The sequence below is a fragment of the Hymenobacter latericoloratus genome, from assembly GCF_014199535.1.
Lineage (GTDB): Bacteria > Bacteroidota > Bacteroidia > Cytophagales > Hymenobacteraceae > Hymenobacter > Hymenobacter latericoloratus.
In genome coordinates this window covers 685411-742640 of the sequence record NZ_JACHNV010000002.1, presented here as the reverse complement: position 1 = coordinate 742640, position 57230 = coordinate 685411, and the positions used below count along the sequence as shown (strand labels likewise).

Genomic DNA, 57230 nt, shown 5'->3' with positions numbered 1-57230 from the left:
TTCAGAAACGACAGCGCAGTGTATTCCCAGCCGCGCGGCTGCGGGCTCCAGGGGCTGGGGTCGCCGTACCAGTTGCCGGCCCGCAGCAGCACAAAGAACACCAGCAGCCCCGCTCCGGCCCACCTCAGCAGCCGGGCACGCTCCGCTAAAGGCCGCGTAAACCAGGGGCCTACCACGTAGCCAGCCAGCATCACGCCCAGCCAAGGCCCCACGGAGTAGGCCACTACAACCGAAGGTAGGCCCCCAAAGGGTATTACGAAAGGAGTGTTGTGCAGCAGTGCCCAGCCCACGTTGGCAGGGGTTACGGGCTGCAGGAAGGGTAGCGCGTCGTGGCCCAGCAGAATAGCACCGGCCAGCACGGCCAGCACCGGGCGCGGCAGCCACAGCAGCCCCGCCAGCAGCAGCATGCCAACACCAATAACCCAGATAACTTCCAGCAGCAATACGTTGTAGCTCCACTGCAGCAGAAAGCCAATAATCAGCAGCTCAGTGAGAACCAGCCACAACCCGCGCTTCAGCAAAAACCGACTGGTGGCTGCCCGACTCCCCCGCTTCTGCTGCTGCAACCAGATGCTCGCGCCCGAGAGAAACACGAAGGTTGGGGCGCAGAAATGGGTAATCCAGCGGGTGAAAAACAGCAGGCCGGTGGTCTGGGTCACGTCTTCGGGCCGGAAGGCGGTAGGGCTCCACAGCTCGCGCACGTGGTCCAGCGCCATCACCACCATCACCAGCCCGCGCACCACATCAATGCCCTGCACGCGGGGCGCTGCCCCGGCCGGGACCAATACGGCTGGCGAATCAAGCATTTGCTCCATATGCTACGGGTATAGAAGGCAGGATGAAAGGCCACGGCGGAGGCAGGTACCGGACCTGCTGCTCGGGCAGATTCACGCCTTATTCCCTAATGATAAGCAATGCTATGGCAACTAGAAATGCGTCGTGGGCTCAGCACGACGTTTTAGAAGTCCTTTTTAAGACTTTTTCGCTGCAGCCGGCTATCATTAAAGCCCGACTACAACCTAAGCACGACTATTCCTGCTCCTTCGGCTGAAACCAGCGCAGGTAGGCGGGGGCCACCAGGCGCTGCCACTCCGGGTGTCGCTTCAGGTAGCTGGTCACGAAGGGGCACAGCGGAATGAGTTGCCGCTGCCGCTGCTCCACTTCCGCCAGCACCTTTTCTACCAGCGCCGTGCCTACCCCCTGCCCTTCCAGCTGCCCCGGTACTTCGGTATGAAACAAAGCCAGGGCCCCCTCCCGCTCGCCGTACTCCATAAAGGCCGTGGCGTGGTTCACGGTCAACTCGAAGCGGTGGCTGCCGCTGTTATCGGTAAGCGGGAGGTTTTGCAGTTCAGGTTTCATAAGGGCAGATATGAAAAGCGTGAGGAGCTTAATTCGCGCGGAATTTATGGTAGCGGAGTCCGACAAGCTGTTGGGTGCCGGTCATCTTTCCAGGACGTGTGAACAGTGAAAGAACGTCATTCCGAGCTTGCCGAGAAACCTCGCTCGGCTAACGTCTGGATAGCGTGGCAAAGACCCCACACGAGATTCCTCGGCAAGCTCGGATTGACGTTCTATAAGATGAGACAAGAAACGGCTTCCCGTCCGCAGACCTTAGCACGGGAAGAAGAACTCCACTTCCTGCAAACGGCCGTTTTTAAATACCAGATTCAAGGATGCGTCGGTCAGCTCGCCGTTGTGTTCAAACGGCAGGTTTACAGTTAGCTCGCCGGACTCGGGCTCCGGTTCTTCGGCTTGCTTGGTGGCTACGGGGTAGAGGCGGCGCACGTCTTCCAGGGTCGTGTTCTGGTCGAGGGTGAGTTTCCCCAGCTTCCCCTTGAATTGGCCCGTCGTCACGTCGAAGCTGTGCAGCAGGGCCTGGGTGCCGCTCACTTCGTATAGGGTGTTGCCGTAGTACCACCAGTCGCCGGCGGGGGCATTCGGGGGCGTATCCAGCTGGCTGCCGCACTCCACGGCGCCCTTCTCCACGCTGTCGGGGCGGCCCATTTGGCGCTTCAGCTCCTGAACCGTCAACTCCTTGTTCGGCTGCCCATTAACCGTCACCAGGCCGTCTTGTATGCGCTCGGGGTTGGCCGATGCGGTAGGCTCTGGGCTAGGTTCCGGGGTGGCGGAGGGGGTAGGCGGCGCGTGTGCCGCTGCCTCAGTTGCGGCGGGGGTAGTGGGGCTACTCTGGCAAGCGGCCAGGCTCAGCAGGAAAGGCGCAATGCAAATAAAAAGCTTCATAGAGAATATAGATGTGCGCAAGTATAGTTGTAATGGCTCGTACTAGCCTGTGGTCAGCAGGCGCACCCTTCCAGAGCAAACGAGCGCAGGAAACTCCTACCCCTGATAAGTCCTTCAAGCCAAAGCAGGTAGCCCGGCCTGCAGGCTGCTTTTGCACCGCCCGCACCCGAAACGCCCCGGCAAGCTTTACCTGGCGGATGACGACCGTTTCCCTATCCCCTACCCCTCCTTCAACCGAAAAGCGCCGCCCCGGAAACCAGGGCGGCGCTTGCTGCGCGTTTTGCCGATGACGCGGCAATAGAATCACAAGCTTATGCTAGGCTGAACTGCTAATAAAGCAAGAACAGTCATTCCGAGCTGGTCGAGGAATCTGGCGTGCTGACGTTGCCAAAGTATCTACTCCCCCTCTCCCCCTGGAGAGGGGGCCGGGGGGTGAGGCGAACCACGTAAGCGAGATTCCTCGGCAAGCTCGGAATGACCGTTCTTGCTTTATTACCAACTCAGAATAAGTCATTCGTTTCCCGGCGGCGGCTACTTCAGCTTGATGCCTTGGTCGGCCATGGCCTGCTCCGCCTTGGCGTGGTTGGCCAGGAACTCCTGGTGCTGGGCTTCGGTGCGCTCGGAGCCGAGGCGGACCAGATGCTCACGCACCTGGTCGGCGGGCAAATCGTTGCAGTAGATGGGGCCGCCAGGCTGCTGCCGCCACGACTCGCGCATGGTGCCCCCGTCGAGGGCGTCGAAACCCAGCTCTTCTACCAGGGCCATTACCTTCTGCTTGGCGGCGGCATCATCAGAAGCCACGGGCAGGGCAATGCGGCCGGGCGTGCCGGCGGGCGTGCCGTTCTTTTCGAGGTGCTCAGCGAAGATGTTGTTGAACACCTTCACTACGGGGCGGCCCAGGTGCTGCTGCACCCAGCCGCTTTCGGTCAGGTCGCCGGTTTCCAGCTCCGGAATGTGGCCGTCGCGCAGCATGGGGTAGTAGTTGCTCGTGTCGATGATGGGCACCTCGGCCGGCACGTCGGCCAGCAGGTCTTTGGGCAGGTCCGGGATTTTCTCCAGCGGAATGGTTACCACAAGGATGTCGCTGCCGCGTTGGGCTGCTTCCTGGGCTGTTACGGGGGTAGCGCCGGTTTTCTGGGCCAGGTCCTGCAGGGTTTCGGGGCCGCGGGAGTTGGCAATGTAAACCGAATGGCCGAGGCTGGTAAGCCGCACGGCCAGGGCGCTGCCGATGTTACCGGCGCCAATGATTCCGATGTTCATAGTTGTGTGGTTTGGTTCATACGCCGGTGATGTGCCGGCGCAGGGAGGGAAACAACGGAAGTGGTCGTTTTGCTTTTTTCTGGGGGTAGGCTAGAACGAGCAACGCCGCCAGAGTTTCCTCGGGCGGCGTTGGTGGTTTGTCGGCGCATACATACTACCTTTTGAAAGACGGTTGGCTTAATCTACCCGCACTTTCATTTTAAGATAATTAATGAATGCAGAGCACGAAACCAACATAAACTTAGCATCCTCAAATTTGACTTCTATGTCATCTTCAAGCAGAGCATGCCTTATTCCGGAAGCATCACTAGTATACCCGTAAATAGATGAAAACCCAGCCTTTAAGGCTTTATGAAGAGGATACAATTTTTCTATTTCAGCCAAAGCTCTCCCCAAAGTCGCACTAGAATCACCTATCACAATTTTGCACATAGACTCAACAGCACTAATTGATTCCTTTACAGAATTCCTATAATCAGGGTTATTCCTATCAGACAACAAATTTAGTGAAGTAGATAAATGTAGAGTAACTGGCTTCCAGAGACCGGAGTCATTGATAGCTTCTTCAATCTCAGAAATTTCTTCTTCGGAAGTGATTTGTGCTATTTTATTATTTGCAATTCTGTATCCTGATACTTCCTTAGAAAGAGCAATATTACAGTGATTAACAAAACGCTCACGCAGATCATTAATATGATTAAAGGAACACAAAAATTCAATAATATCGTATATTTCATACCAATTTGCTGTAAAAAACCACTCTCTCAATTTATTCAAAAAGCCATCATATCTTTGATATGAAGAGTTATACGGAATAGAATCACTTGTACGCACAAAAAATTCAGTCCATATTAAAATTAAGAAATTATCAAATCTTATTGTTTCATACATAAATTTTCTATTTACATTCGCAATTAGATATACAATACAGTCCCAAAGCCTATTTTTTAATGCTTCATCAATTCCATCTACCTGCAACAAGTTTTTGACAGGAGTTTTTCCAATCCTTTGAGAGAATTTCATTTACGATGTTCTAATTTTTGCTACAATAAACTTCACTTCCACCCTGGAATCTTCACTCCGCGCTCCCGGGCTACCTGCTGGGCCAGCTCGTAGCCGGCGTCGGCGTGGCGAAAGATACCCATGCCGGGGTCAGTGGTCAACACCCGTTTTAGCTGTTCGGCTTTTTCGGGGGTGCCGGTGGCTACTATTACCATGCCCGCGTGGGTGCTGTTGCCGATGCCCACGCCGCCGCCGTTGTGCAGGCTCACCCAGTCGGCTCCGGAGGCGCAGTTGGCCAGGGCGTTGAGCAGGGGCCAGTCGGCTACGGCGTCGGAGCCATCCTGCATGCCTTCGGTTTCGCGGTTGGGCGAGGCCACGGAGCCGCAGTCGAGGTGGTCGCGGCCGATGACGATGGGGGCTTTTACTTCGCCGCGGGCTACCAGGTCGTTGATAATCAGGCCGAACTTTGCCCGCTCGCCGTAGCCCAGCCAGCACACGCGGGCCGGCAAGCCAATGAAGGGCACTTTGGCCTGGGCCTTTTCAATCCAGCGGCGCAGCATGCGGTTTTCGGGGAAGGTTTCGAGCAGGGCGCGGTCGATGCGCAGGATATCCTGGGGGTCGCCGGAGAGGGCCGCCCAGCGGAACGGCCCCTTGCCCTCGCAGAACAGCGGCCGGATGTAGGCGGGCACGAAGCCGGGGTAGAGAAACTGCCCGTGCTCGTCGCGCACCCGCAGGCCACCTTTTTCGGCCTGCCCGCGCAGGTTGTTGCCGTAGTCGAGGGCCACGGCGCCGGCCGCCTGCAAATCAATAATGGCCTGGCAGTGCTTTACAATGGACTGCAGAGCCCGGCGCTTAAACTCCGCGGGGTTGTCCTGGCGCAATTGCAGCACCTCGTCCAGGTTGCCTTCCGGGATGTAGTCCATCAGGTCGTGGGCCGAGGTTTGGTCAGTTACAACATCCACTGGGAAGCTTTGGGCCAGCAATTGGGGTAGCACGGTGGCGGCGTTGCCCGTCAGGCCCACGGAGTAGCCTTTGCGCTCGGCTTTGTACTGCTGGCACAGCTCCAGGGCGTGAGCCAGGTCGCGGGCCTGCTCGTCTACGTACCCTTCGCGCACCTTCTGCTTCACGCGGGCATCAATGGGCTCAATCACCAGGCACACCCCATCGTTCATGGTCACGGCCAGGGGCTGGGCACCCGACATGCCCCCGAGCCCGGCCGTGACAGTGATGGTGCCGGCCAACGTGCCCGAAAAGTGCCGGTCGGCCACGGCGGCCAGGGTTTCGTAGGTGCCCTGCAGAATGCCCTGGGTGGCAATGTAAATCCAGGAGCCGGCCGTCATTTGCCCGTACATCATCAGGCCCTGGCGGTCCAGCTCATCGAAATACTCCTGGGTGCTCCAGGCCGGCACCAGGTTGGAGTTGGCGATGAGCACCCGCGGGGCGTGGGCCCAGGTACGAATCACGCCCACGGCCTTGCCCGACTGCACCAGCATGGTTTCGTCGGGGGCCAGGGTTTTGAGGGTGCGTACTATGGTCTGGTATTCCTTCCAGTTGCGGGCGGCCCGGCCAGCCCCGCCGTACACAATCAGCTCATCATACACCAGGCTCACGGCCGGGTCGAGGTTATTTTCCAGCATGCGCAGGGCGGCCTCTGCTTCCCAGGTTTTGCAGCGCAGCTCGGGGCCGTGCTGGGCCCGAACTATTTCGGAAGGCTTATATTCGTAGTACATCGGGCGCTGGGAGGCCGCGCCCCCTACCCCCTGCCGGCCAGCCAAGGGGCTGCCCGATGGAGAGGGGTTGGCAGTATCGGAGACGGAGGACGCTTCGAGGTTGAGCTCGGGAGCGGGGGTAGGAGCAGAAGAGGTGGACATAGGGACGAGTGGCTGGATGGGGCTGGAAGGTAGGATTTTCCGGCGCGTCAGGCTACCCCTTCCCCCCGGCCGGAAGGGCAATGTTCATCAAAGCTTAACGCCCTGTAAGGCATTGGTTCAGGCCCGGCTCCGTACCAGTCAGAAGTTTTTTCAGGGCCTTTCCTCACTCTTTTCAGTGCACCATGCGTCAGTTCACCGATTATTTCCAGGTAATGACTTTGCTGCTTCTGCTGCTGCTGGGAGCGGCCAACCGTAACCGGCTGGCTCCGTCCCTACCTCTGGCCGCGCGTCATCTGGCAAGCCAAACCAACCAGAACCGGCCGCAACCAGCAACCTGGTGGCAGGCTTCACCCAAGCCCGCTTTAGCGCAGCAATTCATCATGCAAGCTCAACCATTATAAAATAACCAAGATTTTATTAATCAAAATCAGGTTACCTCTTCCCGGTTCGGAGTATAAAGCCCTGATTCGGCGCTAGTAGGCTTCGGATTCATCTGAAAACACCCCATTCCTTATCCAACCAACACCATGAAAAAGGTTCTTTTTTTAGCTCTGGCTGCGGCCTCGTTTACGTTTGCCTCGTGCGGCGGTAACTCTCAGGAAGGTGCCAGCGGCACGGGTACCGAAGGCGGCACCGGCATGGAGTCGAGCAGCGGCTCGGGCTCGGGCTCTATGGATGCTTCCGGCTCCGGCGACGCCAGCATGAGCAGCGACACCAGCTCGATGGGCACGGGCTCGGGCGGTGGCGGCACCACCAGCAACGGCGACCAAAGCGCGGGCTCTACTACTAGCGGCACCAGCACCACAGGTGGTAGCACCGCTGGCGGGATGGGCACCACCGCGGGCGGCAGCACAGCCGGTACTACCACGGGTACCACGGCCGGCACCACCACCGCAGGTGGCAGCACTGCAGGTGGCTCTACGGCCGGCACCACGGGCACTACCAGCGGCACCACCGCCGGTGGTGGCACCACGGGCCGCTAAGCCGGCCTGACGTACAGATAAAGAAAGCCTCTCACCCTGTGAGGGGCTTTTTTTGTGCCCTCCCGGGAGCCGGCCTACCCCCACTCCGCGGGCAGCAACAAGAACGGTTGCTGCGAGCTACTGGTCAGGCAATGACACCGGCCCATACGCTGGGTTACTGATGACGCGGCCACGCTGGCAGGCATAGGGGCAAGCTCAACCGCACTAAAAAATCAAGAAAACTTTTACTTCTCGCGGGTTACCTACCCCCGCTGCCGGTATCAAGGCCTGAATTTGCTGCCCAAGAGTGGCGAAGCTGCTTTCGAATTTCATTTACCCATCACCTGCTTTCACCATGAAAAAAGTTCTGTTCCTCGCGCTGGCGGCTGCTTCGTTCACGTTTGCTTCGTGCGGCGGCGACGCTACCACGACCAACGAAGGCGGCACCGGTGCCGATGACGCTTCGGCCACCGAAGCTCCGGCCACCGAATCCACCACTGCTACCGACACGACCATGACCGGCACCGATGCTGCTACCACGGCCGGCTCGACCACCACGGAGGGCACCACCGCCGGTGCTACCGGCACTACGGCTGGCGCCACTACCGCCCAGTAGGTAGCTGCTTAGCCCAGCATCCAAATAAGAAAAGGCCCTCCATCGGTTGATGGAGGGCCTTTTCTTATTTGGATGCTGGCTGGTAGCTACGGTGCCTAGTTGCCCGTGCTACGCAGTACAATGCCGCCGTTGGTGGTTACCGCTCTAACGGGTGCTCCGCCCTGGCCCAGGTTCACGGCTACCTCACGGCTGCCACTGCTGTTGCCGGGCAGGCTGGTTTGGATAGCGCCCTGTTGCGTGCTGGTGAATAGCTGGGCCGAATACGCCGGCGGGATTTGCCAGGAAATTCCGCCATTAATGGTAGTCACGTTCAAGCCCTTGCCTTCCCAGCGGCTACCGGTTAGTGTAATGCTCAAGCCTCCGTTCTGGGTGCGGCCCCTGATGTCGCCGCCCGCGCCCGTGATGCTTACCCCCCCGTTTTGGGCCTCGAATGAAACCGGCCCTTGCAGATGCTCCAGGTTGATGCCGCCATTTTGAGTAGTCAGGGCCAGGGCCATTTGCCTGGGCACGAACACCTCATAGCTCACGGCGTAGCCATCGGCAGCGGCCGGGCCGGTAGCGCGCAGTGTATTGCCCTCGGTGCTGATTTTTACTTGCTGCACCCGCTCCCGGGCTTCGGCTTCGGTGCCGGCCCAGGCGTGCACTTTGGCCCGCACCCGCACCTCAGCGCCAGCGTAGCCTTTCACCGAAATACCGCCATTGCGCTGCCCGTCGATGGTTAAGAGCTGGCCGGCAGCCGGGGCCGGCAGGGTCAGGTCGCGGGTTTCGCAGGAACGCTTCTGGCCGGAGCTGCCCCACTTGCCTTCTTCGCAAGTAGAGGTGAATACGGGCTGCGTGGCCTGGGCCGTCGCCGTTAGGGCGGAAGCGCCCACTAGAAAAGCAAGAAGCACCTGTTTCATACCAGTAAAATAGTGAAAGTGAAATACATGCCCTACTGACAGCGGGCAGCCGAAAAAGGCTGCATCCACCACGAAACTTTTCGTACATACCGAAACGCCGCGCGTTTTGCGGTTGGCAAATGCTTGTTCGCGGGGGCGGCCGCCGCTGCTGCAGCGGGCCGCTTGCTGGTCAGCCGTTCCCGCAAGCCCGGTGCGCAGTTCTGGCTTCGGAGCCAGCAGCTGCCTCACGCCTTGCAGAATTTTTACCGGCTTATTTCTGGTTGGACGGGTATTAAAGGGGAGTTCGACAAATAAATATTCAGGATTCCTATACCTGAATCAAATTCTGCCGTATGTACCCGCGCCGGTTCACCCAGACCGGTATTTCACTCACTCGTTCTCCCTGTTATGCAGCGTTTTTCTACTCTCCTGCGCTTCTTTGCGCTCTTTCTCCTGCTGGTGCTGGGCGCGGCCAACCGGCAGCGTCCGCTCGCCCAGCTTACCCTTTCGGAAGAAATTTCGGCCTTCTTCCGAAGTGTAGCCGTCACCCCTTCCAACACCTAGGACGGGAAATTTTTTAGCCGGGTTTCTGCCAGCCGCTGTTCCTTCCGCTCCACCCGCGGAGGGAATGGCGGCTCGTTGTTTTTCGTGAGGCTGCCGCTCACAGGCTACACCCCGAATGCGGAAATTTAAGGGAATCTCGCGGCGTATCTGGCTACTTCTCTACCTTTGCCCGGTACCCGTGCGGCCGGCCGCGGGCAGCGGCCGGCTCCTGCCCCGACACTTCCTGAACCCGAATCGAATGGAAACTTCTCCCTCCAACATCTCCGACATGACCCTGCAGCTGGGCGCTTACCAGGCTGCCATCGACGCCAAACTGCAGGATTTCAAGGCTCGTAACTTCACCGCCGGTTTCTGGCAAAAGCAGGCCGACCTGTGGGTGCAGGACGCCGAAGCCCAGCAGAGCCTGCGCAGCTTTATGGGCTGGCTGCGGGTAGCCGAAACCATGCTGCCCCGCGTGGGCGAGATAGAGGAATTTGCCCGCGAGGTGAAGGCCGCCGGCTTTCAGCACGTAGTGGTAATGGGCATGGGCGGCAGCACCATGACCCCGATTGTGTTCCGCCAGGCCTTCCAGCAGGGCCCCGACGCCCTACCCCTCTCGGTGCTCGATACCACTAACCCCGGCACCGTGCGCGAAATTGAGGAGTCGGTGCCGCTGGCCCAGACCCTGTTTGTGGTAGCCAGCAAATCGGGCACCACGGCCGAGCCCCTGGCTTTCGGCGACTATTTCTACGCTCGCCTCAAGGAAATTAAAGGCGACAAGGCCGGCGAGAACTTCGTGGCCATTACCGACCCCGGCTCCAAGTTTGTAACCCAGGCTACGGAAGAAGGCTACCGCCGCATCTTCCTGAACTTTGCCGAGGTAGGCGGCCGCTTCTCGGCCCTCTCCTACTTCGGGCTGGTGCCGGCTGCTTTGTACGGCATCGACATTAAAACCCTGTTGGAGCGCGCAATTGACATGATGCGCGCCACTGGCTCGGAGGGCGACGTAGAGCAAAACCCCGGCCTGGAGCTGGGCGTGGCCCTGGGTGTGCTGGCCCAGCAAGGCCGCGACAAGCTCACCCTGGTAGTTCCCGACACCATTTCTGACTTTGGCCTGTGGCTGGAGCAGCTGGTGGCTGAAAGCACCGGCAAGGAAGGCAAGGGCATCATGCCCCTGGCCGGCGACCCACTCAATGGCCCCGAGGTGTACGGCCAGGACCGCGTGTTCGTGTACGTAGGCTTCGAAAACCAGCCCGACGAGCAGAACCGCCAGAAGGTAGCTGCCCTGCAGGCTGCCGGCCACCCAGTGGTTACCATTCTGATGCGCGACGCCCTGGACCTGGGCGCTGAGTTCTTCCGTTGGGAAGTAGCCACGGCCATTGCCACCGCCGTACTCGAAATCAACCCCTTCGACCAGCCCAACGTGCAGGCGGCCAAAACCGCCACCGACCAGCTGATGAAGGTGGTAGTAGAAAAAGGCTCTTTGCCCGAAGAAAGCACCCCGGTGCTCCAGGAAAACGGCCTCGCCTACTACACCAATGTTTCGGGGGGCAACGCGGTGGAAGTGCTGCGCGCCTTCTTCGGCCAGAGCAAGCCCGGTAATTTCCTCTGCATTCAGGCCTACTTGCAGGAATCGGAAGCCCTCAACCAGGAGCTGCAGGAAGTACGCAGCCTGGTGCAGCAGCACATGCACATTGCCACGGCGTCGGGCTACGGCCCGCGCTTCCTGCACTCCACGGGCCAGTACCACAAAGGCGGCCCCGACAACGGCCTGTTCCTGCAAATTACTACCGACCACGCCCAGGACCTGCCCCTGCCCGGCCGCCCCTACACCTTCGGTACCTTCCAGAATGCCCAGGCTGCCGGCGACCTGAAGGCTCTGCAGGACTACAACCGCCGCACCCTGCGCGTGCACCTGGGCTCGGCCGGCGAAGCCCAGGGAGTAAGTACCCTGCTTACCGCCCTGCGTGAGGCGCTGGCGTAAGCAGTAGTGCTTTACGCTTTTCACAAAAGGCCCGACTGGTTTGCCAGCCGGGCCTTTTGTATGCGGCAGGACCGTCCTGTCGAGCCCCGCGAGACATCCCGCGTGCTGACGTTGCACCGGGAACTCCCTCGGCAACCGCTCCATAGCCCAGGGCTTAAACCCTGGGCTAGTGAACGACTGGCCTAGACCTATGGCAACGAAGCGGTAGAGATGCTTCGCGGGGCTCAGCATGACAGTTACCATCACAACGTCCGCACGCGAGATGTCTCGCGGGGCTCGACATGACAAGTACTATCACAACGCCAGCACGCTAGGCACCTCGCTTCACTTGGAATGACACCTTGCGCTTTTCATACCCAATTCAAAGGAGGCTCGTACTGACTGTATCGTTTCACCTACCCCTGAACTCATGGAAAAGGTAGCTGCTGGGGTTCACCAGCTCTCTATTCAACGCTTTGTTAATGTATATTTTGTAGAAACCGGCCACGCCGGGGCCTGGGTGCTGGTCGATACCGGCCTGCCCGGCTCGGAAAAGGCCATCATTGAGGCGGCCGACAAGATTTTCTACCCCGGCACCCACCCCGAAGCCATTCTGCTGACCCACGGCCACATGGACCACTCGGGCTCGGCGCAGGCCCTGGCCGAGCACTGGAAAGTGCCCGTGCTGGCCCACCCCCTCGAAATGCCCTTCCTGACGGCCCGGGCCGTGTATCCGCCCGCCGACCCAACGGTAGCGGGCGGCGGCTCCCTGGCGTTTGTGGCCCGTTTTTTCCCGCCCCAGTCGTTCCAGCTTAGCGACTACGTGCAGCGCCTGCCCGAGGATGACGCGGAGGTCCCTTTCCTGCCCGACTGGCAGATTCTGCACGTGCCGGGCCACGCGCCGGGCCAGATTGCCCTGTTCCGCGAAAAAGACCGCACCCTGCTCGGGGCCGATGCCTTTGCCACGGCCAACCACGAGTCGTTGCCGGAATTGCTGCTGCAGCGGCCGAAAATCAGCGTGGCGGGCGCGCCGTTCAACTACAACTGGCAGCAGGTGCACGAATCCATTCAGAAGCTGGCGGCCCTGCGGCCCGCGGCCATCGGCTGCGGCCACGGCCCCGTCATCAAAGGCCCCGCAGCTGCCGCGGGCCTGCAGAAACTGGCCGACGAGTTCCGGATTCCGGCCCAGGGCCGCTACGTGCAGGACCCCGCCCGCCTCGACGAAAACGGCGTAGCCTACCTCCCGCCGGCCCCCCACGACCCCATCCGGCAGAAGTTTACCATTGCCGCGGTAGGGTTGGGCGCCCTGGCGGGGGTAGCCCTGCTGGTAAAGCGCTACCAGAAGCACAAACAAAACAAATACCCGCAGAAAACCTCGCCCCTGCCCAAGCGCCCCCGCACCGAGGAAGTAGTACGCTACCCCGAGCAGTACTAAGAAGCGTGGTCAGGTAGCAAAATGAACGTTATGGCGAGCTGGTCGAGACATCTCGCTCAAATCGTTGAGGTAGTAATCCAACGTCAGCACACGAGATGTCTCGACCAGCTCGACAGGACGTTCATTTCATGGTCCATCTATCCTTCCTGATCCGCAACAAAAACGCCCGCTTTCAGCGGGCGTTTTTTATTTACTTCCTTCTTCCTCCGTCAGCTGAACATCCAGGGGTAGGGCTTCCTGCTTTACCGTTACGCTGCCGTTGACGGTGGTGGCCCGGAGCTGGGCGCCGCCCTTGCCGAGGGTTGCCACCAGGTTGTGGGGTAGTACGCTCTTGCGCTTGGTATTCAGCTCGGCCTGCACGCGGCCCTGCACCGTGCGGGCCATGATGGTGGCAGCGTACACGGCGGGCAGCTGCCAGGCAATGCTGCCATTTACGGTGCTGACATCCAGGCCGGGGCCCTGCCAGGCGCTGCCGGTGAGGGTGAGGGTGAGGCTGCCGGCGGTGGTTTTGCCGCGCACGTCGCCGCCTACTCCGGTCAGGGCCAGGCTACCGTTGGTGCTTTCGCAGCGCAGGGTGCCGCGCACGTTTTCAACGCTGATGCTGCCGTTGGTGGAGCGCAGCAGCAGGTCGGTTTGGGTGGGCACCAGCACTTCGTAGCTGACCTCCCAGCCATCCAGGCTTTCATTGGCGCGGGCAGCCTGCAGCACGTTGTTCTGGGAACTGACGCGCACGGCGGCGGCCAGGGCTTTGGCCGCCGCCGGGGTAGCGGCCCTACCCGTCACTACCGCCCGAACCCGCACGTCCGGGCCGCTCCAGGCCCGCACCAGAATGCTGCCATGCAGGCGGGCATCCACGGTGAGAGGCGTCCCGGCGGGCGGGGCCGGCAAGGTCAGGGTCCGGGTTTCGCAGTGCTGCTTCTGCAGGGAAGCAGAAGCGGGCACCACGGGGCACGCCAGGGTAAAAGCCGGGCCGGGGGCGGGCTTTGCGGCAGGTTTAACGGGTGCTTTCTGAGCCGCGACGGGCAGCCCCAGCACTACGCCCAACAAACAAGTAAACAGGTGTTTCATAGCAGAAGAAGGAGGCAAAAGCCCTGACTTTATGCCGGGTAAGGGGGTAGCGTCAGGCACTGAGGGTAGCAGCTATGCCGGTCAGGTAGGCCGTGAGGATGGTGGCGGCCAGCCGCGCGGTTTGGTTGTCCCGGTCGAAGAGGGGGTTCAGCTCCATCAGTTCAAACAAGAGCACTTCCGGTTCCTTGCCGGCCAGAAAAGCGGCCTCCACCGCTTGCCGGGGCGTGAACCCATCGGCGCTGGGGGCCGAAACGGCCGGGGCGTAGGCTTCGGCACAGCCATCTATATCGAAGCTCACGAAGGCGGGGCCGGCGGCCGTGGCCCGGCGCAGGGCCCGGCGCATGTACCCGGCCATGCCATCGTGCTGCACATGGGCCAGCGGTACCAGCGTAGCCTGCTGCTGGTGTAGGAAGTCGATATCCTCGCGGGTATTGAGGTTGGAATGCAGCCCGATTTCGGTGAACCGCTCCCCGGCCAGCACTTCCTCGCGCAGCAGCCTGCCGAAGGGCGTACCACTGCTGAGCAGCCCGGGGCGGTCCTTCACATCGGCGTGGGCATCGAGGTTGATGCCGCCCACGGCCTGCCCGTTGGTGGCGTCGCGCAGGGCCCGCACGGTGCTGTAGGTGCAGTCGTGGGAGCCGCCCAGCACCACCACGCGGGGGTACTGGAGGAGCAGGCGCGTGAGCTCCGCCCGAATGGTTTGGTGGTTGGCTTCGTGGTCGGGGGTAGGGCGCAGGTCCAGGTTGCCGGCGTCGGCAATGCGCAGGCCCTCCAGGCTCACGTTGTGCTCCAGGTTATAGGTTTTGTGGTAGCGGCACAGCTCCCGCCGGATGGCTTCGGGCCCGCCGGCGGCGCCGGCGCGGCCGCCTTCCAGCACAGTTCCAAAGTCGAGGGGCAGCCCCACCAGGCAGACATCGGCCTGGGCAAGCTCGGTGGCGGGGCGCAGTAAGTCGCGGATAAAGGTGGGCATGCCCAAATGTAGCGGGAAACCGGAGCTTGCCCCGCGGCCAACGTTTCACCGGCCCGGTCCGACAGGCGAAGCCCGTCCGACCGGTTGACGCCCCGCCGCCCGAGCTGTTTCCGCCTACCCCTCCACGGCCGCAAACCCTATCGGCCGGAAGTCAGCCCGAAGCCAACTGGTCGGACGGCTCCGCCGTTGGACCGGAGCGTTTAACGGGCGCGGCCGAGTACCTTGCGGTATGCTTTATCGTGTTCTTCTTGCGGCCTCGCTTTGCCTGGGCAGTTTTCGGGGGGTAGCCCAGCGCTCCGCCCCGGCCGTGCCCCGACTGGCGCCTTCGTTTTTCACTACGTACACCTACCTCACGTATTCTATTCTGGACAAAGCCACCAGCCCCACGCCCATGCCGGCCAGGGGGGTAGGCGGCACGCTCACGCTGCGGCCCGATGGCACCTACCAGAAGCACCTCACACTCAGCATCAACGGCGGCACCATGCCCTTTGACCAGGACGGGCGTTTCACTTTCGCCGGCAACCGCATCAGTTTTTCCTATACCGACAAAAAGGGGCAGGTCCGCACCGACGAAGGCACGTTTCAGCTGCGCCATGGCCTCCTGACGCTGACCATGGCGGGCTTTCCGGCTGGTAACCAGAGCATTTATACCCTGCGTCAGCAGTAGGCTTCCCGCACCAGTCTGCGCCCAGGCTCCGCCGTTGCGCCCCGCCGGGGTTTCTGCTAACTTGCAGCCCCCTTTCGGCCCCACCCGCCGAAACGTCAACTCACTATTTCACCATTTCACCAACTCACTGATAGATGGGACGCGCGTTTGAATTCCGCAAAGGCCGCAAAATGAAGCGCTGGGACCGAATGTCGAAGGACTTCACCCGCATCGGCCGGGAAATTGTCATGGCCGTGAAGGAATCGGGCCCCAACCCCGATACCAACTCCCGCCTACGCACGGCCATGCAGAACGCCAAGGGCGTGAACATGCCCAAAGACCGGGTAGAAGCCGCCATTAAGCGGGCCAGCAGCAAAGAGGAAAAAGACTACCAGGAAGTGGTATATGAGGGCTACGCGCCCCACGGCGTGGCTATTGTAATTGAAACGGCCACCGACAACCCCACCCGCACCGTAGCCAACGTGCGCATGTACTTCAACCGGGGCAACGGCGCCCTGGGCACGGCCGGCTCTTCCGACTACACCTTCACCCGCAAGGGCGTGTTCAAGCTGGCCGCCGAAGGCCTCGACCTCGACGAGCTGGAGCTGGAGCTGATTGATGCCGGTGCCGAGGACGTGTACGCCGACCAGGAAGAAGACGAGCACGGCAACGTGAAAGAGTACATTGTGGTAGAAACCGCCTTCACCGACTTCGGCCAGATGCAGAAGGCCCTCGAAGAAAAGCAGTTAAACGTGGTTTCGGCTCAGCTGCAGCGCGTGCCCAACACCACCGTGCACCTCGAAGGCGACCAACTGGAGGAAGTAATGAACCTCATCGAGAAGTTTGAAGAGGACGACGACGTGCAGGCCGTGTACCACACGCTGGGTTAAGTCACGGATTTAGCCGGATTCTTCGGATTACACGGATTCTTTCATCTGTGCTTATGGCGTTCGGAACGCGTGGGCAGCTTTCTTTGCGGAGAGCTGCCCACGTTTGTTTTCGGGCGGCAGCTGCTATTCACCTGTTTGCGCGTTCGTTTATGCTGGTAAGCTCTATTATGAAGAAGATACTACCCCTGCTGTTTCTGCTTTACTCGGTGGCGGCAGTAGCCCAACAACATCAGCAGGAACTATCAGCCCTACTCGAAAAAGAGCAGGTACCGGGCATGCAGCTGGTTTATACCCGGAAAGGCGAAACCATCCGGTACAGCCTAGGCCTGGCCAAAGCGGGCACTGCGCAGGCCGTTACGGCTGCCACCACGTTTCAGGCGGCTTCCCTGGGCAAGGTGGTGCTGGCCTACACCGCCCTGCGCCTCCACGACCAGGGCCGGCTTAACCTGGACAAGCCCTTAGCAACGTATTACGCGGAGCCCCGCCTGCGCACCCAGCCCCGCGCCGCCACCATTACGGCCCGCATGGTGCTCACGCACACTTCCGGCCTGCCTAATTGGGCCGAAAACCCGCTGGAAGCCAGCTGGAAAAGCTCTGACCTGAAGTTAAAATACACCCCCGACAGCTGCTGAAACTACTCCGGCGAAGGCTTCGTGCTGCTGCAGAAAACCCTGGAGCGCATCACCGGCAAGCCCCTGCAAACGCTGGCGCAGCAGGAGGTATTCCGTCCGCTGGGCATGCGCAACAGCAGCTTCGTCTGGCGCGGTGAGTTCGATAAGGATGCCAGCTTTGGCCACTCCGACGCGGGCAAGCCCACGGAAGTTCGCCGTTTCCAGGAAGCCAACGCGGGCTTCAGCCTGCTCACCACGGCCACCGACTACAGCCGGTTTGTGCAGGCGCTAGTAAAAGGCCAGGGGCTGAAGCCGGCGACGGCCAAGTTGCTGACTACCCCCGCCAGCACCGCTGAACGCTGCGCGAAACCGACCAGCGCTACCGACCCGTTCGTTGCCTGGGCCTACGGGGTAGGCTTGGCCACCACCAGCCGCGGCCCCGCCCTCTGGCACTGGGGCGACAACGGCGACTTCAAGGGCTTCTTTATCGCCTTCCCCGACACGCAGGAAAGCCTGGTGTTTTTCACCAACGGCGCTAATGGCTTGCGCGTCACGGATGCTGTGCTGCAGCTATTTTTCGGGCCGGGGCAGTACCGGGCCATGCAGTGGCTGGCGGAGTAGCTGGGTTTCCGGCGCGGCAGCGGCCGGCCTACCCCTCAAAATACCGGCAACCCTATATCCCTGCGCGGGCATATCCGGTATATATCCCACGAAACCCACTCTCCCGGTACCATGCCCATCTCCTATAAAACCCTGTTCCTGCTCGAAGCCGATGCTTTTTCCCTGGTCGAAATCAAGCTGCTGGACGTGCAGAGCGACGACCCGGCCGAAGTGTACTTCTGGTTTCGGTTCGATAAAGCCAGCCACCACCTCGAGCACCTGGAGTTCGTGGCAATGAACCGGGATGGTGCCGAGGAGCAGCGGGAGTTTCGGCAGGGGCGGCTGCAGTTCAATGGGGCCAGCGGCACCTTCGCGGCCAAGGATGGAGCCAGCTCTTCGGTGCGGGTGGGCAGCACGGCTTCCCTACCCCCTGCGCTCGACGAAGCCATTCAGCGCTATTTTGTGGGAGCCTAGCGCCTTGTCTTCCTACCCCTACTCAAGGCGCAAACCGTTGTGGGGCCAGGGCTTGCGGATTGGGCAGAAGCTGGCCCGGGTCGGGAGCCCCGGCTGCTGATCTGGCGCAATCTATTTCAGTAACACACCCCGGCCCATGCACTTCCGCCGTATCTTTGTGGTCCGCTTGGGCAAAACGGCCCGGGCGGATCATTTTTGTTTTGCCCTCAACACCCGTTGCCCATGCCTACTCGTCTTAATAAATACATCAGCGAAAGTGGGGTTTGCTCCCGCCGGGAGGCCGACCGCTTTATTGAGCAGGGCAACGTGCTGGTGAACGGCAAGCGGGCCAGCATCGGCGACCAGGTGTCGAGCAAGGACCGGGTTTCGGTAAACGGCATTGTCATTGAGCCCCGCGCCGAAGAAGATGCCGTGTACATTGCCTACAACAAGCCGCCGGGCATCATCTCCACCACCGATACCGGCATCAAGGACAACATCATCCGGGCCATCAAGCACTCGGTGCGTATTTTCCCCATCGGCCGCCTCGACCGGGAATCGCAGGGCCTGATTCTGCTGACCAGCAACGGCGACATCGTCAACAAGATTCTGCGGGCCGGCAACAAGCACGAGAAGGAGTACATCGTGATGGTCGATAAGCCCATCAACGACCTGTTTATTGAAGGCATGGCCAACGGCGTGCCGATTGGGGGCACCATGACCCAGCCCTGCAAAGTAACCAGGGAAACGTCCTACATCTTCCGCATTGTGCTGGTGCAGGGCCTCAACCGTCAGATCCGGCGCATGTGCGAGTACTTCGGCTACGAGGTGGTGCAGCTGGAGCGCATCCGCGTGATGAACATCAACGTGAAGGGCCTGGGCGTGGGCGAGTGGCGCGAGCTGAAGGAGAAAGAGCTGAAAGTGCTGTTCGAGATGATTAAAGACTCCGACGGCACCGATGACGGCTCCACGCCCCGGCGGCGCAAGCGTCCTTCCTCGGCCGAGTTCTGGGCCGACCGCCCGGGCCGCAAGGGCGCGGCCCCCAAACGGCCCGCCGATGCCACCGGCCGCGCCAAGCCGGCCGGCGCCTGGGTAGAAAAGCCCACCGGCAAACGGGCCGCCAGCCGCCCCGCCCCTACCCCCTCCGCCCCGCCCGAGTGGCCCACGGGTCCGGCCCGGCCCAATGGCCCCGCCACCGGCGTCCGCCCCGACGGCCCGAGCTTCGGCAAAGCCCGCCGTCCTGCCGGAGCCTCGGGGCCGGGCAGCGGACCGCGCCCCCGCGGCGCGGCCGCCAGCAAAGGCTCCCGGCCTACCCCGGCCGGACCACCCAAAGGGAAAACCAGCACCCGCGGCACCCGGGGCGCCAGTCGGCCCGGCAAACGCTCCTAGTATCACAAAGCCTAAAGCAAGCGGCCCATCCTGCCACAAAGGATGGGCCGCTTGCTCGTTTTAAGAGGGGTGGGCGCTGGACTGAGCAAAGGCCAAGCGCATTTGCGCCTGACACAACCTTTCTGACACGTTACGGACGCGACTCCTTCCTACCCCCTTAGGGCCAGTAAAGGTCCGATCAAGCAGTAAGGGGGCACGATTTGGGAAGACCTGTTCCGGACACTTCACAAAAATCAAAGTCTGATTTATCAATTCAATTACAAAACCATATACGGAATAATATCATTGAATATCAATCAATTACCAGCAACATATCCTAAATATTCTCAGTCATCATACTGATGATGTAAAGTCTGATAGACTCACAAATTCGGATGTACACTAGGGAAGGGGCCGCGTATGTTTGAACTGTTCGGCCAGGGTGGCTGAGCAGACTTACTTCAAACTTTCTGCGTCATGAACACCAAACCATCCAACGCCTTTATTGCCGCTTCCTGGGTAGCCCTGCTGGCGGGCGTCGCTGCGTTCATCATCGGCCTCTGGAACGCCCAGATGCAGCTCAATGAAAAGGGCTACTACTTCGCAACGCTTATGTACGGGTTGTTTGCGGCCATTTCCCTGCAGAAATCGGTGCGCGACCAGTTGGAGGGCATTCCCGTGACGGGTATCTACTATGGCTTGAGCTGGTTTTCCACCCTGCTCTCGGTAGCCATGCTCACGGTGGGCCTCTGGAACGCCACCCTCACCCTCAGCGAGAAAGGCTTCTACGCCATGTCGTTCCTGCTGAGTTTGTTCGCGGCCATTGCCGTGCAGAAAAACACCCGCGACAACCGCGGCTCAAGCACCACCTCCGCCGAGGCAACAGCTTTGAGCTAAGACCGGGGGTAGCGGGCTGGGTAGTACCTTGCCGCTGGCAGGGCCTGATTCTTCTCTGCTCAACTTGCTATGTCTTCAACGCACAAAGAAAAGATGCTGGCCGGGGAGCTGTACTTCGCCAACGACCCCGAGCTGGTAGCCGAACGCCTGCTGGCCAAGCAGCGCTGCCACCGCTACAACCAGGAGCCCGTGCACCTGAACCGGCAGGTGCTGGCCGAGCTGCTGGGCTACGAAACCGACGCCCACCTGGAAGCGCCCCTGCGCTGCGACTACGGCTACAACATCCGGCTGGGCCAGGGCGTGTACGCCAACTATAACCTTACCATCCTCGACTGCGCCCCCGTCAGCATCGGCGACAATGTGTTTATTGCCCCCAATGTGGTGCTGAGCACGGCCGGGCACCCCGTAGAGGTGGCGCCGCGCATTGCGGGCTGGGAGTTTGCAAAGCCCATTACTATCGGCAACAATGTGTGGCTGGGAGCCGGGGTGCTGGTCATGCCGGGCGTAACCATCGGCGAGGGCACTACCATTGGGGCCGGTAGCGTGGTTACGCGCGATATTCCGGCAGGGGTAGTGGCTGTGGGCAACCCCTGCCGGGTACTGCGGGAGGTAGCCGCGCCAGAATAGCAGTCACGCCCTGAAGTAGGCAGAAAGCTAAAAGATGCCGTCGTTCGGGCTTCTGAAGAAGTTTACCATCTCACACACAGCACTGTAACACTGCAGCTTCAGGAAAGAAGGCACCAGCAGTACAGCTGCTTCATCTTCTAGAATATACTTCTCGTGTATCTTGCAGCCCGCTCCGTAGCTCCGCTCTGCCGGCGGGCTGCTTTGCTTAGCTTCCACCCCCAACCACAAACCAGAAACTACTTCCTCCCCGCCCCATGATAATGCGTACTGACTGGACCCTCGACGAAGTAAAAGCCATTTATAACCAGCCCGTGCTGGAGCTGGTAACCCAGGCCGCCGCCATTCACGCCGAAACCCAGGCCACCGGCGAAGTGCAGGTGTGCACCCTGCTGAGTGTGAAAACCGGCGGCTGCCCCGAAGACTGCGCCTACTGCCCCCAGGCGGCCCGCTACCACACCGGCGTGCAGGCTCACAAGCTGCTGCCCGATGCCGAAGTGCTGGCCGCGGCCCAGCGCGCCAAAGACGGCGGCTCCACCCGCTTCTGCATGGGCGCCGCCTGGCGCGAAGTGCGCGACAACCGCGACTTCGACCGGGTGCTGAACATGGTAACCGAAGTCAACAACATCGGCCTGGAAGTGTGCTGCACCCTGGGCATGCTGAATGAATACCAGGCCGAGCGCCTCAAGGAAGCCGGCCTGTATGCCTACAACCACAACCTGGACACCAGCCGCGAGCATTACGACGACATCATTACCACCCGCACCTACGACGACCGCCTGAACACGCTGGAGCACGTACGGAAAGCCGGTATTTCGGTGTGCTCGGGCGGCATTATTGGCCTGGGCGAAACCGACGAGGACCGCATTGCCATGCTGCACACCCTGGCCACGCTGCCCCAGCACCCCGAGTCGGTGCCGGTGAATGCGCTGGTGCCCGTGGAAGGCACGCCCCTGGCCCAGCAGCCCCGCGTGAGCGTGTGGGAAATGCTGCGCATGATTGCCACGGCCCGCATCCTGATGCCCCGCACCATGGTACGCCTCTCGGCCGGTCGCCAGGAAATGCCCGTAACGGAGCAGGCCCTCTGCTTCCTGGCCGGCGCCAACTCCATCTTCTCGGGCGAGAAGCTGCTCACGACCCCCAACCCCGACTTCGACGCCGACAAGCAGATGTTCGCTCTGCTGGGCCTGAAGCCCCGCAAGTCGTTCAAAGATGTGCCCGAAGGCGCCGTAGTGCTGGGCAAGGAAGCCGCGCCGGTAGTAGCGTAAGTAGCAGTTGTTTTTTAGAAAACGTCGGTCATCCTGAGCCCAGCGAAGGACCTTCTCACGGCGGAACGAGTCGTTGTTACGATGGTCGTGCTACTGGGAAAAGGTCCTTCGCTGGGCTCAGGATGACAGACGTTTTTTACCCGGCTCATTTTTTAAGCCGCTTTCATGGCTACCCCCCTGCCTCTCCACCAACGCCTCGCCCGCGAGCTAGAGCAGCGCGAAGCTGCCGGCACGCGCCGCCGCCTTACGCAGCCCGCCGCCGGGCTGGTGGATTTCAGCTCCAACGACTACCTGGGCCTGAGCCGCCACCCGGCCGTGCAACTAGCTTTGCAGCAGGCCACTGCCGAAGCAGCGGGCAGCACCGGCTCCCGCCTGCTCACCGGCAACTCTATGGAGGCTGAGGCCCTGGAGCAGCATCTGGCGCAGTTCCACCGGGCCGAGGCAGCCTTGCTCTTCAACTCCGGCTACGCGGCCAACCTGGGATTCTTCGCCGCCCTGCCCCGGCGCGGCGACACAATTCTCTACGACGAGGCCTCGCACGCTTCCGTGAAGGACGGTATCCGGGGCTCGTTTGCCACGGCCTGGAGCTTCCGCCACAACGACCTCACCGACCTGACCCGCAAGCTAGCCCGCGCCACCGGAGCCGTATTCGTGGCCGTGGAGGCGCTGTATTCTATGGATGGCGACATGGCCCCGCTGGCGGAGCTGGCGGCGTTGTGCCGGGAACGGGAGCTGTACCTGGTGGTAGATGAGGCCCACACCAACGGCCTCTACGGCCCCCGGGGTGAAGGCTTGGTGGCGGAGCTGGGGCTGGAAGCCGATGTGTTTGCCCGCGTGCTCACGTTTGGGAAGGCCCTCGGCAACCAAGGTGCCGCCGTGGCCGGCCCGGCCGTGCTCCGCGACTACCTCCTCAACTTCAGCCGACCCTTCATCTATACCACCGCCCTACCCCCGCACTCCGTCGCAAGCCTGCGGGCCGCGTACGAAGTGCTGCCGGCTCTATCGGCGGAGCGGGAGCAGCTGTTCGCCCTTTCCGATTACCTGAAAACCCGCCTGAACGCCGTACCGGGGCTGCGCGTGCCGCCGGAGAGCCATGTCATTCACCCGGTTTTCTTCACCGACTCGCCCGGTCCGGCCCGTGCGCGGGCGGTAGCGGCGGCCACCCAGACCGCCGGCTTCGATGTGCGCCCCATCGTGGCCCCTACGGTACCGGCCGGCACGGAGCGGCTGCGGCTTATTCTGCACAGCTACAACACAGAGGCGGAAATTGACGGGCTGGCGGTAGTGCTAGGGCGGTTCTAAGCAGGGCGCGCTTTTTAGGAGCGTACTGCGCTGTGTATTTTTATTTTACTCGTGTTACCTATTCAGATGCCAGTATCAAGACGTACGTTTTTGCGGTCGGGTGCAGTGCTTACAACGGGGGTGTTGCTGCTGGACGCCTGCTGGCTAGAGCAGTTGTGTATTGAAGTCAATGAATTTGAAATCAACGCTCCGACTCCCGGCATACCAAGTTTGCGGGTCCTGCAGATTTCCGATTTACACCTGCAGTCAATTTCTTATTCAATAACCAGACTCGTCAGAGTAATAGCTCAGCTGCAGCCCGATTTACTGGTTTTTACGGGCGACGCCATTGATAAGGCAGAAAACATTCCGGTGCTACACGATTTTCTGCAGCTCCTGCCCACTAACCTGCAAAAGGTTGCTATTCTGGGCAATTGGGAATATTGGGGCAACATCAACATAGCGGAACTTGGCTCAACCTACAGCCAAAACACCTGTCAGCTACTTATCAACCAGACGGTAACTTACCGGATCGGCAATAAAACCATTGCCCTTACGGGCCTGGATGACTACGTAGGTGGCTCCCCCGATGTGCCGGCTGCTTTGCAAACGTATTCGGGCAGTGATTATCACATTCTGTTAAACCACTGCCCTGCCTATACAACCACCATTGTACAGCAGCTTGCCGGGCGCAGCAAGGTGGACTTTATCTTGTCGGGGCATACGCACGGCGGGCAAATTACTTTGGCTGGCTTTGCTCCGCTTCTGCCCCGGGGCAGCGGGAAGTACGTGAGGGGTTGGTACCAGGAAAACGCCACGAGGCTGTACGTTTCCAAAGGGATTGGCACCAGTGTGGTGCCCCTCAGGTTCGGGGCAAGAGCAGAGGTTGCCCTGTTTACGCTGGCCGGGTAGTCCTGGGCCGGCACCAGCCGCGGGCCTTTCAACGGCCGCGGGTGCCGACCCACGTTAGAAAAAAGGCCCCCATCTTTGCTTTTTCCCTTACTCAGGCCGTCTGACCGCTACGGCAGGCAGGTAGCCGGTTTCACTGTTCTTTCTTTTTCCTTTGGAACGACTTTTCATCACCGGCATCGGCACCGACGTCGGCAAAACCGTGGTGTCGGCCATCCTGACGGAGGCCCTGCAGGCCGATTACTGGAAGCCCGTGCAGGCCGGCCTGGAGCCCAGTACCGACGCGGGCACGGTCCGCGGCCTCGTACGCAACACCCGCAGCCATTTTTGGCCGGAGCGCTACCGCCTGCAGCTGCCCGCCTCGCCCCACGCCGCCGCCGCCGCTGAGGGCCTCACCCTCCGCCCCGAAGATTTTCAGCTGCCCGAAACCGACAACCACCTGCTGGTGGAAGGGGCCGGCGGCCTGCTGGTGCCCCTGGCCCCCGGCTTCCTGATAGCCGACCTGGCCCAACAGCTGAACCTGGAGGTAGTGGTGGTTTCGCGCAATTACCTGGGTAGCATCAACCACACCCTGCTCACGCTGGAAGCCCTGCAGGCGCGCGGGCTGCGGGTGCGCGGCCTCGTGTTCAACGGGGAGCCAACGCCCGCCACCGAAAACTTCATTCAGCAGCATACCGGCGTGCCCCTCCTACCCCGCGTCCGGCCCGAAACCGAAGTCACCCCCGAGGTAGTAAGCCGTTATGCTGCTGAGTTCCGAGAGTGGTTTGAAGCTTGAAAACTCCTGTCATCCTGAGCTTGCGAAGGACCTTATCACGTTGAATGAAGTCGTTAGTAGTGACTCAGGTGTGATAAGGTCCTTCGCAAGCTCAGGATGACGGGAGAGGCTGATTGCCCAAAACTGCTGCCTGCGTGCCCGGTTGTACCTTCGCGCTCCATTACCCCTCCTTCCATGCCTACTCTTTCTGAGCGGGACCACGCCGTGGTGTGGCACCCTTATACCCAAATGCAGACTGCCCCGCTGGCCGTGCCGATTGTGCGCGGGGAGGGTAGCTGGCTGATTGCCGAGGACGGCACCCGCTACCTCGACGGTATTTCGTCGTGGTGGGTGAACCTGCACGGGCACGCCCACCCGCACATGGCGGCCCGCGTGAGCGAGCAGCTGCGCACCCTGGAGCACGTGCTGTTTGCCGGCTTCACCCACCCCGCCGCCGTGGAGCTGGCCGAGCAGCTGCTGGCTATTCTGCCCGACAACCAGGCCCGGGTCTTTTACTCCGACAACGGCTCCACGGCCGTGGAAGTGGCCCTGAAAATGGTGCTGCAGTATTTCCATAACCTCGGCCAGCCGGAGCGCCGCACCTTTCTCTGCTTCCAGAACTCCTACCACGGCGACACCTTCGGGGCCATGGCTGTGAGTGCGCGCGGGGCCTTCACGGAGCCGTTCTGGCCCCTGTTGTTCGACGTGGAGTTTGTTGACGTACCCGTGCCGGGCCGGGAGGCCGAGGCATTGGCCCAGCTCGATACTCTGCTCGGCCGGCCCGATGTAGCCGGCTTCATCTTTGAGCCCCTGGTGCTGGGTACGGCGGGCATGGTGATGTACGAGCCGGAGGTATTGAGCGAGATGCTGCGCCGCTGCCACCAGCGCGGGGTGCTGTGCATTGCCGATGAGGTCATGACGGGCTTTGGGCGCACCGGGCCGCTGTTTGCCAGCAGCCTGCTTCAGGAGCAGCCCGACATCATGTGCTTCTCCAAGGGCCTGACCGGCGGCACCCTGGCCATGGGCCTGACCACCTGCGCCGCGCCCATCTACGCTGCTTTCCTCAGCGACGACAAGATGCGGGCCCTCTTTCACGGCCACTCCTACACGGCCAACCCCGTGGCCTGCGCCGCCGCCCTGGCCAGCCTGGAGCTCACCCGCACCGACGAATGCCACCAGCAGCGCCAGCGGATTGAGGCTGCCCACACGGCTTTCCGCCAAGAGATTGAGGCCCTGCCCGGCATCCGGCAGGTGCGCCACCGGGGTACCATTCTGGCGGTGGAGTACGACCCCGGCGAGGGCACCAGCTACTTCAGCCGCCTCCGCGACGCCTTTTATCAACTCGCCATCGACAACCACATCGTGCTCCGCCCCCTGGGCAACGTAGTGTACCTGCTCCCCCCCTACTGCACCACCGATGCCGAACTGGAGCTGCTGTACGCGGTGCTACGGCGCATGCGCGAAGTGGTCCTGAACTTCGAGCCGGCCCCTACCCTACCCGAGTACCTGCATGACTGAGTTTGCCCCCAACGAGTTGATTGTTATCCGGGGCCGGGGCCGGGTATCGGCGCTGGGGCTGCAGCCGGCACCGGCCGATGCGCACGTTTCGCCTTTCACCACCCACGCCACCGGCCTGCCCGTAGCCGCCCTACCCCCCGCCGCCGAGGCAACCCTCGCGGAGCTGCGCCGCACCCAGGCCGCTTACCGCCAACTCGACCGCACGGTACTGCTGGGTTTATTGGCGGCCCGCCAAGCCACCGCGGCAGCCGGCTGGCAACGTAGCGAAGGGGTGAGTGGTGAGCAAGAACACGACCCATTACTCACCCTCTCACCCTCTCACCATTTCACCACTTCCCCTCTGGCCGTCAGCATCGGGAGCAGCCGGGGTGCTACGGGGCGCACGGAGGAGTTTCACGCTGGTTTCTTGGCTGATGGGGTTGTGCCCGCGGGTGCCTCGCCACTGACTACCCTCGGCAACGTGGCTAGCTGGGTGGCTTATGACGCAGGCAGCGCGGGCGGCGCAGCCCTGAGCCACTCCAGTACCTGCAGCAGCGCGTTTCAGGCCCTGGGCAATGCCACGGCCTGGCTGCGGGCGGGCATGGCCGAGCGGTTTCTGGCGGGCGGCACCGAGGCGCCCCTCACCGATTTCACCCTGGCCCAGATGCGGGCCATTGGCATCTACTCGCCCTTTGCCGCCGAAGATTTTCCCTGTCGGCCCGGCGCGGGCAAGCCCTCCACGTTTGTGCTGGGTGAAGGTGCGGCGGTATTTGCCCTGGAGAAAGTGAGCCGGCAGCAGCTGGCGGCGGAAGCCGCCTCCGCTCCGGTTTTCGTGCTGGAAAGCGTGGGGTTTGGCTTCGAGGCCATTGGGAGCAAAACGGGCCTCTCGGCCGAGGGGCAGCACTTTCAGCAGGCCATCCGGCAGGCCCTGGCTCAGGCCCGCCTCACGCCCGCCGCCGTGGATGCCGTGGTGCTGCACAGCCCCGGCACCCCCGCCGGCGACGCGGCCGAGCGGGCGGCGCTGCGGGCAGTTTTCGGGAGAAGCCTACCCCCACTGCTGTCCAACAAGTGGCTGGTGGGGCACACCCTGGGCGCCTCGGCCGCCCTCAGCCTCGATTTTGCCCTGCACATCCTCGAAACTCAGCAGTGGCCGGCCGCACCGTTTGCCACCGACATAGCTTCCGCAGCCCCGAAGCCTATCCGCCGGATTCTGGTGAATGCGGCCGGCTTCGGGGGAAACGCGGCTAGTGCGCTGGTGTCGGCGCTAGAGATGTAGCCGGAGTACCGCTTTACCGCTGCCAGTAAAACACAAAGTGTTTCACTAGTCCATAACTTATACCCGGCTAACCCGCTGCGGGCCTTACCTTGTGCCGCAACGTGGGACCACCCTTCCGCGTCTCTTGCCCAATTCCGCAACCTGAACCCTACCCTTTTCCATGCGCCGTTCCGCTTCGCTGCTGCTACTTTCCCTCGGGTTTGCTACCCCCATTTTCGCCCAGAACAAGCCCACTACCACCCCCGATCCGCTCATTACGCAGATGGTGCAGGACATTTCGGAGAAAAACCTGCGCGACGACATTGACAAGCTCGTGAGCTTTGGGACGCGCCACACCCTCTCGGACACCAAAAGTAAGAAACGCGGCATCGGGGCGGCCCGCAGCTGGGTGGAAAGCGAGTTCCGCAAGTACAGCAAGGCCAGCGGGGGCCGCCTGAAAGTGGAGCAGGATACCTTCACCATCAAGCCCGACGGCCGCCGCATCGACCGGCCCGTGGTGATGGCCAACGTCATGGCGACCCTGCCCGGCACCGACCCCACGGATAAGCGTGTGTTCATTGTGAGCGGGCACATCGACTCGCGGGTAACGGACGTGATGAATGCCACCGCCGACGCACCCGGCGCCAACGACGACGGCTCGGGCACGGTGGCCGTGATGGAGCTGGCCCGCGTGATGAGCCGGCAGCAGTTTCCGGCCACCATCATTTTTGTGGCCGTGCAGGGCGAAGAGCAGGGCCTTTATGGCTCGACCCACCTGGCCAAGCGCGCCAAGAAAGAGGGCTGGAACCTGGTGGCCATGCTCAACAACGACATCATGGGCAACTCTTCGGGCCACGACCCCGAAATAAAGGACGACAAGCGCCTGCGCGTGTTCAGCGAAGGTGTGCCCGCCACCGAAACCGCCGACGAAGCCCGCGTGCGCCGCACGCTGTCCTCTGAAAACGACTCACCCAGCCGCAACCTGGCCCGCTACACCCGCCTGGCCTGCCAGCAGTACGTGCCCGGCCATGAGGTAGTGCTGGAGTACCGCCCCGACCGGTTCCTGCGCGGCGGCGACCATACACCCTTCAATCAGCAGGGCTTCACGGCGGTGCGCTTCTCGGAGATGAACGAAGATTTCCGCCACCAGCACCAGGATCTGCGCCAGGAAAACGGCACCGAGTACGGCGACTATGCCAAGTTCATGGACTTCCCCTACCTGCGCCGCAACACCGGTGTGAACCTGGCCACGCTGGCTTCCCTGGCTCTCGCCCCGGCCGCGCCCGAAAACGTGGGCGTGCTCACGGCCAACCTGACCAACCGCACCGAGCTGAAGTGGGAAGCGCCCAAAGCGGGCGAAAAACCGGCCGGCTATTACGTGCTCATGCGCGAAACCAGCGCCCCGGAGTGGCAGCAGAAATTTTTCGTGACCGACACCAAAGCCGACCTGCCCCACAGCAAGGACAACTACATTTTCGGAGTAGTATCCCTGGATGCCGAGGGCCACGAGAGCCTACCCATTATCCCGAAGCCGGTGCGCTAGAGCACTCGGATTCTCCGGAATTTTACACCTTTTAACTCACCGGGCCCGACTGCGTTTCTCAACGCGTCGGGCCCGGTGCCGTTTAATGACATTCTGCCCCGCTGCGCAACTGTTGGGCTTCAAATCGGTTTCTCCGTCGGGTGAGCGGGCAGGCACCGGGCCCAACGATGTACTTTTGACCTTCTATCAATTCCAAAGCAATGTCCTCTTTCCGTCAAAAACTGCTGAAAGCTCTCTACCCACTCATCATGAAGCTGTCGAAGTCGGGCAGCAAGGGTAAGGTGCTCCGGAATGAGAAGCCGGTCTCCGCTCCCGTGCCGTTCTACAATCTCGCGGGCCAGCTGAACTCCGGCCGGCAGCTGAACTTTGATGAGCTGCGGGGCAAGAAAGTCCTAGTGGTAAACACGGCGTCCAACTGCGGCTATACCAATCAGTACGAAGAGCTGCAGCAGCTTTCCGAGCAGTTTGCCGATCAGCTGGTGGTGCTCGGTTTCCCGGCCAACGACTTTGCCGAGCAGGAAAAGGCCGACGATAAAACCATCGAGCAGTTCTGCCAGGTAAACTTCGGCGTATCGTTTCCCCTAATGAAGAAGAGCGTGGTAGTAAAGAAGGGCGAGCAGAACCCTGTGTACCAGTGGCTCAGCAACGCCCGCCAGAACGGCTGGAACGAGCAAGCCCCCGACTGGAACTTCTCCAAGTACCTCATCAGCGAAGATGGCCGCCTGACCCACTACTTTGGCCCCGCCGTTTCTCCGCTCAGCGACACGGTCATCAACACAATCAAAACGCCGGGCCAGAAAAGTTAGCGGCCGGGCTTGCTAAGGCGAATAAACAGGCCCGTTCTTCCGCTGTCCGCACGTTTTAGCGCAGCCTACCCTTGAAGCTACTGCCCAACCTGCACCCCGGGGTTACTGCCTGCACCAGGGGGTAGGCAGCCGGCATATAGTCAAAAATTCCAGCTCAGCCGTTGGTGTTTTTCCAAGGAACTGCGTACTTGCGGCCGCAAAGCGGGGTAGGGCCCGCGTTTTATTTGCATATGCTGCTCACTACCACCTCATTCGGCACTTCTACTGCTCTGGCTTCGGCTGGGGTGGCTGCCGCGTGTATGGGGGTGAAGCTGGGCAAACAGGTAGCCTCGCCGCTGTCGGTGGGCCTGCTGATGGTCAAGAAATCGAAGAAACGCAACCCGACCTGACCGTCGCACCTGTTCGTCGTACCTACCTACCACTGAACCTTCAAGCGCCGGTCCTCCCAGGATCGGCGCTTTTTTTTCCTCTTTTCATTTCCGGCTCGCAACCTGCCGGAGTTTTCTGCGCCACTTATCTCCTGTTTTTTCCCTGTTTATGAAAGTTCTCAAGTTTGGCGGCACGTCCGTAGGGTCGGCGCAGCGGATGCGCGAAGTAGCCGAGTTGATTCATGCCCCGCACCTGCAGCGCCGCATCGTGGTGCTTTCGGCCATGAGCGGCACCACCAACGCCCTGGTTGAAATTGCTACCCTGCTCTACGCCGCCGATGCCACCGCTGCTACCGCCCGCCTGGAGGCCCTGCGCCAGCGCTACCATGAGGTAGCCCGCGAGCTACTACCCGGCGCAGGCCTGGCCGAATCAGCCATTGAAACCCTGAATCAGCATTTCGACGCGGTGTTGGCCCTGACTTCAGCTCCACTTTCTGCCGATGGGGAACGGGTGATTCTGGCCCAGGGCGAGCTGTTGAGCACGTTGCTGGTGCACCGCTACGTAACTCAGGTGCTGGGCCGCCCGGCCGTGCTGCTGCCCGCTCTGAATTTTATGCGCCTGGATGTAGATGAGGAGCCCGATGCGGCCTACATTCGGGAGCACCTAGCCGCTACCCTCGCGCCCTACGCCAACCAGCAGCTGTTTATCACGCAAGGCTACATCTGCCGCAGCGCCCAGGGCCACATCGATAACCTCAAGCGCGGCGGCTCCGACTACTCGGCTTCCCTGATCGGGGCGGCCGTGGAGGCCGAGGAAATCCAGATCTGGACCGACATCGACGGCCTGCACAACAACGACCCGCGCATCGTGCAGGGCACCTACCCCATCCGGGAGCTGTCGTTTGATGAAGCGGCGGAGCTGGCCTACTTCGGAGCGAAGATTCTGCACCCCAGCTCGGTGCTGCCCGCCCGCCAGCACGGCATTCCAGTTCGCCTGCTCAATACCATGCAGCCCGAGGCCCCCGGCACCCTCATTTCGGCCAAAACGGGCTCCGAGGCTATTAAGGCAGTAGCGGCCAAGGATGGCATTACGGCCATCAACGTGAAGTCGAGCCGGATGCTGCTGGCCCACGGCTTCCTGCGCAGCCTGTTCGAGATTTTTGAGCGCTACCGCACCTCCATCGACATGATTACGACCTCGGAAGTGGCCGTTTCCTTGACCATTGACGACGCTACCCGCCTACCCCAGATTCTGGAAGAGCTGCGCCGCTTCGGCACCGTAGAAGTTGATGAAAATCAGACGATTATCTGCTTGGTAGGCAGCCTGGGGCAGGACGCGCATGGGGCGGCCAACCAAGCCTTTGCCGCCCTGCGCGACATTCCGATGCGCATGATCAGCTACGGCGGCTCACCGAACAACATCAGCATTCTGGTGCATAACAACCACAAAGTAAGCGCTCTGCAGGCCCTGAACGCCGGGCTGTTTCAGCGGTAATTCTCTATTTCGATGGCTTTTCAACTTCCGGCGGAGCTTACCCAGCAGCCTACCCCCTTTTATTACTACGACCTTCAGTTGCTCGACCAGACATTGGCGGCACTTACAGCGGCCGCCAGGCCAGGCAATTTCCAGGTGCACTACGCCCTGAAGGCCAACTCCAACCTGCCTATTCTGCAGCGCATTCAGCAGGCAGGCTTCGGGGCCGACTGCGTGAGCGGCGGCGAGGTGCAGCGCGCCCTCGATGCGGGCTTCTCCCCCGACCATGTGGTGTTTGCGGGGGTAGGAAAATCGGACGCGGAAATCAACCGGGCCCTGGCCGCCGATATTTTCTGCTTTAACGCCGAATCGGTGCCGGAGCTACAGGTGCTCAACGAGCTGGCCGGCGCCCAGGGCCGCACGGCGCGGGTGGCCCTGCGCATCAACCCCAACGTGGACGCCCACACCCACGCCTACATCACCACCGGCCTCGACGCCAACAAGTTCGGCATCAACCTGGCCGATCTGGCAGGGGTAGTCGAGGGCCTGGACAACCTCCCCAATGTGGAGCTAATTGGCCTGCACGCCCACATCGGCTCCCAGATTACCGAGCTGTCGGCGTTTGCCAACCTGAGCCGCAAGCTCAACGAGCTGCAAACCTGGCTGGAAGACCGGGGCCACCGCCTCCCTCACCTCAACGTGGGCGGCGGCCTGGGCATCGACTACCACCAGCCCGACCAAAACCCCATTCCGGACTTCGCGGCCTACTTCGGCATGTTTGAGCAGCACCTGCAGCGGCGGCCGGGCCAGCAGGTGCACGTGGAGCTGGGCCGGGCCGTGGTGGCCCAGTGCGGCACCCTTGTAAGCCGGGTGCTCTACGTGAAAGAAAGCCAGCAAACCCGCTTTGCCATCCTCGACGCGGGCATGACGGAGCTGATCCGCCCGGCCCTCTACGGCAGCTACCACCTCATCCAGAACCTGACCAGCCAGCGCCCGGAGCTAACCTACGATATTGTGGGTCCCATCTGCGAGTCGTCGGATACGTTTGGTAAGGCCATTACCCTGCCCGAAACCCAGCGCGGCGACCTGGTGGCGATCCGCTCGGCCGGGGCTTACGGGGAGGTGATGTCGTCGGCCTACAACCTGCGCGAGAAAGCCGAAGCCGTTTACCGGTAGTCATTTTCAAGGTTTGGGCTTACTTGCCGGGTAGTATTTTTCGCCCGTCGGGTGAAAGTTGATTCTGGCCGGGTAGAACTAGGCGTTGACCAAAACTTTCAGCAAGCTGCATACGGGCCTTGCTACCTTTGACTCAATAACAAACGGCGCACGAAGGGTTTATGGAAAGGAAGGCCCTCCGCGTGGTGTGTTGCAGCTGGTGAAAGGAGTAGGGTGGATATATAGAATAGCCAGCTGCAGCCCCGTAGATAAAAAGCCGCTACCTCTGGTAGCGGCTTTTCTGTTTTCAGGGGGTAGGAAACGTGGCCTAAGTCTGCCGCCAGCCTTCCTAACAACTGGCGGGCAGACGCCTGGCCTCCGGCCAGAAGTCTGCCCGCCGGCCAATGGGGCAAGTCTCCCGACTTGCGGCCGCCGACGGCGGCCAGCTGGCGCCTGGGGCATTAGGTGGCTTCCTGGTGTTAATGCAGCGCTTGATTATAAGCCTGTTCAATGACAATCATGCAGGCCTTTGGCTTTGAGGAGCGGGTAGGAGTATGCAGATGGCGCAGACGAATCTAACGCCAGCTGGCCGCCGTTGGCGGCCGCAAGTCGGGAGACTTGCCCCATTGGCCGGCGGGCAGACTTCTGGCCGGAGGCCAGGCGTCTGCCGCCAGTCTTCCTACCACAGCACCGTCCACTTGCCCAGCTTTTCCTGCTGGGTGAAGTAGCGCCGCATCCACTGGCGCTCGGGTTTCAGCTCGCCTTTCACCAGGAGCACGGGGTGTTGCAGCAGTAAGGCGCCCAGAGCCGGCTCCTGCTGGGGGTCCTGAAGGTAGAGCAGGTAGCGCTGCCAGCTAGTGCCGGCCTCAAACTGGGTTTCGCGGTTGAGGTTGTGGTTGCCATCATTCAGAAATACGGGCAACTGGCCCAGCTCGAAGGCCAGGGACGGCAGCAGCTGGTCGTACACCAGCACCTGGCGGTTGGTCAGCTGCTTATCCCGCAGGAATTGGGCCAGGGGGCGACTCCCGTTGAAGGCCAGCTCGTTCTGCTGCAGAATGGGCTTGGCCGCGAGCAGCAGAAACACCGTGAACAAAGTGGTGGCCACCAGCAGGCGCGGGGCAATGCGCACCTGATTCCAGAGCGTGAGGGTGAGCACCAGCGTAATAATGCCCGCCGCGGGCCAGATGGCGGTGAGCGGCTTCACCTCAAAACCCAGCTGAACTACCGTGGTCAGAATGGGCAGAAAGCATAGCGCCCCCAGCAGAAACCCGTAGAACGCCACGATGCCCACGTACCAGCGGTGCAGGGCGGCTTCGGTGCAGCGGCCCAGGTAGTACACCGTCAGGAGCACTACCCCCGGGAAGACGGGCAGCACGTAGAGCAGCAGCTTGGACTTGGACAGGGAGAAAAACAGCAGCGGCACCAGCACCCAGAAGATGAGCACGTTGCGCCACTGTTGCGGCACCGTATTCCAGGGGGTGCGCACGGCCCTGACTACCAATGCCACTGCCCATGGCAGGCTGGTAGCGGGGGCCAGCACCAGGTAAAACCACCAGGGCTTGCTGCGGTTGAAGGTGGCCGCGTTGGCAAAGCGCTCCACGGTGTGCTCGAACAGGAAGTAGCGCAGGAACGCCGGGTTTTCGGCCATCAGGTACAGATACCAGCTCAGCCCTACCCCCACAAACAGCGCAAACCCCAGGGCATGATGCACCGTGAAGGGGCGCTTAACTTGGCCTTGTTTTACGTAGAAGCCAATAACAACCATCAGCGGCAGCACGAAGCCTACCGGGCCTTTGGTGAGGAAAGCCAGCCCCAGCCCGAGCCAAAACAGGTACAGCCACCGCGCCCCGCCACCGTGGTAGTAGCGCAGAATACCGTAGGCGGCGGCCAGCTCCAGGGTAGCCAGGTAGGCATCGGTGGTCACGTTGAGGGCCGAAATGAGCACCACGGGCAGGGTGCCGTAGATGACGGCGGCAGCCAGGGCGCGGGCGCGGTCCTGCCGGAACAGCAGCAGCCCCAGCCCATACATCAGCCCCACCTGCAGCAGCACGGCCAGCACCGGCAGCAGGCGCACGCCCACCGTATTCTCGCCGAACAACCCCAGCCCCGCCGCGGTAAGCCAATAAGTGAGGGGCGGCTTGTGGAAGTGCTGAATGCCCAGCAGGCGCGGGTGCAGCCAGTCCTGGCCCGTCAGCATTTCCCGCCCTATTTCGGAGTAGCGGGCCTCGCTGCTTTCCAACGGTCCCCAGCTGCCCAGCTGCCACAGAAAAGCGCCGCCCAATACCAGAAGAAAAAGCCAGAGCCAGCGGCGGGAAGTCATCGGAAAAGGCATGGGAGCAGCGAATAAAGGGCGGCGAAAGCCGCAAAGGTAGCCAGAAAGCCGGGCCGCTGCTGCCCTTACTCGCCCGAGGAAGCGGCCGGCGGCGGCGGCTCCGGCGAAGGCGGCTCTACGCGCTTCAGGCCCATAGCCATAAACAGCAGCCCCAGGATGAGGAAGGTGGTCTGGCGCTTACCAAACAGCCCGATGAGCACCCACACCAGGCCCGCATAGAAAATGGGAGCCAGCTGATAACGACCAAACAGCGTGTTCATTCCTCAAAGTACAGAACGGGTAGCACGTTTAACCTATTCCGCCGAACTTTGCGGGCGCTGCTGCGGCTACCTGTTTTTCCATGAACGACCCCGAAATCCGTGCTTTGCTGTATCCCCTGCTCCAGGGCGGCGTGTACGTAGATGAGCTGCCCACCGGTACTACCCGCGCCGATGTGGTGCACATTACGGAGCAGTTTATGCACGGCTACGAGCTGAAAGGCGACGGCGACACCCTGCAGCGGGTAGCCAGGCAGCTGCCCTGCTACGGCCAGGCCTACGATTTTGTCACCTTCGTCGTCACGGAAAAGCACTTGCCCAAGCTCCTGCCTCAGCTGCCGGAGTGGGTAGGCGTGCTGGTCGCTTCGGCGGCGGGGCTGCACCCGCACCGCCCGGCCCTGTACAACGCCACCGTGGAGCGCCCGGCGGTGGCGGCCCTGCTACGGCTAGAGGAAATCAAGCAGTTTTTGCTGGCCCAGGGGCTGGTGGGCGTGAGCACCTACCGCCGCCGCGACGTGCTGAATTTTCTGCGCACCACGCAGCTGGTCACGCTGTCGGCCCTGGCCCACCACGTCCGGCGCCAGCTCATGGGCCGGATGGAGGAGCGCCTGGCCTTCCGGGCCGAGCGCAAAGCCGAGCGGGAACGGGTGGCGGCCCGCCGCCGGAAGCGCCCCAGGCGGAAGTAAGTTACTCCTTTGAGCGGGGCGAGAAACCCAGATTCCTTGCTTTCCTCGGAACGACAGGCGTCAGCTCGACAACTTCCTGTTACACAAAGTAGTTAGACGAGTACACCCACCGTCTTTGCTGCTGCCATGACCATTCTGCTTACCGGGGCCAATGGCTACATTGGCCAGCGCCTGCTGCCGCTGCTAGTGGAAGCGGGTCACCACGTTATCTGTGTGGTACGCGACGCCCGCCGCTACGAGCTGCCGGAGCGCCTGCGTGCCCACGTTACGGTAGCCCAGGCCGACTTGCTGAAACCCGATTCGCTGGCCGAGCTGCCCCCCGACATTGAGGCAGCTTATTACCTGGTGCATTCCATGAGTGGGCATAACAAAGACTTTTTCCGGCTGGAGCAGGAGTCGGCCCGGAACTTTGCCGCCTATCTCAACCGCAGCAGCTGCCGGCAGATCATTTACCTTTCCGGCATTGCCAACGACCGGGCCCTGAGCGTGCACCTTCGCTCCCGCAAAGCCGTGGAAAAAGAGCTGCGCCAGGCTGAAAAAGCCGCCCTCACCGTACTGCGGGCCAGCATCATTATCGGCTCGGGCTCGGCTTCGTTTGAGATTATCCGGGATTTGGTGGACAAGCTGCCCATGATGGTGACGCCGCGCTGGCTGAACTCGCGCTGCCAGCCCATCGGCATCCGCGACGTGATGCACTACCTGCAGGCCGTGCTCGATAACCCCGCTTGCCTGGGCCAGTCGTTTGATATCGGCGGACCCGACGTGCTGACCTACCGGCAGATGCTGCTGGGCCTGGCCGAAGTGCGCGGGCTGCGGCGCTACATCGTTACGGTGCCGGTGCTCACGCCCCGGCTGTCCTCGTGGTGGCTGTACCTGGTTACCAGCACTACCTTCTCCCTGGCCCAAAGCCTGGTGGAAAGCCTGCGCAACGATACCATCGTCAATCCGCGCCGCAGCATTGGCGCGGTAGTGCCGCACGCCTGCATGAGCTACCGGGCCGCCGTGGAGCTGGCCTTCCAGCGCATCGAGCAAAACGAGGTGGTTAGCAGCTGGAGCGATGCGCTAAGCAGCGGCGTGATGCCCCAGGGCTACATGGACCACATTCAGATTCCGCAGCACGGCTTGCTGCAAGACCGCCAGACGCTGCGCTTTACGCGCCCGCCCCAGGAGGTGCTGCGCAACGTGTGGGCCATTGGGGGCGAGCGGGGCTGGTACAAGGTTGACTGGCTTTGGCGCGTGCGGGGGCTGCTGGATAAGCTGGTAGGCGGCGTAGGGTTGCGCCGGGGCAGGCGCTCCGCCACCAAGCTGCGGGCCGGCGACCCGCTCGACTTCTGGCGCGTGCTCGTAGCCGATAAAGCCAGCCGCCGCCTGCTGCTCTACGCCGAAATGAAACTTCCCGGCGAAGCCTGGCTGCAGTTCCGCATTCTGGACAACCCCGATGGGTCGCACACCCTGGAGCAGCTGGCCGCATTCCGGCCCCACGGCCTGGCCGGGCGCCTGTACTGGTACTCGCTGGTGCCGTTTCACTTCGTCATTTTCAAGGGCATGATTGAGAACATTGTGCAGTACGGGGCCACCGTGCCCCTACCCCTTTCCTCAGCCCCAACCCCCGCGCCGGGCTAACGGCACAGGGAGCCAGATAACACTGGCGCTAAGCCCCGCTCTTTTATTCAGGTACCGAAGTTGAAAACTCCACCTGCTGCTACTTGCCCTGGTAGCATCCGGAGCGCGTTCGTGTGGGCAGGCTATGTGTCACCGTGGCCTACCCAGAGAAATAAGCTGGATTCACTTAAACCCGGAAGCTGCGGCTAGTAGCACTTGTGCCGTTGAAGAAGCCTTTATACCGGCCCGGAAAGTCCTTTCTATATATAATTATCTATTTATATATCAACTACATACGAGCCGCATATTTTCCCTGATAAGTCTGGCGTAGCCAAATCCTCGTTGGCGAATCGGTTACGAAGGCGCCTACCTTCCGTTCGTTATCCACCACCTTATTCCTCCGTGACGAGCTTTCGGGCTCCCCCCTTACCGGCCGGTTTTTATTGCTGCATCCCAGCCGCCGCCTTTGCCTCGTTCCGGGGGTGGGGCGGCGGTTTTTAGTTAAGATTAATTCACGCACCAAGCACCTGATTTTTCTCCGTCTTATTCTGCCGACTATGCTTCCGTCCGCTGTTGTCGCCGTTCCGCACGGTTCTGGTTATTACGCGCTGTTCTACGTGCTGGGCTTCGGGGTGAACCTGGCCTTGCTGCTGTGGGAGGGCCGGCAGCGCGGCTACCCCCTCCGCTCCTGGCTGCTGCTGCTGGCTTGCGTGGCCGTGCCGTTTATTCTGGGCACCAAGCTGCTGGCCTTGTCGGGCCCGGAATGGGAAGTACTGATGCGCAGCGGGGAGCTGCCGGCTTCGGAAGCCCGCTCGGTGCTGGGCGGGGCGCTGGCCTCGGGCATGGCGCTGCCGCTGCTGCGGCGGGCCTTCGGCTACGGCCGCCATGTGTACGATGCCTTTGCCCTCCCGCTGTGCGCGGCCCTGGTGGTGCAGTGCGTGGGCTGCGTGCTGACGGGTTGCTGCTTTGGAGTACCCACGGCGGGCAGTTGGGGCCTCACCTACGGTCCCGGCACCCTGCCCTACCTCGTGCAGGTGTACCAAGGATTGATTCCGGCCGGAGCGCCGGCTTCGCTTCCTACCCACCCTACCCAGCTGTATGCCTTGGTGCTGTGCGCGGGGGTAGGCGCGGTGCTGCTGCTCACGCGCCACCGGGTGTGGCCGGGCGGCAGCCGCCGCTGGCTGCAGGTAGGGCTGCTGCTGGCCGGGCGCTTTGTGCTGGAGTTCTGGCGCGACCCGGCCAGTGAGCCGGTGGGCGCCGCCGCCCACACCCACGCCGGCCTGACGATGCTGCAGCTGCAATGGGCTTTGCTGATGATGGCTCCGGTTGCGCTGGGCAGCTGGTGGTGGCAGGTGCGGCAGGCAGGCCGGACTACTCCCGCGCCGGAACCAACGCCGGTTAATCTTTCGGGCCGAAACCTGCTGGCTGTTGGGGGCCTGTTGCTGCTCACGGCCTGGGTAGGCCCGTGGGCGCTGAGCCTACCGGAGGTACTGGTGGTGAAGGCCTTGCTGCTGGCCGTACTGGCGCTGGAAGCCGGCGCCTACCTGCGAAGTGTGGCCTCCACGGCCCGACCCGTGCGGGCGGCCCTACCCCTCGGGCTGGCCAGTACCGTATTCGTGCTGACCAGCCAGGTTTCGCCCGATTCAACTTTGCCGGCTGCCACTCCCGAAAAGTATTACACGCTCAGCGGCAGCTTCAGCTCGGGCCGTTTTCTGCGGGAACAGAACACCGAAGGCGGCTGCGGGGGTAGTACGCCCCTGGAACTGTACCGCCACCGCTACGCCACCGGCACCCTCGACTTTTCCCGCACCAAAATGCCCGGTACGAACGTTGATGGCGACGTGCATATGGCCGAAAGAACCGTGGGCGTACGCCTGCACGTGGGCGGCGACCAGGAAACGCCCTTGGGCGCGGGCCTTTACCGCCGCCGCACCACGCTGTTCGCCCTCAACCCCTACGTGCAGCTCGACCGCCCGTGGGTAGGCGTGGGCCTGGGCCTGATGGTCGGCAACCTGGGCTACCACCGCTACCTATCCGGAGATGGGGTCAGTGTATTTGATATGCAGGCCTCAGTGCGGGTGGGGCAGCGCGAGCAAGTGTACGCCCTAGCCGACTACAACTACCTCAACTACGGCCCGGGCAACCCGCAGCAGCGCTTTGGTATCGGCACGGGGCTGGGCGGCTCCAAATGGCAGCTACTGGCTGGCGCGGCCAGCAGCAAAGGCTACGATGTGCAGGAGGGAGCCAGTCGGTGGTCGGGCTTTGCGGAGGTGGGTTTCCGCCCTACCCCGGCCTGGCAGGTCAACTCGTTTGCCCTTTTCGGTAACTCCAACCAGCGGCAGGTAGGCTTGCGGCTCAGTCGCCGCCTGAGTGCCCGCTAGTTTTTCAGGGGCTTACTTTCCCAGGAGCCGCGGCCCCAGGGCCTGCCGAAGTTGCGGTAAATCGTAGCGGCGCAGCACGCCCGGCAGCACCCAGGAGTAGGTGTCTTTGCGGGTAGGCTCCCGCAGCATTTCCTGGAAAGAAGCCGGCGCTTGCAGCATTTCCAGCCGGCTGATGCGTTCCGTAAGCACGGCGGCGTGCAGGGCCGCTATGCCTACCAAGCCTGTAGCGCGTACCCCTGTTGGCCGGCCTTGCAGCCCGGCCGTACCTCCTACCCAGTCCAGCACCGTCAGAATATCAGTGACGCGCTGGCTCAGCAACGGGCGCCCGAGGTGGAGGCTGAGCAGGGCCAGGCGGTACTCGCGGTTGTAGTATTTGGGGTCGTTGAAGGCGGCGGGGTCGGTGGTTTCGCCCAGGCCACGCAGGTCGGGCAGCACCACGGCGGTTTGCTGCCGGAGGTGGCGTTGGATGAGGGCAGTGCTATCGGCAAGCGTGTTTTTGCCGCCATCGGCTAGCATTATAACCACTCTCTGCGGAGCAGTACCGGCGGCCGGTAGCGCCAACAGCAAGGGTAGCGGGGGTTCCCCGGCGCGGCGCAGTAGCAGTTTCTGCCAGGTTATTCCTTTTATGGTCGTTTCTTCCTTTACCTCTGCCACAGTAGGTGAGGTAGGCGCTAGCTGCAGTTGCTGCTGCACCTGAGCCCGGAGCTGTTCCGCGGTAAGTGAAGCGCGTGCCTGACCTAGCTTTTTGGCTTCTTCAGCGTAGATCTGGGTTAAGGTTACTTCCTGCCGAAAAGCTGTGTTTACCTGCCCGGTGGCCGTGCACCACAGCTCTTTTTCGGGGAGCACAGCCAGGTTTAACTCCCGCACGGGGGTAGCATCCTGCAGAAAGAACCTTCGAAACCAGGTAACGGCGGCTTCACGCTTAGGCTGGGAGATGCCGTGCCCATCATCGTAGGTGAACATGCCTACCTGCTCGGGCTGGCCGAGCAGACGGTAAGCCTGCTGCAGTTCCCGGTGGGTTGCCTCCATGCTGGGGTAGTCCACGAAATCGTAGCGGCCTGCGAGCAACAGCAGGGGCTTGGGGGCGAAGATGAGCGGATACTCTGTCAGGTCGAGGCCGGCCGCCCCGGCGCCGGGCAGCATTACGCAGCCATCAGCGGGGCCGGTCAGCTCCAGGTTTCGCTCGCCGGCAGCCACGTAGCTGCACAGGGCCGCTACCTTCACCCGGTCGTCAAACCCCAAGAAATACGCCGTTTGGGTGGCTCCGCCGGAGTTGCCGAGGCAGCCGATTCGTTCAGCATCCACTTCACGGCGGGTAAGGAGGTAGTCGAGGCCGCGCACGTTGTCCCAGAGCTGAGCCGCCGGCACCGTGCGGCCCAGCAGCGCCGCCTGGGCGTTGAGCAAGGTGTGCTCCGTCGTACCTCCTCGCGTCAAAGGCTTGCCCGCGGCATCAGTCAGCTGCATTCTTTCGCCCTGAGAAATAGGGTCGATAACCAGCACCACAAAGCCATTTTGCGCAAACAGAATAGCCGTTTTTTGGTACGATTCTGTGGCTTTCGATTCCTGCTCATGCCCGCAGAACAGCAGCACCGCCGGCCGCTTGCCTTTCCCATCCGGCACGTACAGGTTGGCCGTTACGTGGTGGCCCGGCGTGCTTTCGTAGATAACTTTTTCAATCCGAAACCCGGTCCGCGCCAGCGTGCCCGTCACCCTGGCCTTGAGAGGCGTGCGCGCCGGCAACGGCCCCAGCACCCGTCGAAACCGCGCCCGTACGCTGTCCTGATACGCCCGCATCTGCTCCGCCGACTGCGTGGCCTGGCTCCAAGCCGCGCGGCGCTGGTTGTACTGCCCGTGCATCTGCTGCAGCAGGTAGGTGCTGAGCGTGGCCGGCGCTTTCCAATCGATGACGTTGTAGGCCTTTTGCGCGGTAGCGGGGGTAGGCAGCAGCAGGCTGAGGGCTGCTAGTAGAATAAAAACGGATTTCATAGAAAAGCAGAAAAAACAAGCCCTTCCTACGGAGCAGAAAGGGCCTGTCAAGCGTGAAAAGCTGCCGCTGTAACGGCAGGCTAGTTAGATTTTCTCCGGCAGCAGCAGCGCGTCCTGGAAGTTGCCCAAAATGGCTTTGTCGCCTTCCGTCACGGCTTCTACCAGCAGGGCGCCGCCTACAAACGCGCCCTTCCACGACTCGCCCATCCCGCCGAATACCTCTTCCCGGTCGCCGCGGGAGCGGAGCTTATTCAGGCCTACTTTGAAGGCGCGCACTTCCTTGGCCGTGCGGGCGGCCCACTTTTCGTCGTCGGAGGCCACGGCGGCTACCAGGGCCCCGTTGGAAATGTTCATCTCGCCTACCAGTTCTTCTACCCTATCCACCAGCACAATGCTGTCGATGGGGCCAAAGGGCTCCTTGAAGTACAGCTCGCTCTGGCGCGGCAGGTTCACCAGGGCCCGCGGGGCGCGGTAAGCCGAGCGGTCCTGGCCGGGCAGGAACAGGCTGTTGTCAAGCTTGCCTTCGTAGATAGGGGTAGCGCCGGTTTTCAGCGCGTCGGCGTAGAGACGGTCGAGGTCCTCGGCCTGGCGGGCGTTGATGACGGGACCGAAAGCCAGGTCGGGCAGCTTATCATCGGCGGTATCTACCAGGGTAGGGTTACCCACTTTCAGGTCTTTGATGGTATTCCAGTAGGTTTCCAGGAACTGCGGGAACAGGCGGCGCTCCACCACGAAGCGCACGTAGGCCGTGCAGCGTTGCTTGCCGTAGTCGTAGCCTTTCTTGAGCTGATCGGCGAGGCTGGTCCAGTCGGAGTAGTTCCAGATGCCGTAGGTGTTCACGCCTTCCATTTCCAGCATGTAGCGCTTGTGCTCCTGGCTGAGGGCGTCGGCGATGTTGCGGCCGTTGTAGCGCCCGCCCACAAAGCTCAGGCAGTCCACGGCTTCGTGCTTTACCAGCACGTCGCTCAGCTCCCCGCCCGAGCCGCTCACCAGCGTGACAGGCAGGCCGCAGCGGCGGGCAATGGCAAAGGCCAAACTCAGAGAAATAAAACCACCATCGGTAGGCGTTTTGGCAATAACCGAATTGCCGCAGAGCGCCTGCACCAGCACCGCGTGTAGCAGCACCGACATGGGGTAGTTCCAGGAGGCAATGTTGCTTACCAGCCCCAAAGGCTTGCGCTGGCCCAGCATGCCTTCAATATTATCTACGTACCACTGCACCCCGTCAATGGCGCGGTCAATGTCGGTAAAGCCCAGCTTGAAGGTTTTGCCGATTTCCCAGATCAGCAGCTTGCCGATGAGGTCTACCTGGGGCCGGAGCTGGTCGAGGCAGTCCTGCACGCGGCGCTTGCGCTCATCCAGGTCGGTAGCGCCCCAGGCGGCGGCTTCCTGCTTGGCCGCTACCACGGCACGTAGGGCGGTGGCGTGGTCGAGCATGGGTAGGGAGCCGATTTCGGAGCCATCCACGGGCGACACAAACGGGCGGGGCTTACCGGGCTCCTGCCAGCGTCCTTCCAATAGGTTCAGAAAGCCGACGCCATCGGGCGCGAAGATTTCGGGGGTTACACTTTTGGTTTGGTTGAGCAGGTAGCCAAACTCTACCTGAGGGGAAACGATTTTAGGCATGGTTGGGGAAAGAGTAGAATGGCGACATACGACAAGCCGGCGTCGCTCACTGGAAAAGCACGGCCCACGGCCGACAAGGTACACGGTGGCAGCCATTTGCCGCCGACCGGGCTAAGTAAGCAGATCAGGCGTGATTTTGTTCTATGGCTTCTTCTTTCGGTGCTACCTCGGTTTCAGTCAACAACCTTTCCACCAAAGCCGGGGACCCCACGAACAGCGGGGTACGCTGGTGAAACTCAGTAGCCACAATATCCAGAATAGGGCCAGTGCCTGACTCGGCGCGGCCGCCGGCCTGCTCAATCAGAAAAGCCAGCGGAAAGGCCTCATACAGCACCCGCAGCTTGCCATTGGGGTTCTTGCCGGTGGGCGGATATAGATAAATGCCGCCCGTGAGCAGGTTGCGGTGATAATCGGCTACCAGGGAACCCACATAGCGCCCGCTCTGCCCTTCGCGCTTGCACTGCATCAGGTAGTCGCGCACGTACTGGGGGTAATCGAACCAATAGCCTTCGTTGCAGCTGAACACTGTGCCGGAGGTAGGAATGGTGATGCTGGGGTGGGAAAGGAAGAATTCGCCCAGGGAGTTTTCGTAGGTGAAGCCCGCTACCCCGTGGCCGGTGGTGTACACCAGCATGGTGCTGGAGCCATACAGAATATAGCCGGCTGCTACCTGCTGCCTCCCGCCCTGCAGAAAGTCCGCGCGCGTGGCCGACTCCCCTACCGGCGTCACGCGCCGGTAGATGCTGAAAATGGTGCCGATGCTGATATTAACGTCGATATTAGAGGAGCCGTCCAGGGGGTCAATGGCCACCACGTACTTGCCCTGGCAGTTGCCGGTGTGAATGATGTCATCTTCTTCTTCCGAGAGCACCGCGCAGGCCTCGCCCCCATTTGTGAGGGCCCGGATAAAGCGAATATTGGCTTCCACATCGAGCTTCTGCTGGGCCTCGCCCTGCACGTTCTGCTGGCCCATGCTGCCAATGATGCTCGTCAGGCCTGCCCGATTTACTTCACGGTTCACGATTTTGCCGGCCAGCGCAATGTCGCGCAGCAGCTGGCTCAGCTCGCCGGTGGCAAAAGGAAACTCTGCCTGTTTCCGCATGATGTAGCGCTCCAGCGTGGTACCAACCGGCTGAGCAATAGTGTTTTCAGTAGAAATATTCATGCGTGGTAGGGGTACAAAAGCTCCCGCAGCCTGCGCCACTGCTTTTCTAGGAAGCCGTCGCGAAGTCTGGTGAGGTAAGCTGAATGAGTTGGGGAAACGACTAGGCCTTACAAGAATACAGGCTTACGTAAGTGCACCGTGGACAAGTATTGTCATGCTGAGCAAAGCCAGAGGCGCAGCCGACGTATCTCTACCTCTGGTTAACATGTGCTACCTGCTCAACGAAGCGGTAGAGATGCTCCGGCCGCGCGTACGCCAGATGAAGCATGACGCGCTGCTATCTGCTTTTGCCTGAGCCCGGCTATGCTGGCTTAGCTTTTGGCTTCGGGCTGTTTCTGGCTTTGCCACAGCACTACCTGCCAGCCCTTTTTGGGGTCCTTGATCTGCACCACCACGTATTTGAGGTGGGCCAGATTGGGGGTTCCATCGGGTTTGGGGGGTAGGGTGATGGTGATGGTGCCGTTGACCACGGCGGCCTTACCATCGTTGTAGGCGCGCACGTTCAGAGCCTCCACATCAATCTTTTCGTACTGGCTTTTGCCGTCGCGGATGCTCTGGATGTACTCCTGCTTGTTGTTTTGCTTGCCGTTGGAATGGGTGTACACCAGGTCCTCGGCGAAGACTTTTTCCAGCACCGTGTAATCCTTCTTCACCTGGGCCTCGAAGCGCTGCCGCTCCAGAGTTTCTACCAGCTTAGCAGCAGCCTGATCGTTCTTGGTTTGGGCAAATGTGAGGGTAGGCAAGGCCAGCCCCAGTAGCATGAATAGCAACTGCAGTTTTTTCATAACTCAGAAAGACAAAAGGTTAGCGCGCCTCCGGGGAGGTAGTATCCAGGTTGATCTGCTTCATGGTGGGGGCCAGCAGATGCATCAGTCCCCAAGCCAGCAGGTAGGCCCCACCGCAAATCCAGAACATGATGAAATAGGCCTTGTCCAGCTGCCCAATGCTTTCATAGTACACGAACATGCGCTTCTGCACCAGCGCCGACAGCACGATGCCGCCCATGCCGCCAGCCATGCCGCCAATACCCGTCACAGAAGCCACCGCCCGCTTCGGGAACATATCCGATACGGTAGTGAAGATGTTGGCGCTCCAGGCCTGGTGGGCGGCCGCCGCAATACCAATTACCAACACGGCCAGCCACATATTAATCTGCCCGAGCTGCTGGGCAAACACAATCGGGAACACGCACAGGGCAATGAGCAGCATGCTAGTTTTGCGGGCCCGGAACGCCGGCATGCCGCGCTTGATGAAGTTGAGCGGAATCCAGCCGCCGCCCACGCTGCCAATACTCGAGAGCATGTACACCATGGCCACGGGCAGGGCAATATCGGTGCCTTTGAGGCCGTACTGCTTGCTCAGGAAGTCGGGCAACCAGAACAGGTAAAACCACCACACGGGGTCGGTTAGGAATTTACCCAGCACGAAGCCCCAGGTTTGGCGGAAAGTCAGCAGCTTAAACCACGATACTTTCGGCTCCGTCTCAATCGAGGCGGCCGCCAGGTCATCTACGTCGCTGTGGATGTAGTCGAACTCGGCTTTCGTAAGCTTGGCGTGGCGGGCCGGCACTTCATAGAGCCAGAACCACAATGCCAGCCAGATAAAGCCAATAGCCCCCGTAATGATAAAAGCCCACTTCCAGCCAATGGTTTCGGCAATGAGGGGCACCGTGAGCGGGGCAATAATAGCTCCCACATTGGAGCCCGAGTTGAAGATACCCGTGGCCAGGGCCCGCTCCTTCTGCGGAAACCACTCGGCGGTAGTCTTGATGGCAGCCGGGAAGTTGCCGGCCTCCGTTACGCCCAGGAAAGCTCGCGCTACACTGAATCCCAACGTAGTAGTCACGAAGGCGTGTCCAATGGCGGCCAGGCTCCACAGAAACGTGGAAAGCGCGTACCCGATTTTGGTACCCAGCTTGTCAATCACGCGGCCTACCCCCAGCATGCCCAAGGAGTACGCCAGCTTAAAGGCTATTTCGATGTTGGCGTAGTCACCGGCATTCCAGTTGAACTCGGTTTCGAGGTAGGGCTTGAGCAGGGAAATTACGGCCCGGTCGAGGTAGTTGACCGTGGTAGCGAAAAACACCAGACCGCAAATGGTCCAGCGGTATTTCCCCATGCCCGACACGGGAGCTGGTGGGGCGGGCGGAGCTTGAGTGGCGGATGGTATCATCGAGTTCAGGGAATTCGGTGGGAGATACTCGGGAAAGGCAGCAGTACGGAAGGCGAAAGCTAGGCCTGGGAGCCTTACTTTTTCAGGGAGTCTACAACGGTCAGCAGCCCGGCAATCTGCCGGCTCAGGGCCTCGGTATCGTCGGCGTTTTTGAAGAGCTGGGAGCCCATGCCCACTACGTTCACGCCGGCCGTAAACCATTCGCGCAGGCTGTCTTCGGTAGGCTCTACCCCTCCGGTTACCATCAAAGGCACCGTGGGCATGGGTCCGCGCAGGCTTTTGATGAAGCCTGGCCCAAGCACGTTGCCGGGGAAGATTTTGACGATGGCCGCGCCGAGCTGGGTAGCCTGGTACACCTCCGAAATGGTCATGGTGCCGGGCAGCCAGGGCGTGTTGTGCTGGCGGCAAACCTCGGCTACTTCCGCCGTGAGGCAGGGCTGCACCACAAAATCGGCACCGGCCTGAATGAAGCGCTCCGCATCGGCAGCGGTGTAAATCGTGCCAATACCGAGTAGCATGTCCGGGCAATTCTGCTGCACGAAGGGCACCAGCTCCTGGAACACATCAAAGGCGTTGGCTCCACGGTTGGTGAACTCAAATACGCGCAACCCGCCAGCGTAGCAGGCCTGCAGAATGTGCTTGGTATACGCTGCGTCGGCGTGGTAGAACACCGGCACTATGGGGTAGCGCAATACGGTTTCCAGGGCAGTGGCAGAGGAGAATCGGGACATGGAAGGAAGGCTGGTTCACTACCCCTCAGCCAGAAGCCAAGGGTAGGAAAGATTCAAGGGAATTACCGGAGCAGGCGGCCCGACGTATTGCCGGCCACAATGTGCTCCACTTCAGCGGCCGTCACCAGGTTGATGTCGCCGTGAATAGTGTGCTTAAGGGCAGACGCGGCCGTGGCAAACGTTAGAGCTTCCTGCAGGGTGGGGTACGTAAGCTGCCCGTAGATGAAGCCTGAAATGAAGGAGTCGCCCCCGCCAATGCGGTCGACTACCGGGTTGATGTCGAAGAACTCGGTTTCGTGGTACTGCCCTCCGCTGAAGGCAATGCCCTTGATCCGCTCGTGGGAGGCGCTTTGAGTTTCGCGGCGGGTAGCAATTACCTGCTGAATCTGGGGGAAGCGCCGGATCAGCTGTTGGCTCATCGACACAAAGCTGTTCTCAGCCCCAGCTTCGGCCTTAATGCCAAACAGGTCTTCGGCGTCGCCTTCGGTGCATACTACCAGGTCGCAGCCGGCCACCAGGTCAGGCATTACATCCTGGGCGCGCTGCCCGTACTTCCACAGGTTGCGGCGGTAGTTCACGTCGGCCGACACGGTGAGGCCCAGCCGCCGGGCGGCCGCAATGGCCTCCTTCGTAGCCTGGGCCGCCGAAGCCGATATGGCGGGCGTGATGCCCGTCCAGTGGAAAAGCTGGGCGTTGCTGAAAATCTCGTCCCAGTCAAACCACTCCGGTTGCAGGTTGGCAAAAGCCGAATCGTACCGGTCGTACACAATGCGGCTGGCCCGCAAGGAAGCGCCTACTTCCAGGAAGTACAGGCCCAGGCGCTGGCCCTGGAACACGCAATGGCTCATGTCCACGCCGTGGTGCTGAAACTGCTGAGCCGCGGCCCGCCCTACGGCGTTATCGGGAAAGCAACCCGCGTGAGCCGCTGGCACGCCTAGGTAAGCCAGAGCCGCCGCCACGTTGGCATCGCCGCCGCCGTAGGTAATTTCCAGCGAGCTGGCCTGCGACAACCGGTAATTCAACGGCGGCGACAACCGCATCATGATTTCACCAAAGGTGACAACTTGCTTCATGGACAAGAGAAGTGAGAAGCTATACTAGCTCCCCTCCTCAGATGAGGAGGGGTTGGGGGTGGTTGATGGGGTAGGAACGATGCTAGAGCTAACTTCTAAAAGGGATGTTCAACTACAAGTCAACCACCCCCAACCCCTCCTCATCTGAGGAGGGAAGCTAGTTTTCTAGCTCTAGCTTATAGCGTTAGACTACTGCCGTTTCAATCGGCTGGGCTACTGAGGCAAAGCCGAAATACTCCTTGGCATTGCCGTAGCAGATGTTCTGAACAATGCCGCCTAGCAGGTCCATATCCGCCGGTAGCTCGCCGTTTTCTACATCGTTGCCGAAGAGGTTGCAGAGCACACGACGGAAGTACTCGTGGCGTGGGTAGGAAAGGAAGGAGCGTGAATCGGTGAGCATACCCACGAAGCGGCTCAGCAGGCCCATGTTGCTCAGGGCATTGATTTGCTTTTCCATGCCGTCCTTTTGGTCCAGGAACCACCAGCCCGAGCCGAACTGCACTTTACCGGCCACCGAGCCATCGTTGAAGTTGCCAATCATGGTAGCAATCAGCTCGTTGTCGGCGGGGTTCAGGTTGTAGATGATGGTTTTGGCCAGCTTGTCCTGAGAGTCGAGGCGGTTAAGGAAGCTGGAAAGGGCACGGCCCTGCGAGAAGTCGCCGATGGAGTCCCAGCCGGTGTCAGGACCTAGCTCACGCAGCATGCGGGAGTTGTTGTTGCGCAAGGCACCCAGGTGGAACTGCTGGGTCCAGCCTTTCTCCCAGTCCATTTCGGCCAGCAGCACCAGCATGGCCGACTTGAATTTCAGGATTTCCTGCTCCCCTAGCGTCTCCCCTCCCCGCACCTTAGCGAAGATGGCGCTGATTTCGGCGTCGGTGTAGTCAGCGGCGTAGATCTGCTCCAGGCCGTGGTCCGACAAGCGGCAGCCCAGGGCGGCGAAGTAATCGTGGCGCAGACGCAAGGCCGTTTCCAGGTCACGGTAGGTCTTAATGTCCACGGCCGCCGATTGGCCCAGCTTGTCGAGGTAGGCATTGTAGGCGGCCGCGTCTTCCGGGGCCATGGCCTTGTCGGGGCGGAAAGTAGGTAGCACCTGCACCTCGAAGCCGCTTTCCCGAATGGCGCGGTGGTGCTCCAGGGAGTCGGCCGGGTCGTCGGTGGTGCAGAGGGTTTCCACGTTCATGCGGCGCAGCAGGTTGCGCACCGAATACTCGGGCGTCTGCAGCTTCTTGTTGCACTGGTCGAAGATGCGGCGGGCGCTGTCTTTATTCAGCAGCTCCGTAATGCCGAAGTAGCGCTGCAGCTCCAGGTGGGTCCAGTGGTAGAGCGGGTTGCGCACGGTCTGAGGCACCGTTTCGGCCCATTTCTCAAACTTCTCCCAGTCGGAAGCGTCGCCGGTGATGTAGCGCTCCGGGATGCCGTTGGCCCGCATGGCGCGCCACTTATAATGGTCGCCGTAAAGCCACACCTGGGTAATGGTATCGAACTGCTTGTCCTCCGAAATCTGGTCGGGCAGCAGGTGGTTGTGGTAGTCGATGATGGGCATCTGCTTGGCATACTCGTGGTAGAGCGTGCTGGCCGTGGCCGTTTGCAGCAGAAAATCGTCGTTGAGAAATGGCTTCATAGTCAACTCGAATGAAGTGGGCGGTACCCGCAGAAAAGTGGGTGGCGGGATAGGTAAAGGTATTCGGACTGGCACCAGAACAGGCCGTTTTCGGCGGCACCAGGCAAGTTTTTCTACGCAAACGTTGCCGGTCGGCAAGGAGTAGGCTAGATGGCTTTACTGCTAAAAAGCTTGGTTTTTTGAACGTCATGCTGAGCTTGTCGAAGCATCTCTACCTCTGACTAATCAATGCAACTGCAACGAAGCGGTAGAGATGCTTCGACAAGCTCAGCATGACGTTCTGGGTTATGAGGTTCCATCCTACGGTCTAGCTTACAGCGAAACGCCGCGCTTCCAGGGAATGAAATCAGTTTGGCCGTGGCGCACAGCAGATACCTCTTCCCCACTGGCCACGCGAATCACGTAGTCGAGGATACGCTCGCCGGCTTGCTCAATGGTTTCTTCGCCATCAATGACGGTGCCGGTGTTCAGGTCTATGATGTCGGGCATGCGCCGGGCCAGGGCCGTGTTGCTGGAAATCTTTACCACCGGGGCAATGGGGTTGCCGGTGGGCGTGCCCAGGCCGGTAGTAAACAGCACCACGGTAGCACCCGAGCCTACTTCCGCCGTCGTCGATTCCACATCGTTGCCGGGGGTACAGAGCAGGTTCAGGCCGGGTTTCGTCACCAGCTCGGGGTAGTCGAGTACGGCCACTACTGGCGAGGAACCGCCCTTGCGGGCCGCGCCGGCCGATTTCATGGCGTCAGTAATCAGCCCGTCGCGGATGTTGCCGGGTGAGGGGTTCATGTCGAAGCCGGAGCCCACGGCCACAGCCGAGTCGCCGTAAGCTTTCATCAGGGAGCTAAAGCGCTCAGCGGTGGCGGTGTCCACGGAGCGGTCCACCAGTTCCTGCTCTACCCCGCACAGCTCCGGGAACTCCGCCAGAATCACCGAGCCGCCCAAGGCCACCAGCAGATCGGAAACGTGACCCACGGCCGGGTTAGCCGAGATGCCCGAGAAACCATCGGAGCCGCCGCATTCCAGCCCAATGCACAGCTTGCTGAGCGGGGCCGGCTGGCGCGTTACCTGGTTAGCCATCATCAGGCCGGCAAACGTCTGGCGCAGGGCCGTGCTTACCAGTGCTTCCTCGGTCCCAATCTTCTGCTGCTCCAAGATATAAAGCGGCTTCTGGAAATTAGGGCTGCGCTTGTTGATTTCGTCCTGGAGCATGCTTACCTGGGCGTTCTGGCAACCCAGGCTCAGCACGGTAGCGCCGGCTACGTTGGGGTGGGTGATGTAGCCGGCGAGCAGTCCGCACAAAGTCTGGGCGTCCTGGCGGATACCACCGCAGCCGCCCTCATGGCTCAGAAACCGGATGCCATCCACGTTGGGGAACAGCTTGGGCTTCTGGTGGCCATTTTCCGCCGAGTGCAGATCTGTCGCCAAAATTTCCTCTACCGACTTACCAGCTTGCAGCAGCGAAATCAGCTCCTGGGTCTGGGGTTGGTAGCTTTTGCGGCGGGCGTAGCCGAGGTCATTCACCAGGGCTTCTTCCAGCACTTGAATGTTGCGATTCTCGCAGAACACCAGCGGAATCACCAACCAGTAGTTGGCCGTGCCTACTTGGCCATCGGGGCGGTGAAAACCCATGAAGGTGCGCTCCTGCCACTTGGTTACGTCCGGAGCCTGCCAGTCCTGGCGGCGCTGGTGATGCTCGTCGTAGCTATCGGTGGCGTGCTTGATGTTGCTGGTGGTCAGCAGGCCGCCTACCCCAATGGCTTCGCGGGCCGTGCCCACCAGCACCCCGTACATGTGCACTGGGTCGCCGGGGGCCAGGAACTGCAGGGCCAGCTTGTGCTTGGCCGGTACCTTATCGGTAGTCGTGACGGTGGTGCCGTCCCAGGTGACAGGCGTGCCCATGGGCAGGTCCGTGAGGGCAACGAGCACGTTATCGTCGGGGTGAATTTTGGCTACCAAATGTTTCATTGGAGTGTGTTCTAAAGTGGTATTGCTGGCCGTACAACTGCCGGAAAAGCAGATGAGTTTACACGGCCACGTTTTGCTCCACGCTGCGGTTCAGGGCATGAGCCACGGTGGCGCGGGCGCCGTGTTCGAGCAGCTTCTCGAGGTAGCGCGTGACGCACTCCGGGAAGCCGGGCAGAGCCGAGAGGTCGTGGCCCCAGAGGGCCTGGTTGTGCAGCACGGTCCGGACGAGCTCGGCCGGCTCCAGGCGGGCCCAGAGGTCCAGGAAGTAGCCGGCTTTTTCGTCCTGAATTTCATAGGGCTGGCCTTCCAGCTCACCGTAGCACTTGCCTCCCTCCTGCCGGGTTGCCCGCATGAAGAGCAGGTAGGCGGCAAAGCCCAGGGCCATGTAATGCGGCACGGCGCGCAGCTTCTGGTAGTAGTGCAGCAGGGTGGGCACGTTGCGCATCTGCATTTTGGCCGTGTAGTTCATCGAAATCGACAGCCATTTGTGCTCAATGGAGGGGTTGCGGAACCGGTCGAGCACCTGCATGCCGAAGCGCTGGCCCAGCTTCTCATCCACTTGATAAGGAATGCCGGGCAGCAGATCGGCCAGCATCAGGTTGTGGATGAAGCCGGCTACATTGGCATCGTCCATGGCCTCGCGCACGGTAGGGAAGCCGGCCAGGAAGGCCAGGCCGCAACTCAGGGTGTGGGTGCCGTTGAGCAGGCGCAGCTTCAGCTCCCGGAACAGGTTGATGTCGGGCTGCACGATAACGCCCGCGTCGGCCCGCTCGAAGCTCAGGACTTCCTTTACCCGCGCGTCGCCCTCAATGGCCCAGAGCGTGTACACCTCCGACATGGTCAGCAGCTCGTCCTCGTAGCCCAGCTCGGCTTCCAGCGCTGCTTGCGTGGCGGCATCCGGCCGGCCGGGCACAATACGGTCCACCAGGGAGTTGCACACTTGGTTGGCGGTTTCCAGCCAATCGATGAACTCGGCGTCGAGGTTGTTGCGGTGGGCCTGCTCCAGCAGAATGGCTTCGAGCTTGGTGCCGTTGTCGGGAATCAGCTCGGTGGGCACAATCACGAGGCCCTTGTCTTTGGCCCCGTTGAAGGCCTGGTAGCGGGCCAGCAGGAAGGCCAGCAGCTTGCCGGGAAACGACTGGGGCGGGCTCTGGCTGATGTCGTCGGACACGAGCTGAATCCCTACCTCGGTGGTGTTGGAAATAACCACCGTCAGCTCCGGGTTGGCGGCGCAGGCCACAATGTCGGCCCACTGGCTTTTGGCCGACAGCACCCGGCTGATGGCCGAGCACACCACGTTTTCCGACACCTCGCGGCCGTCTTCAATACCCCGAATGCCGAGGGTGTAGAGACCATCCTGACGGGTGAAGGCGTCGATGTCGCCGCCGTCGGTGCTCTTCACCACCACAATGCGGCCGTTGAAGATGCCCTGGCGGTTGGCTTTATCGATGAGGTAGTCGGGCAGACCGCGCAGCAGCACGCCGGTACCAAATTGGAGGACTTTCTCGGGGAGTTCCAGCAGGGCGGACGGGGGCAGCGCCCCAGCAGCCGCGGGTGCCTGCGAAACCAGTTGTTTGGATAGTTGCGGCATGATAAAACCGTTTTATTGTTTGCTCCCCGGGGTGGACGGGGTGGTGCTGTTCCATTTTTGCTGCCAGCGGGGGTAGTCGCGGCTAAGCAGCTTGGCGGGCCACACGCCGGCGTAGGCGTAGCCGGTGCGGCGCTCGTATTCGATGTCCGACAGCTTCGGCCGGGGCTGGGAGTCGCGGCCCACGTAAATGGGCTGGTTGGTCTGGAGGTCGTAGAAACGGGCCCAGATGGTGGAGCCGGCTTCGGGCAGAATCACCCGGTCAAAACCTTTCGGCTGTTTGGGGTCGGGCTGGTCTTTGATGGTGTAGCCCGTGATTTTCACCGCATCCAGCCAGGCCACGGCCGCCGCCACGCTTTTCCTGATGGCGGGGGTAGGGTTTTCGGTGTCCATCAGAAACTGCACGATGTACACGGTTTCCATTCCGCTCAGGGAGGGCAGCTCGAAGGCGCGGGCTTTTACCGGCTGAAAGGTTTTCTCGTCGTGCTGGGCACACCAGGCCGTAAGCTTGCCGCGCTGCACGTACTGGGTTTTGAGGATGCAGGCAATGCCGCGGGCTACGGCCTGGGTGGCGGGGACTACCAGGCTGGCATCTACTACTTCCAGGCCGTTGGTGCGGCGGCTCACGTCGCGGAGCACTTGCAGGGCCCGCACCATGGCGTTGTCGTTGTAGGTGATGTAGTGGCGGTAGCTGCTGGAATCGGGGTAGTACTGCGGGAAGCCGCCGGTGCGCTGCTGCATCCGAAGCAGGTAGCAGATACCTTTCTCGGCGGCCGCTTTGTAAGTCGCGTTGCCGGTGGCTTTGTAGGCGCCGGCGAGGTAGCGAATCTCGCGGGTGGTAGCCTCGTTGTCGATGGTGGCGTCGTTGCGGCCGGCGTCGTCGCGGGTGGCAGCTTCCTCGGCCACCGTCAGCGGGTGGTCGTATTTCACCTTGATGTTGTTCACCATCTTGGGCCAGCCGCCCACCGTGCGCTGATACAGCAGCATGCGCTCCGCTACCGAATCGACCTTGGGGGCTAGCGCGGGGGTAGGGTTGGCGGTGGAGGCTATGGCCGTGGCTTCGGGCTTCGGCGCAGTTGAGTACTTGTCGGGTCCGCCGAGGTTGGAGGGCTTCAGCGGTACCGTGGCTGGCTTGCCTGACTTCGGGTACCAGCGCCCCCCGAAGGTCCAGTCGGCGTTAATCTTGCGCGGTTTTGGGGCGTTTTTGGCCGAGCTCAGGTTGTTGCTGAACCAAGCGTAGTCGCCGCCTTTGCGGTGGTTGTTGTGGTAGTACACGCGGCGGCCCCATTGCTTGGCCCCGGGCCCCGACTGAGCCCAGTAGATGTCCGCATCGGCCATGTTCTCGCTGAACGTGCAGTTCACCAAGTAGAACTGGGCCTCGCGGTGGAAGCGGCCCAGCTTGAAGCCAGCATCCCCCTCGAAGGAGCAGTTTCGGAGCACCGTTTTCGAGTCCTCGTCGCTGGAGCCGTCGTGCCAGATGGCCGCGTTCGGGTTGTGGCAGATAAATCGGCAGTTTTCGGCGTAGGCCCAGCCCCGGGGGCAGTAGAAATCTACCCCACCTTCCAGGGTGCAATCCTTGAAGTAGTACAAACCCGCATCCACATCCCAGGGGCTGACGGTGTCGCCGCCCAGGGCGCGAAAGGTGCAGTGCTTCACTACCAGGCGGGTGGTGCCGGGCATGGTGCGCAGGGCCATTTGGTGGCCGGTTTTGCTGATGGTTTTCTTGCCGCTGGGCTCCGTGGGGCAGTCGATTACTACCTCCCCCGTGGCGTCAAACCCGTAGCTATTGATGACGGTGAGGTTTTCCAGAGTGATGTCGGGCGAGTTGCGCAGGTTTAGCGTCGCCACGCCCCAGTCGTCCTGGCCCGCTGCCGGGTCGCAGCGCCAGGCGTCGCGGGCCTGAGCCGAGGTCAGGACGACGCCCTTCTCGCTCTGGCCCTTGAGGATGATGTTCTGCTTGCCATCGAGGAAGACCTTCTCGCGGTAGGTGCCATTCTTGATGTACACCGTGCGCGGCTTGGCGGCCTCGTTGGGCAGGCTGTTAATGGCGGCCTGGATGGTCCGGAACTGCCCCGAACCATCCGCCGACACCGTTACCTGCTGGGCTTGGGCCGATAAGATTCCCATTTCCCCAACCCCCACCAGCAGGAACAGGTAACTCAGTAGTCGTTTCATAAGCAAAGCGTCAGCCGCCGCGTTTACACAAAATCTTCCCGCATGGGGCTGAATGAATCGAGCAGCACACTCGCTTCCAGGCACTCCACGCCGTGCCACACGTGGGGGGCGGCGTAGAATGTGTCGCCGGCCCGCAGCACTTGCTCCTGCTCCCCCACCGTACACCGAAACACCCCGCTTTCCACGTAGGTAATCTGGGAGTGCACGTGGTGGTGCCGCGCCCCGATGCCGCCGGTTTCAAAGGCCACTTTCACCAGCATCAGCTCGGGCCCGTAAGCCAGAATCCGGCGCTGCACGCCTTCGCCCACGGTAAGCCAGGTAGGGTTATTCATTTGGGTGATGAGGTGATGAGGTGATGGGGTGAGGAGGTGAATCGTGACAGGTGACAGGTAAAGGGTGGAAAGGGAGGGGTGAATCGTTTGTCATGCAGAGGCGCAGCCGAACCGAAGGTCGCCGTAGGCAAGCATCTCGCGGGCTGAGGTTGCTGCGGTAATCAGACGTCAGCACGCCAGATTCCTTTCTGTTACCTGTCACCATTCACCTCGTCACCTGTCACCTGTTACCTGTCACGATTCACCTTCTCACCCCCTTCACCTCTTCACTTAATACCCCGAGTTCTGAACCAGGGCGGGGTCAGAGGCCAGGGTGCTCTGCGGAATGGG

50 protein-coding genes and 1 pseudogene (2 of these 51 only partly in view) are annotated in these 57230 nt (G+C 61.4%); 27 read left to right on the top strand and 24 right to left on the bottom strand.

What is annotated here, in order from left to right:
* The 6 genes from GGU46_RS08855 to hutU all read right to left on the bottom strand — a co-directional run.
* A protein-coding gene (locus GGU46_RS08855) for a DUF1624 domain-containing protein (RefSeq protein WP_183403167.1) crosses the window boundary here: on the bottom strand, positions 1-815 show its 5' portion. It extends 376 nt beyond the left edge of the window; 815 of the gene's 1191 nt are visible here — the first part of the coding sequence; it begins with the start codon at positions 813-815; its stop codon lies beyond the left edge, outside the window.
* Positions 816-1029: 214 nt separating this feature from the next.
* Positions 1030-1359 (bottom strand): GNAT family N-acetyltransferase, encoded by a 330-nt coding sequence (locus GGU46_RS08850; protein WP_183403166.1) that lies wholly within the window; start codon positions 1357-1359, stop codon positions 1030-1032.
* Between the two features lie 252 nt (positions 1360-1611).
* The gene (locus tag GGU46_RS08845) at positions 1612-2241 is read right to left on the bottom strand and encodes a hypothetical protein (RefSeq protein WP_183403165.1); all 630 of its coding nucleotides are present in this window, start codon (positions 2239-2241) and stop codon (positions 1612-1614) included.
* Between the two features lie 531 nt (positions 2242-2772).
* Positions 2773-3501, bottom strand: a complete 729-nt coding sequence (locus GGU46_RS08840; RefSeq protein ID WP_183403164.1) for an NADPH-dependent F420 reductase — start codon at positions 3499-3501, stop codon at positions 2773-2775.
* Positions 3502-3678: 177 nt separating this feature from the next.
* Positions 3679-4524: an AbiJ-NTD4 domain-containing protein gene (locus tag GGU46_RS08835; protein WP_183403163.1), complete on the bottom strand. Its 846-nt coding sequence runs from the start codon at positions 4522-4524 to the stop codon at positions 3679-3681.
* Between the two features lie 32 nt (positions 4525-4556).
* Positions 4557-6233 (bottom strand): urocanate hydratase, encoded by a 1677-nt coding sequence (gene hutU / locus GGU46_RS08830; RefSeq protein ID WP_183403491.1) that lies wholly within the window; start codon positions 6231-6233, stop codon positions 4557-4559.
* Between the two features lie 323 nt (positions 6234-6556).
* On the opposite strand from hutU, the gene GGU46_RS08825 reads away from it, so the two are divergent.
* From GGU46_RS08825 to GGU46_RS08815, 3 genes are all read left to right on the top strand, one after another.
* Complete coding sequence (locus GGU46_RS08825; RefSeq protein WP_183403162.1) at positions 6557-6775, top strand: hypothetical protein; 219 nt, start codon at positions 6557-6559, stop codon at positions 6773-6775.
* Between the two features lie 126 nt (positions 6776-6901).
* Positions 6902-7357, top strand: a complete 456-nt coding sequence (locus tag GGU46_RS08820) for a hypothetical protein (protein ID WP_183403161.1) — start codon at positions 6902-6904, stop codon at positions 7355-7357.
* 334 nt (positions 7358-7691) lie between these two features.
* Positions 7692-7952, top strand: a complete 261-nt coding sequence (locus tag GGU46_RS08815) for a hypothetical protein (RefSeq protein WP_183403160.1) — start codon at positions 7692-7694, stop codon at positions 7950-7952.
* A 95-nt stretch (positions 7953-8047) separates the two neighbouring features.
* On the opposite strand, the gene GGU46_RS08810 is transcribed toward GGU46_RS08815, so the two are convergent.
* Positions 8048-8851, bottom strand: a complete 804-nt coding sequence (locus GGU46_RS08810) for a DUF4097 family beta strand repeat-containing protein (protein WP_183403159.1) — start codon at positions 8849-8851, stop codon at positions 8048-8050.
* Positions 8852-9238: 387 nt separating this feature from the next.
* Here GGU46_RS08810 and GGU46_RS08805 point away from each other — a divergent pair, with 387 nt between their 5' ends.
* From GGU46_RS08805 to GGU46_RS08795, 3 genes are all read left to right on the top strand, one after another.
* Positions 9239-9394, top strand: coding sequence for a hypothetical protein (locus GGU46_RS08805; protein ID WP_183403158.1), 156 nt, complete (start codon positions 9239-9241; stop codon positions 9392-9394).
* A gap of 238 nt (positions 9395-9632) precedes the next feature.
* Positions 9633-11357, top strand: a complete 1725-nt coding sequence (locus GGU46_RS08800; protein ID WP_183403157.1) for a glucose-6-phosphate isomerase — start codon at positions 9633-9635, stop codon at positions 11355-11357.
* A 409-nt stretch (positions 11358-11766) separates the two neighbouring features.
* On the top strand, positions 11767-12771 hold the full coding sequence (locus GGU46_RS08795; protein WP_183403156.1) for an MBL fold metallo-hydrolase: 1005 nt from the start codon (positions 11767-11769) through the stop codon (positions 12769-12771).
* 186 nt (positions 12772-12957) lie between these two features.
* On the opposite strand, the gene GGU46_RS08790 is transcribed toward GGU46_RS08795, so the two are convergent.
* Positions 12958-13839: a DUF4097 family beta strand repeat-containing protein gene (locus GGU46_RS08790; protein WP_183403155.1), complete on the bottom strand. Its 882-nt coding sequence runs from the start codon at positions 13837-13839 to the stop codon at positions 12958-12960.
* 52 nt (positions 13840-13891) lie between these two features.
* Positions 13892-14809, bottom strand: a complete 918-nt coding sequence (locus GGU46_RS08785) for an arginase family protein (protein WP_183403154.1) — start codon at positions 14807-14809, stop codon at positions 13892-13894.
* A gap of 229 nt (positions 14810-15038) precedes the next feature.
* On the opposite strand from GGU46_RS08785, the gene GGU46_RS08780 reads away from it, so the two are divergent.
* The 18 genes and pseudogenes from GGU46_RS08780 (at position 15039) to lysA (ending at position 33229) form a co-directional block, all read left to right on the top strand.
* The gene (locus GGU46_RS08780) at positions 15039-15476 is read left to right on the top strand and encodes a hypothetical protein (protein WP_183403153.1); all 438 of its coding nucleotides are present in this window, start codon (positions 15039-15041) and stop codon (positions 15474-15476) included.
* Positions 15477-15610: 134 nt separating this feature from the next.
* Positions 15611-16345, top strand: a complete 735-nt coding sequence (locus GGU46_RS08775; protein WP_139923308.1) for a YebC/PmpR family DNA-binding transcriptional regulator — start codon at positions 15611-15613, stop codon at positions 16343-16345.
* 53 nt (positions 16346-16398) lie between these two features.
* A pseudogene (locus GGU46_RS22100) lies at positions 16399-17577 on the top strand (serine hydrolase domain-containing protein).
* A 111-nt stretch (positions 17578-17688) separates the two neighbouring features.
* Positions 17689-18030 (top strand): hypothetical protein, encoded by a 342-nt coding sequence (locus GGU46_RS08760; RefSeq protein WP_183403150.1) that lies wholly within the window; start codon positions 17689-17691, stop codon positions 18028-18030.
* A gap of 222 nt (positions 18031-18252) precedes the next feature.
* The gene (gene rluF / locus GGU46_RS22295; protein WP_183403149.1) at positions 18253-19398 is read left to right on the top strand and encodes a 23S rRNA pseudouridine(2604) synthase RluF; all 1146 of its coding nucleotides are present in this window, start codon (positions 18253-18255) and stop codon (positions 19396-19398) included.
* 456 nt (positions 19399-19854) lie between these two features.
* Positions 19855-20274, top strand: coding sequence for an inner membrane protein YiaA (yiaA, locus tag GGU46_RS08750; protein WP_183403148.1), 420 nt, complete (start codon positions 19855-19857; stop codon positions 20272-20274).
* A gap of 69 nt (positions 20275-20343) precedes the next feature.
* Positions 20344-20901: a sugar O-acetyltransferase gene (locus GGU46_RS08745; RefSeq protein ID WP_183403147.1), complete on the top strand. Its 558-nt coding sequence runs from the start codon at positions 20344-20346 to the stop codon at positions 20899-20901.
* Between the two features lie 260 nt (positions 20902-21161).
* The gene (gene bioB / locus GGU46_RS08740) at positions 21162-22166 is read left to right on the top strand and encodes a biotin synthase BioB (RefSeq protein ID WP_183403490.1); all 1005 of its coding nucleotides are present in this window, start codon (positions 21162-21164) and stop codon (positions 22164-22166) included.
* A gap of 165 nt (positions 22167-22331) precedes the next feature.
* Entirely contained in the window at positions 22332-23468 is a 1137-nt protein-coding gene (locus GGU46_RS08735) for an aminotransferase class I/II-fold pyridoxal phosphate-dependent enzyme (RefSeq protein ID WP_183403146.1), read from the top strand.
* Positions 23469-23591: 123 nt separating this feature from the next.
* Positions 23592-24359: a metallophosphoesterase gene (locus GGU46_RS08730; protein ID WP_215906290.1), complete on the top strand. Its 768-nt coding sequence runs from the start codon at positions 23592-23594 to the stop codon at positions 24357-24359.
* A gap of 151 nt (positions 24360-24510) precedes the next feature.
* The gene (gene bioD, locus GGU46_RS08725) at positions 24511-25131 is read left to right on the top strand and encodes a dethiobiotin synthase (protein WP_183403145.1); all 621 of its coding nucleotides are present in this window, start codon (positions 24511-24513) and stop codon (positions 25129-25131) included.
* Positions 25132-25305: 174 nt separating this feature from the next.
* Positions 25306-26628 (top strand): adenosylmethionine--8-amino-7-oxononanoate transaminase, encoded by a 1323-nt coding sequence (gene bioA / locus GGU46_RS08720; protein ID WP_183403144.1) that lies wholly within the window; start codon positions 25306-25308, stop codon positions 26626-26628.
* Positions 26621-27883, top strand: coding sequence for a beta-ketoacyl synthase N-terminal-like domain-containing protein (locus GGU46_RS08715; RefSeq protein ID WP_183403143.1), 1263 nt, complete (start codon positions 26621-26623; stop codon positions 27881-27883). The genes bioA and GGU46_RS08715 overlap by 8 nt, the downstream gene beginning before the upstream one ends.
* Positions 27884-28043: 160 nt before the next feature.
* Complete coding sequence (locus tag GGU46_RS08710; RefSeq protein ID WP_183403142.1) at positions 28044-29405, top strand: M20/M25/M40 family metallo-hydrolase; 1362 nt, start codon at positions 28044-28046, stop codon at positions 29403-29405.
* A 200-nt stretch (positions 29406-29605) separates the two neighbouring features.
* On the top strand, positions 29606-30211 hold the full coding sequence (locus GGU46_RS08705; RefSeq protein ID WP_183403141.1) for a glutathione peroxidase: 606 nt from the start codon (positions 29606-29608) through the stop codon (positions 30209-30211).
* A 230-nt stretch (positions 30212-30441) separates the two neighbouring features.
* Positions 30442-30600 carry a hypothetical protein gene (locus GGU46_RS08700; protein WP_183403140.1) on the top strand — a complete coding sequence of 53 codons (159 nt, stop codon included), beginning with the start codon at positions 30442-30444 and terminating at the stop codon, positions 30598-30600.
* 148 nt (positions 30601-30748) lie between these two features.
* Complete coding sequence (locus GGU46_RS08695) at positions 30749-32074, top strand: aspartate kinase (protein WP_183403139.1); 1326 nt, start codon at positions 30749-30751, stop codon at positions 32072-32074.
* A gap of 12 nt (positions 32075-32086) precedes the next feature.
* Positions 32087-33229, top strand: a complete 1143-nt coding sequence (lysA, locus tag GGU46_RS08690) for a diaminopimelate decarboxylase (protein WP_183403138.1) — start codon at positions 32087-32089, stop codon at positions 33227-33229.
* A 658-nt stretch (positions 33230-33887) separates the two neighbouring features.
* Here the strand turns inward: lysA and GGU46_RS08685 are convergent.
* Together GGU46_RS08685 and GGU46_RS08680 are read right to left on the bottom strand one after the other, a co-directional pair.
* On the bottom strand, positions 33888-35540 hold the full coding sequence (locus GGU46_RS08685) for an ArnT family glycosyltransferase (protein WP_183403137.1): 1653 nt from the start codon (positions 35538-35540) through the stop codon (positions 33888-33890).
* 65 nt (positions 35541-35605) lie between these two features.
* Positions 35606-35800: a hypothetical protein gene (locus tag GGU46_RS08680; protein WP_183403136.1), complete on the bottom strand. Its 195-nt coding sequence runs from the start codon at positions 35798-35800 to the stop codon at positions 35606-35608.
* A gap of 80 nt (positions 35801-35880) precedes the next feature.
* Here GGU46_RS08680 and GGU46_RS08675 point away from each other — a divergent pair, with 80 nt between their 5' ends.
* From GGU46_RS08675 to GGU46_RS08665, 3 genes are all read left to right on the top strand, one after another.
* Positions 35881-36483, top strand: a complete 603-nt coding sequence (locus GGU46_RS08675) for a sce7726 family protein (RefSeq protein ID WP_183403135.1) — start codon at positions 35881-35883, stop codon at positions 36481-36483.
* A 126-nt stretch (positions 36484-36609) separates the two neighbouring features.
* Positions 36610-38106, top strand: a complete 1497-nt coding sequence (locus tag GGU46_RS08670; RefSeq protein WP_183403134.1) for an SDR family oxidoreductase — start codon at positions 36610-36612, stop codon at positions 38104-38106.
* A gap of 536 nt (positions 38107-38642) precedes the next feature.
* A complete protein-coding gene (locus GGU46_RS08665) occupies positions 38643-40466 on the top strand; it encodes a prolipoprotein diacylglyceryl transferase family protein (RefSeq protein ID WP_183403133.1) in 1824 nt (607 codons plus the stop codon).
* A 12-nt stretch (positions 40467-40478) separates the two neighbouring features.
* Here the strand turns inward: GGU46_RS08665 and GGU46_RS08660 are convergent, their stop codons facing one another.
* The 13 genes from GGU46_RS08660 to GGU46_RS08595 all read right to left on the bottom strand — a co-directional run.
* On the bottom strand, positions 40479-42452 hold the full coding sequence (locus GGU46_RS08660) for an alpha/beta hydrolase family protein (protein WP_183403132.1): 1974 nt from the start codon (positions 42450-42452) through the stop codon (positions 40479-40481).
* An 84-nt stretch (positions 42453-42536) separates the two neighbouring features.
* Positions 42537-44078 carry an aldehyde dehydrogenase family protein gene (locus GGU46_RS08655; protein ID WP_183403131.1) on the bottom strand — a complete coding sequence of 514 codons (1542 nt, stop codon included), beginning with the start codon at positions 44076-44078 and terminating at the stop codon, positions 42537-42539.
* A 124-nt stretch (positions 44079-44202) separates the two neighbouring features.
* Positions 44203-45243 carry a class 1 fructose-bisphosphatase gene (gene fbp, locus GGU46_RS08650; protein WP_183403130.1) on the bottom strand — a complete coding sequence of 347 codons (1041 nt, stop codon included), beginning with the start codon at positions 45241-45243 and terminating at the stop codon, positions 44203-44205.
* A gap of 311 nt (positions 45244-45554) precedes the next feature.
* Positions 45555-46028: a nuclear transport factor 2 family protein gene (locus tag GGU46_RS08645; protein ID WP_246398835.1), complete on the bottom strand. Its 474-nt coding sequence runs from the start codon at positions 46026-46028 to the stop codon at positions 45555-45557.
* Positions 46029-46047: 19 nt separating this feature from the next.
* Positions 46048-47415 carry an MFS transporter gene (locus GGU46_RS08640; RefSeq protein WP_183403129.1) on the bottom strand — a complete coding sequence of 456 codons (1368 nt, stop codon included), beginning with the start codon at positions 47413-47415 and terminating at the stop codon, positions 46048-46050.
* A 74-nt stretch (positions 47416-47489) separates the two neighbouring features.
* Positions 47490-48146 (bottom strand): beta/alpha barrel domain-containing protein, encoded by a 657-nt coding sequence (locus tag GGU46_RS08635; protein ID WP_183403128.1) that lies wholly within the window; start codon positions 48144-48146, stop codon positions 47490-47492.
* A gap of 62 nt (positions 48147-48208) precedes the next feature.
* Positions 48209-49219: a sugar kinase gene (locus GGU46_RS08630; RefSeq protein ID WP_183403127.1), complete on the bottom strand. Its 1011-nt coding sequence runs from the start codon at positions 49217-49219 to the stop codon at positions 48209-48211.
* A 184-nt stretch (positions 49220-49403) separates the two neighbouring features.
* Positions 49404-50840 carry a glucuronate isomerase gene (gene uxaC / locus GGU46_RS08625; RefSeq protein ID WP_183403126.1) on the bottom strand — a complete coding sequence of 479 codons (1437 nt, stop codon included), beginning with the start codon at positions 50838-50840 and terminating at the stop codon, positions 49404-49406.
* A 312-nt stretch (positions 50841-51152) separates the two neighbouring features.
* A complete protein-coding gene (locus GGU46_RS08620) occupies positions 51153-52805 on the bottom strand; it encodes a UxaA family hydrolase (protein ID WP_183403125.1) in 1653 nt (550 codons plus the stop codon).
* Between the two features lie 58 nt (positions 52806-52863).
* Positions 52864-54396, bottom strand: a complete 1533-nt coding sequence (locus tag GGU46_RS08615; protein WP_183403124.1) for a tagaturonate reductase — start codon at positions 54394-54396, stop codon at positions 52864-52866.
* A 12-nt stretch (positions 54397-54408) separates the two neighbouring features.
* Positions 54409-56568: a pectate lyase gene (gene pelA, locus GGU46_RS22090; RefSeq protein ID WP_246398837.1), complete on the bottom strand. Its 2160-nt coding sequence runs from the start codon at positions 56566-56568 to the stop codon at positions 54409-54411.
* A 23-nt stretch (positions 56569-56591) separates the two neighbouring features.
* Positions 56592-56900, bottom strand: a complete 309-nt coding sequence (locus GGU46_RS08600; RefSeq protein WP_183403123.1) for a cupin domain-containing protein — start codon at positions 56898-56900, stop codon at positions 56592-56594.
* A gap of 270 nt (positions 56901-57170) precedes the next feature.
* A protein-coding gene (locus GGU46_RS08595) for a RagB/SusD family nutrient uptake outer membrane protein (RefSeq protein WP_183403122.1) crosses the window boundary here: on the bottom strand, positions 57171-57230 show its 3' portion. Its footprint extends 1791 nt past the window's final position; only the last 60 of its 1851 coding nucleotides appear in the window; its start codon lies off the right edge, out of view; it ends in the stop codon at positions 57171-57173.

Coding starts and splice junctions, on each gene's coding strand:
- GGU46_RS08850 (WP_183403166.1), bottom strand. CDS start 1,359: ATGAAACCTGAACTGCAAAACCTCCCGCTTACCGATAACAGCGGCAGC.
- GGU46_RS08845 (WP_183403165.1), bottom strand. CDS start 2,241: ATGAAGCTTTTTATTTGCATTGCGCCTTTCCTGCTGAGCCTGGCCGCT.
- GGU46_RS08840 (WP_183403164.1), bottom strand. CDS start 3,501: ATGAACATCGGAATCATTGGCGCCGGTAACATCGGCAGCGCCCTGGCC.
- GGU46_RS08835 (WP_183403163.1), bottom strand. CDS start 4,524: ATGAAATTCTCTCAAAGGATTGGAAAAACTCCTGTCAAAAACTTGTTG.
- hutU (WP_183403491.1), bottom strand. CDS start 6,233: ATGTACTACGAATATAAGCCTTCCGAAATAGTTCGGGCCCAGCACGGC.
- GGU46_RS08825 (WP_183403162.1), top strand. CDS start 6,557: ATGCGTCAGTTCACCGATTATTTCCAGGTAATGACTTTGCTGCTTCTG.
- GGU46_RS08820 (WP_183403161.1), top strand. CDS start 6,902: ATGAAAAAGGTTCTTTTTTTAGCTCTGGCTGCGGCCTCGTTTACGTTT.
- GGU46_RS08815 (WP_183403160.1), top strand. CDS start 7,692: ATGAAAAAAGTTCTGTTCCTCGCGCTGGCGGCTGCTTCGTTCACGTTT.
- GGU46_RS08810 (WP_183403159.1), bottom strand. CDS start 8,851: ATGAAACAGGTGCTTCTTGCTTTTCTAGTGGGCGCTTCCGCCCTAACG.
- GGU46_RS08805 (WP_183403158.1), top strand. CDS start 9,239: ATGCAGCGTTTTTCTACTCTCCTGCGCTTCTTTGCGCTCTTTCTCCTG.
- GGU46_RS08800 (WP_183403157.1), top strand. CDS start 9,633: ATGGAAACTTCTCCCTCCAACATCTCCGACATGACCCTGCAGCTGGGC.
- GGU46_RS08795 (WP_183403156.1), top strand. CDS start 11,767: ATGGAAAAGGTAGCTGCTGGGGTTCACCAGCTCTCTATTCAACGCTTT.
- GGU46_RS08790 (WP_183403155.1), bottom strand. CDS start 13,839: ATGAAACACCTGTTTACTTGTTTGTTGGGCGTAGTGCTGGGGCTGCCC.
- GGU46_RS08785 (WP_183403154.1), bottom strand. CDS start 14,809: ATGCCCACCTTTATCCGCGACTTACTGCGCCCCGCCACCGAGCTTGCC.
- GGU46_RS08780 (WP_183403153.1), top strand. CDS start 15,039: ATGCTTTATCGTGTTCTTCTTGCGGCCTCGCTTTGCCTGGGCAGTTTT.
- GGU46_RS08775 (WP_139923308.1), top strand. CDS start 15,611: ATGGGACGCGCGTTTGAATTCCGCAAAGGCCGCAAAATGAAGCGCTGG.
- GGU46_RS08760 (WP_183403150.1), top strand. CDS start 17,689: ATGCCCATCTCCTATAAAACCCTGTTCCTGCTCGAAGCCGATGCTTTT.
- rluF (WP_183403149.1), top strand. CDS start 18,253: ATGCCTACTCGTCTTAATAAATACATCAGCGAAAGTGGGGTTTGCTCC.
- yiaA (WP_183403148.1), top strand. CDS start 19,855: ATGAACACCAAACCATCCAACGCCTTTATTGCCGCTTCCTGGGTAGCC.
- GGU46_RS08745 (WP_183403147.1), top strand. CDS start 20,344: ATGTCTTCAACGCACAAAGAAAAGATGCTGGCCGGGGAGCTGTACTTC.
- bioB (WP_183403490.1), top strand. CDS start 21,162: ATGCGTACTGACTGGACCCTCGACGAAGTAAAAGCCATTTATAACCAG.
- GGU46_RS08735 (WP_183403146.1), top strand. CDS start 22,332: ATGGCTACCCCCCTGCCTCTCCACCAACGCCTCGCCCGCGAGCTAGAG.
- bioA (WP_183403144.1), top strand. CDS start 25,306: ATGCCTACTCTTTCTGAGCGGGACCACGCCGTGGTGTGGCACCCTTAT.
- GGU46_RS08715 (WP_183403143.1), top strand. CDS start 26,621: ATGACTGAGTTTGCCCCCAACGAGTTGATTGTTATCCGGGGCCGGGGC.
- GGU46_RS08710 (WP_183403142.1), top strand. CDS start 28,044: ATGCGCCGTTCCGCTTCGCTGCTGCTACTTTCCCTCGGGTTTGCTACC.
- GGU46_RS08705 (WP_183403141.1), top strand. CDS start 29,606: ATGTCCTCTTTCCGTCAAAAACTGCTGAAAGCTCTCTACCCACTCATC.
- GGU46_RS08700 (WP_183403140.1), top strand. CDS start 30,442: ATGCTGCTCACTACCACCTCATTCGGCACTTCTACTGCTCTGGCTTCG.
- GGU46_RS08695 (WP_183403139.1), top strand. CDS start 30,749: ATGAAAGTTCTCAAGTTTGGCGGCACGTCCGTAGGGTCGGCGCAGCGG.
- lysA (WP_183403138.1), top strand. CDS start 32,087: ATGGCTTTTCAACTTCCGGCGGAGCTTACCCAGCAGCCTACCCCCTTT.
- GGU46_RS08685 (WP_183403137.1), bottom strand. CDS start 35,540: ATGCCTTTTCCGATGACTTCCCGCCGCTGGCTCTGGCTTTTTCTTCTG.
- GGU46_RS08680 (WP_183403136.1), bottom strand. CDS start 35,800: ATGAACACGCTGTTTGGTCGTTATCAGCTGGCTCCCATTTTCTATGCG.
- GGU46_RS08675 (WP_183403135.1), top strand. CDS start 35,881: ATGAACGACCCCGAAATCCGTGCTTTGCTGTATCCCCTGCTCCAGGGC.
- GGU46_RS08670 (WP_183403134.1), top strand. CDS start 36,610: ATGACCATTCTGCTTACCGGGGCCAATGGCTACATTGGCCAGCGCCTG.
- GGU46_RS08665 (WP_183403133.1), top strand. CDS start 38,643: ATGCTTCCGTCCGCTGTTGTCGCCGTTCCGCACGGTTCTGGTTATTAC.
- GGU46_RS08660 (WP_183403132.1), bottom strand. CDS start 42,452: ATGAAATCCGTTTTTATTCTACTAGCAGCCCTCAGCCTGCTGCTGCCT.
- GGU46_RS08655 (WP_183403131.1), bottom strand. CDS start 44,078: ATGCCTAAAATCGTTTCCCCTCAGGTAGAGTTTGGCTACCTGCTCAAC.
- fbp (WP_183403130.1), bottom strand. CDS start 45,243: ATGAATATTTCTACTGAAAACACTATTGCTCAGCCGGTTGGTACCACG.
- GGU46_RS08645 (WP_246398835.1), bottom strand. CDS start 46,028: ATGAAAAAACTGCAGTTGCTATTCATGCTACTGGGGCTGGCCTTGCCT.
- GGU46_RS08640 (WP_183403129.1), bottom strand. CDS start 47,415: ATGATACCATCCGCCACTCAAGCTCCGCCCGCCCCACCAGCTCCCGTG.
- GGU46_RS08635 (WP_183403128.1), bottom strand. CDS start 48,146: ATGTCCCGATTCTCCTCTGCCACTGCCCTGGAAACCGTATTGCGCTAC.
- GGU46_RS08630 (WP_183403127.1), bottom strand. CDS start 49,219: ATGAAGCAAGTTGTCACCTTTGGTGAAATCATGATGCGGTTGTCGCCG.
- uxaC (WP_183403126.1), bottom strand. CDS start 50,840: ATGAAGCCATTTCTCAACGACGATTTTCTGCTGCAAACGGCCACGGCC.
- GGU46_RS08620 (WP_183403125.1), bottom strand. CDS start 52,805: ATGAAACATTTGGTAGCCAAAATTCACCCCGACGATAACGTGCTCGTT.
- GGU46_RS08615 (WP_183403124.1), bottom strand. CDS start 54,396: ATGCCGCAACTATCCAAACAACTGGTTTCGCAGGCACCCGCGGCTGCT.
- pelA (WP_246398837.1), bottom strand. CDS start 56,568: ATGAAACGACTACTGAGTTACCTGTTCCTGCTGGTGGGGGTTGGGGAA.
- GGU46_RS08600 (WP_183403123.1), bottom strand. CDS start 56,900: ATGAATAACCCTACCTGGCTTACCGTGGGCGAAGGCGTGCAGCGCCGG.